This window comes from Noviherbaspirillum album (genome assembly GCF_035916955.1).
Lineage (GTDB): Bacteria > Pseudomonadota > Gammaproteobacteria > Burkholderiales > Burkholderiaceae_D > Noviherbaspirillum > Noviherbaspirillum album.
Genome location: NZ_JAWIIV010000002.1, coordinates 115,344 through 173,014, shown reverse-complemented (window position 1 = coordinate 173,014; position 57,671 = coordinate 115,344). Strand labels below are relative to the sequence as shown.

The 57,671-nt window shown below is 55.5% G+C and carries 53 protein-coding genes (1 of these 53 only partly in view); 2 read left to right on the top strand and 51 right to left on the bottom strand.

Features of this window, described 5'->3' with window-relative positions; translation table 11 throughout:
* Positions 1-166: 166 nt before the first annotated feature.
* From RY831_RS03605 to RY831_RS03370, 48 genes are all read right to left on the bottom strand, one after another.
* Positions 167-502: a hypothetical protein gene (locus RY831_RS03605; protein ID WP_326504968.1), complete on the bottom strand. Its 336-nt coding sequence runs from the start codon at positions 500-502 to the stop codon at positions 167-169.
* Positions 503-616: 114 nt separating this feature from the next.
* On the bottom strand, positions 617-4,006 hold the full coding sequence (locus RY831_RS03600) for a conjugal transfer protein TraG N-terminal domain-containing protein (protein WP_326504967.1): 3,390 nt from the start codon (positions 4,004-4,006) through the stop codon (positions 617-619).
* 4 nt (positions 4,007-4,010) lie between these two features.
* A complete protein-coding gene (locus RY831_RS03595) occupies positions 4,011-5,399 on the bottom strand; it encodes a conjugal transfer protein TraH (protein ID WP_326504966.1) in 1,389 nt (462 codons plus the stop codon).
* A gap of 61 nt (positions 5,400-5,460) precedes the next feature.
* On the bottom strand, positions 5,461-6,414 hold the full coding sequence (traF, locus tag RY831_RS03590; RefSeq protein ID WP_326504965.1) for a conjugal transfer protein TraF: 954 nt from the start codon (positions 6,412-6,414) through the stop codon (positions 5,461-5,463).
* On the bottom strand, positions 6,414-10,487 hold the full coding sequence (traN, locus tag RY831_RS03585) for a conjugal transfer protein TraN (protein WP_326504964.1): 4,074 nt from the start codon (positions 10,485-10,487) through the stop codon (positions 6,414-6,416). The genes traF and traN overlap by 1 nt, the downstream gene beginning before the upstream one ends.
* Positions 10,488-11,351 carry a tetratricopeptide repeat protein gene (locus RY831_RS03580; RefSeq protein ID WP_326504963.1) on the bottom strand — a complete coding sequence of 288 codons (864 nt, stop codon included), beginning with the start codon at positions 11,349-11,351 and terminating at the stop codon, positions 10,488-10,490. It abuts the gene before it with no gap.
* 101 nt (positions 11,352-11,452) lie between these two features.
* On the bottom strand, positions 11,453-12,601 hold the full coding sequence (locus RY831_RS03575; RefSeq protein WP_326504962.1) for a TraU family protein: 1,149 nt from the start codon (positions 12,599-12,601) through the stop codon (positions 11,453-11,455).
* Entirely contained in the window at positions 12,598-13,728 is a 1,131-nt protein-coding gene (locus RY831_RS03570; protein WP_326504961.1) for a TrbC family F-type conjugative pilus assembly protein, read from the bottom strand. The genes RY831_RS03575 and RY831_RS03570 overlap by 4 nt, the downstream gene beginning before the upstream one ends.
* Positions 13,703-14,233: a signal peptidase I gene (lepB, locus tag RY831_RS03565; protein ID WP_326504960.1), complete on the bottom strand. Its 531-nt coding sequence runs from the start codon at positions 14,231-14,233 to the stop codon at positions 13,703-13,705. The genes RY831_RS03570 and lepB overlap by 26 nt, the downstream gene beginning before the upstream one ends.
* Positions 14,211-14,675, bottom strand: a complete 465-nt coding sequence (locus tag RY831_RS03560) for a hypothetical protein (RefSeq protein WP_326504959.1) — start codon at positions 14,673-14,675, stop codon at positions 14,211-14,213. The genes lepB and RY831_RS03560 overlap by 23 nt, the downstream gene beginning before the upstream one ends.
* A gap of 11 nt (positions 14,676-14,686) precedes the next feature.
* Positions 14,687-15,190 (bottom strand): FlgO family outer membrane protein, encoded by a 504-nt coding sequence (locus RY831_RS03555; protein ID WP_326504958.1) that lies wholly within the window; start codon positions 15,188-15,190, stop codon positions 14,687-14,689.
* Positions 15,190-17,637, bottom strand: coding sequence for a type IV secretion system protein TraC (gene traC, locus RY831_RS03550; protein ID WP_326504957.1), 2,448 nt, complete (start codon positions 17,635-17,637; stop codon positions 15,190-15,192). Before traC ends, RY831_RS03555 begins: the two co-directional genes overlap by 1 nt.
* A gap of 12 nt (positions 17,638-17,649) precedes the next feature.
* The gene (traA, locus tag RY831_RS03545; RefSeq protein WP_326504956.1) at positions 17,650-17,952 is read right to left on the bottom strand and encodes a TraA family conjugative transfer protein; all 303 of its coding nucleotides are present in this window, start codon (positions 17,950-17,952) and stop codon (positions 17,650-17,652) included.
* Between the two features lie 257 nt (positions 17,953-18,209).
* Positions 18,210-18,836 (bottom strand): type IV conjugative transfer system lipoprotein TraV, encoded by a 627-nt coding sequence (traV, locus tag RY831_RS03540; RefSeq protein WP_326504955.1) that lies wholly within the window; start codon positions 18,834-18,836, stop codon positions 18,210-18,212.
* Between the two features lie 8 nt (positions 18,837-18,844).
* A complete protein-coding gene (locus RY831_RS03535) occupies positions 18,845-20,167 on the bottom strand; it encodes a TraB/VirB10 family protein (protein WP_326504954.1) in 1,323 nt (440 codons plus the stop codon).
* Positions 20,157-21,314 (bottom strand): TraK domain-containing protein, encoded by a 1,158-nt coding sequence (locus RY831_RS03530; RefSeq protein ID WP_326504953.1) that lies wholly within the window; start codon positions 21,312-21,314, stop codon positions 20,157-20,159. The genes RY831_RS03535 and RY831_RS03530 overlap by 11 nt, the downstream gene beginning before the upstream one ends.
* Positions 21,314-21,985 (bottom strand): TraE/TraK family type IV conjugative transfer system protein, encoded by a 672-nt coding sequence (locus tag RY831_RS03525; protein ID WP_326505180.1) that lies wholly within the window; start codon positions 21,983-21,985, stop codon positions 21,314-21,316. Before RY831_RS03525 ends, RY831_RS03530 begins: the two co-directional genes overlap by 1 nt.
* A 2-nt stretch (positions 21,986-21,987) precedes the next feature.
* Complete coding sequence (gene traL, locus RY831_RS03520) at positions 21,988-22,266, bottom strand: type IV conjugative transfer system protein TraL (RefSeq protein ID WP_326504952.1); 279 nt, start codon at positions 22,264-22,266, stop codon at positions 21,988-21,990.
* A gap of 10 nt (positions 22,267-22,276) precedes the next feature.
* A complete protein-coding gene (locus RY831_RS03515; protein WP_326504951.1) occupies positions 22,277-22,933 on the bottom strand; it encodes an OmpA family protein in 657 nt (218 codons plus the stop codon).
* Complete coding sequence (locus RY831_RS03510) at positions 22,930-23,739, bottom strand: thioredoxin domain-containing protein (protein ID WP_326504950.1); 810 nt, start codon at positions 23,737-23,739, stop codon at positions 22,930-22,932. Before RY831_RS03510 ends, RY831_RS03515 begins: the two co-directional genes overlap by 4 nt.
* Positions 23,729-24,277 carry a thioredoxin domain-containing protein gene (locus tag RY831_RS03505; RefSeq protein ID WP_326504949.1) on the bottom strand — a complete coding sequence of 183 codons (549 nt, stop codon included), beginning with the start codon at positions 24,275-24,277 and terminating at the stop codon, positions 23,729-23,731. Before RY831_RS03505 ends, RY831_RS03510 begins: the two co-directional genes overlap by 11 nt.
* Positions 24,278-24,351: 74 nt before the next feature.
* Positions 24,352-25,620 (bottom strand): GspE/PulE family protein, encoded by a 1,269-nt coding sequence (locus tag RY831_RS03500; RefSeq protein WP_326504948.1) that lies wholly within the window; start codon positions 25,618-25,620, stop codon positions 24,352-24,354.
* Positions 25,613-26,035 (bottom strand): lytic transglycosylase domain-containing protein, encoded by a 423-nt coding sequence (locus tag RY831_RS03495; protein WP_326504947.1) that lies wholly within the window; start codon positions 26,033-26,035, stop codon positions 25,613-25,615. The genes RY831_RS03500 and RY831_RS03495 overlap by 8 nt, the downstream gene beginning before the upstream one ends.
* A complete protein-coding gene (locus RY831_RS03490) occupies positions 26,035-26,523 on the bottom strand; it encodes a hypothetical protein (RefSeq protein ID WP_326504946.1) in 489 nt (162 codons plus the stop codon). The genes RY831_RS03495 and RY831_RS03490 overlap by 1 nt, the downstream gene beginning before the upstream one ends.
* A complete protein-coding gene (locus RY831_RS03485) occupies positions 26,510-26,818 on the bottom strand; it encodes a flagellar transcriptional regulator FlhD (protein WP_326504945.1) in 309 nt (102 codons plus the stop codon). Before RY831_RS03485 ends, RY831_RS03490 begins: the two co-directional genes overlap by 14 nt.
* Before the next feature lie 10 nt (positions 26,819-26,828).
* A complete protein-coding gene (locus RY831_RS03480; RefSeq protein WP_326504944.1) occupies positions 26,829-27,428 on the bottom strand; it encodes an IncC plasmid conjugative DNA transfer DtrJ family protein in 600 nt (199 codons plus the stop codon).
* Complete coding sequence (gene traD, locus RY831_RS03475; protein WP_326504943.1) at positions 27,429-29,294, bottom strand: conjugative transfer system coupling protein TraD; 1,866 nt, start codon at positions 29,292-29,294, stop codon at positions 27,429-27,431.
* A gap of 143 nt (positions 29,295-29,437) precedes the next feature.
* Positions 29,438-29,932: a hypothetical protein gene (locus tag RY831_RS03470; RefSeq protein ID WP_326504942.1), complete on the bottom strand. Its 495-nt coding sequence runs from the start codon at positions 29,930-29,932 to the stop codon at positions 29,438-29,440.
* Positions 29,929-31,800 carry a MobH family relaxase gene (gene mobH / locus RY831_RS03465; protein WP_326504941.1) on the bottom strand — a complete coding sequence of 624 codons (1,872 nt, stop codon included), beginning with the start codon at positions 31,798-31,800 and terminating at the stop codon, positions 29,929-29,931. Before mobH ends, RY831_RS03470 begins: the two co-directional genes overlap by 4 nt.
* A gap of 221 nt (positions 31,801-32,021) precedes the next feature.
* Entirely contained in the window at positions 32,022-32,636 is a 615-nt protein-coding gene (locus RY831_RS03460; RefSeq protein ID WP_326504940.1) for a FlhC family transcriptional regulator, read from the bottom strand.
* Positions 32,637-32,646: 10 nt separating this feature from the next.
* Positions 32,647-33,183, bottom strand: coding sequence for a hypothetical protein (locus RY831_RS03455; protein ID WP_326504939.1), 537 nt, complete (start codon positions 33,181-33,183; stop codon positions 32,647-32,649).
* A gap of 921 nt (positions 33,184-34,104) precedes the next feature.
* Positions 34,105-34,920 carry a hypothetical protein gene (locus RY831_RS03450; RefSeq protein WP_326504938.1) on the bottom strand — a complete coding sequence of 272 codons (816 nt, stop codon included), beginning with the start codon at positions 34,918-34,920 and terminating at the stop codon, positions 34,105-34,107.
* A 145-nt stretch (positions 34,921-35,065) separates the two neighbouring features.
* On the bottom strand, positions 35,066-36,898 hold the full coding sequence (locus RY831_RS03445; RefSeq protein WP_326504937.1) for a VWA domain-containing protein: 1,833 nt from the start codon (positions 36,896-36,898) through the stop codon (positions 35,066-35,068).
* A gap of 15 nt (positions 36,899-36,913) precedes the next feature.
* Complete coding sequence (locus RY831_RS03440; protein WP_326504936.1) at positions 36,914-38,038, bottom strand: DUF3150 domain-containing protein; 1,125 nt, start codon at positions 38,036-38,038, stop codon at positions 36,914-36,916.
* 259 nt (positions 38,039-38,297) lie between these two features.
* Positions 38,298-38,933 carry a phosphohydrolase gene (locus tag RY831_RS03435; RefSeq protein ID WP_326504935.1) on the bottom strand — a complete coding sequence of 212 codons (636 nt, stop codon included), beginning with the start codon at positions 38,931-38,933 and terminating at the stop codon, positions 38,298-38,300.
* A gap of 244 nt (positions 38,934-39,177) precedes the next feature.
* Positions 39,178-39,528: a KTSC domain-containing protein gene (locus tag RY831_RS03430; RefSeq protein WP_326504934.1), complete on the bottom strand. Its 351-nt coding sequence runs from the start codon at positions 39,526-39,528 to the stop codon at positions 39,178-39,180.
* Positions 39,529-39,693: 165 nt separating this feature from the next.
* Complete coding sequence (ssb, locus tag RY831_RS03425; RefSeq protein ID WP_326504933.1) at positions 39,694-40,164, bottom strand: single-stranded DNA-binding protein; 471 nt, start codon at positions 40,162-40,164, stop codon at positions 39,694-39,696.
* A 74-nt stretch (positions 40,165-40,238) separates the two neighbouring features.
* Positions 40,239-41,042 (bottom strand): hypothetical protein, encoded by an 804-nt coding sequence (locus RY831_RS03420; protein ID WP_326504932.1) that lies wholly within the window; start codon positions 41,040-41,042, stop codon positions 40,239-40,241.
* Between the two features lie 186 nt (positions 41,043-41,228).
* Positions 41,229-41,690 (bottom strand): hypothetical protein, encoded by a 462-nt coding sequence (locus RY831_RS03415; protein WP_326504931.1) that lies wholly within the window; start codon positions 41,688-41,690, stop codon positions 41,229-41,231.
* A gap of 10 nt (positions 41,691-41,700) precedes the next feature.
* Positions 41,701-42,819, bottom strand: coding sequence for an AAA family ATPase (locus RY831_RS03410; protein WP_326504930.1), 1,119 nt, complete (start codon positions 42,817-42,819; stop codon positions 41,701-41,703).
* A gap of 75 nt (positions 42,820-42,894) precedes the next feature.
* Complete coding sequence (locus tag RY831_RS03405) at positions 42,895-43,539, bottom strand: hypothetical protein (protein ID WP_326504929.1); 645 nt, start codon at positions 43,537-43,539, stop codon at positions 42,895-42,897.
* A 1-nt stretch (position 43,540) separates the two neighbouring features.
* Positions 43,541-44,017: a hypothetical protein gene (locus tag RY831_RS03400; protein ID WP_326504928.1), complete on the bottom strand. Its 477-nt coding sequence runs from the start codon at positions 44,015-44,017 to the stop codon at positions 43,541-43,543.
* A 903-nt stretch (positions 44,018-44,920) separates the two neighbouring features.
* Positions 44,921-46,255: a replication initiation protein gene (locus RY831_RS03395; protein ID WP_326504927.1), complete on the bottom strand. Its 1,335-nt coding sequence runs from the start codon at positions 46,253-46,255 to the stop codon at positions 44,921-44,923.
* A 232-nt stretch (positions 46,256-46,487) separates the two neighbouring features.
* The gene (locus RY831_RS03390) at positions 46,488-47,504 is read right to left on the bottom strand and encodes a hypothetical protein (RefSeq protein WP_326504926.1); all 1,017 of its coding nucleotides are present in this window, start codon (positions 47,502-47,504) and stop codon (positions 46,488-46,490) included.
* A gap of 488 nt (positions 47,505-47,992) precedes the next feature.
* Complete coding sequence (locus tag RY831_RS03385; RefSeq protein WP_326504925.1) at positions 47,993-48,967, bottom strand: ParB/RepB/Spo0J family partition protein; 975 nt, start codon at positions 48,965-48,967, stop codon at positions 47,993-47,995.
* A 10-nt stretch (positions 48,968-48,977) separates the two neighbouring features.
* On the bottom strand, positions 48,978-50,171 hold the full coding sequence (locus tag RY831_RS03380) for a ParA family protein (RefSeq protein ID WP_326504924.1): 1,194 nt from the start codon (positions 50,169-50,171) through the stop codon (positions 48,978-48,980).
* Between the two features lie 292 nt (positions 50,172-50,463).
* A complete protein-coding gene (locus RY831_RS03375; protein WP_326504923.1) occupies positions 50,464-50,655 on the bottom strand; it encodes a hypothetical protein in 192 nt (63 codons plus the stop codon).
* Complete coding sequence (locus RY831_RS03370) at positions 50,652-51,374, bottom strand: hypothetical protein (RefSeq protein ID WP_326504922.1); 723 nt, start codon at positions 51,372-51,374, stop codon at positions 50,652-50,654. The genes RY831_RS03375 and RY831_RS03370 overlap by 4 nt, the downstream gene beginning before the upstream one ends.
* A 744-nt stretch (positions 51,375-52,118) precedes the next feature.
* On the opposite strand from RY831_RS03370, the gene RY831_RS03365 reads away from it, so the two are divergent.
* Complete coding sequence (locus tag RY831_RS03365) at positions 52,119-53,432, top strand: tetratricopeptide repeat protein (protein WP_326504921.1); 1,314 nt, start codon at positions 52,119-52,121, stop codon at positions 53,430-53,432.
* A gap of 62 nt (positions 53,433-53,494) precedes the next feature.
* On the opposite strand, the gene RY831_RS03360 is transcribed toward RY831_RS03365, so the two are convergent.
* Positions 53,495-55,501: a DEAD/DEAH box helicase gene (locus RY831_RS03360; protein WP_326504920.1), complete on the bottom strand. Its 2,007-nt coding sequence runs from the start codon at positions 55,499-55,501 to the stop codon at positions 53,495-53,497.
* The gene (locus tag RY831_RS03355) at positions 55,501-56,634 is read right to left on the bottom strand and encodes a hypothetical protein (RefSeq protein ID WP_326504919.1); all 1,134 of its coding nucleotides are present in this window, start codon (positions 56,632-56,634) and stop codon (positions 55,501-55,503) included. The genes RY831_RS03360 and RY831_RS03355 overlap by 1 nt, the downstream gene beginning before the upstream one ends.
* Before the next feature lie 212 nt (positions 56,635-56,846).
* On the opposite strand from RY831_RS03355, the gene RY831_RS03350 reads away from it, so the two are divergent.
* Positions 56,847-57,212: a hypothetical protein gene (locus RY831_RS03350; protein WP_326504918.1), complete on the top strand. Its 366-nt coding sequence runs from the start codon at positions 56,847-56,849 to the stop codon at positions 57,210-57,212.
* A 220-nt stretch (positions 57,213-57,432) separates the two neighbouring features.
* Here RY831_RS03350 and RY831_RS03345 read toward each other — a convergent pair whose 3' ends face one another.
* On the bottom strand, positions 57,433-57,671 hold the final stretch of the coding sequence (locus tag RY831_RS03345; protein ID WP_326504917.1) for an LOTUS domain-containing protein. Its footprint extends 586 nt past the window's final position; the window shows 239 of its 825 coding nt (coding positions 587-825); the start codon falls outside the window, past its right edge; the stop codon is at positions 57,433-57,435.

Sequence of the window (57,671 nt, the reverse complement as noted above, 5' to 3'; positions counted from 1 at the left end):
CATCCGGCATCTAAACGATTTGGATCACTTTAACCGTTGAGACGCAATGAGCCGTTCGTGGCTTTTGATGGCAGTGACAATGAGGGCAAGATTGCAGTGACGACCTGCGATAAGGGAGGGTGATCCGATATCCAGTCTCCGACTTAGTTCGAAGACCGGAACCGATTTAGAGTGAATTAGGATTAGGATCGGTAGAGGTAATGTTGTGATGCACATTACCTGCGACCATGGAATACGCCGGATTAAGGCGCAACTCTTCTTCCAACGTGGGTCCTTTGTAATCGCTGTCCCTACCGGATTCGTCTTCGGCATCCGTTAATGCATCAGCATCTATAGCGTTCGTATCCTCACGCACCGACGTCATCGACCTTGCAACGAGCAACAGTGGGAGCAGGGTCAGCAATGTCCACGCGCCGAGGTACGGCCACAAAATCACGGTGACCGGTCCCGCTAAGCCGATAAGTGAATACCCTAACAACGTTTTCGTGGTTTGCGACGCCATTTTTACCTCCATCTCCGGATATGTTAGCAAAAGAGACCACGTAATTCCGTGTTATTTTTAGCCAGCAAATGCCTCCCGACCCGTCGTTGCCACACTCGCTCCCAGTACAACGAGCTATTTACCACTTGCTATTTCGTTATCAACTTCCTTGATGGCGTCATAGAGTGCCGTGCCCAAAGTCACCATATCGACGGTTGCTGCAACCGTATTCGCAACTGCGGCGCCAGGAGCGAGTCCTACTGCACCGATTGCGGTTGCTGCGGCGTGCCGCGCACCCACTACGGCAGCCACGGCAGGCATTTTATCCGCTACTTTACCAAGCACCTTCTGAGTGTATTGCCCTTGCGAGACTCCTCCCTGACCGCCTCCAGTACGGGAACCTCCCGATCCGGGACTATTCCCGCCTGATGGGTTCCCGCCTGTTGGCTGCCCTCCAGTAGTAGGGCCGCCGGAGCCAGCACCTTTTTGGCGCTCATATGCACTGGAAATATCGCCTAACGTGGCATGTGCAGCGGCGACACCAGCCGTCGCAGAAATGCCTAGGAGGACACCATCGTTTGCGACCTCCTTAGCGAAATCTGAAGCCATACCAGCAATTGTGGAGTTTTCGGCATAGTCACGCTCAAGCGCTGCTGCACGGGCCTTGAATTGTTCTCCCGGCGTTGCCGCAGTGACGCGGTTGTTATTTGCTGCCTGAACACCTGAAGCGGCGGCCGCCTCATCAACCTTTCCGGAATAACCTTTGAAGGTCTCCGCAGTAACACCCTGTGATGCAGCGCCTTGCCTACTTCTTAATTGTCCGTTAACACCCTGTGTTTCGCCAGCTGCATTGGCTGCTGCCTGTTCGGCCTGTGGTTTCATCGCAGCTATACGCCCAGCCGTGTTCTGTGAAAGCCCAGTAGGCGCGGCGGATGCTTGATCATCCACAGCTCCCGCCACCTGTGAACCGCTCTTAATAGACCCCACCGCATTAGTCATCTGCAATTCCGACAATGCTGCATTCGCAATCTCTGCTTTATGACTTTGCCCAAGCATTAACATCGTTCCATACGCAGTGCCCAGAGCCCGGTTCCGAGCGTTATCGCCTGGAGTGCCATCGCCCGTAAATTTTCCGTTTGTCGCCTTTTGCGCAGTATCGTAGGCAGTTTGCTCGGAAATGCCGTTTTCTCGCCTTAGATCTGCAAGGCGCTCACCTAGTTTGCCCGACCCATTCGCGGCCATATTCGCGAGGTCGCCCCCTGCAAGGTTTACTCCCGACTTGAGGCTCTTCGCAAAGCTATCGAGTTGTTGCGCTGTCTGCGCCCTCTTACGTGATTGGGCATTAGTCTGGGAAAGCGTCTCCCCAAGCTTCTTGTCAGAGCTCTTTGATACCTCGCTGAGGAAGGAATTTTCTGCAGATGACCGCTCCCCTGATGAGAACTTTGCAGCCCAGTCATCTGTTTGGGTAGCAGTTGAGGCAAGCTGTTGACTAATGGCGTTCTCGAAGCTTTTTACCGCCTGCTCTTGCAACGCAGCAGTAGGTGCGAGATTGCCCATAGTTTTGAAAGCAGCGAGCACTGCCCCTCTCACAGCGTGTTTTGCAGCTGCTCCTCGTCCTTCCGCTTTCTCCTCCCGGTTGGCGGCATCAAGGTAAGCACCGGTGGCTGCATTGGTTAGCTGGTTTGTGTTCAGGCCCAGCGATTTGACAGTACTGTCGTTATTCGCGGATTTGATCGCTTGATTTAACGAATCAGCGATAGTTCGACTTTGCCCGTGCAGCTGCGTAAAATCCGCCGACCCGAATTTCCCATGGCTCGATGACGATGAACCTGCAACCTTCGCACCGTATCCCTGGTAAAGAGCTTGTGATAATTGCTGCGACTGTGTTTGTAACGACTCCGCCGCATATTGCTCACCTGCAGCGAGAGTTCGCATGCTGTCGCTTGACATGCTGAGCGCCAACGGATCACTCGATCCCCCGTACCCAGTGCCGCCAACACCGCGGTTCAGAGTCATTCCCGAATTGGTGGTGCGCGGTGCCTCCGCGTGACGAGCCGCTACCGAGGCGGCAGAATCTACCTTATTGACGTCCGGAGCAACGTTCTTTTCGCTGAAACTATCACCGGCTTTGCTGGCGAGCTGCGCCAGACCCATCACAGAACCAGAAATAATGGCGAACGTTACGATCGGCGTCGACGCGAGCAGGTCCGACGCGGCTGCAATCTTGGTGCTCAAGAGATCATAGAACTCAACACCTGAACGTAACGGCAGCCCATCCGCAGTGATCAAGCCCCGTTCCGCAGCCTCTTTAGACTGGCGAAGAATGAAGTGATTGATGATCGCGGCCATTGGCAACCAGGATTGAGTCCAGACACCAAACAGAAGGTAGTTAGGCATCACCTTCGTAACACCGTGCATACCTGACACGGCGATCACCACAGCAATCAAAGGGCTGATCGCAAAGAACAGGAACATGAAGACGTTCATGCTTGGAATCATAGTCCGCGCGAAGACACTACCTCGACCCGCCGAGTCAAACTTGGCGCCCTCGACTGCGCTACGCATGGCTGCTGAACAACTGATGGCATCCGCTTTATCAAGAGCGCCGCACCGGTACGTATCCGCGATGATATCGGACGTCGCCAGCTGAGCCATGACGTTCTGCGCATCCGTTCCAGCGGTTGCGAAGTTGTTGATGTAGACCTGCAAGTCGTTCGCAGTCCAGCGGCCACCCATGGTGCCCGCCGGCCTATTCACTCCCATACGCTGGGTAAGATATTCGTCAAAATCTGGGCCGGATATTATCTCCCGAAGCTTTGTATCAAGCTTGTTTGCTGCGTCCGTGCAGGTAACGAACTCTGGCGTTGTCCACTGGTTCGCTGAACTAGGGCTCGATCCAAACGGATAGATCGCAGTGAGGTAGTTTTGGAACGGATTCTGCAGGAAGAGAAAGGGACTTGCCGCACTGCTCGCCGCGTTCGGCGGAATGCCGTCGGTGCACTCCGATATGTAGCGCGACATGCTCAATGTAAATGCTTCGTCGACCAACGCGGCGCCACGAGCTGCCAACATCAGTTTCAGGGGCGACACCATGCCGTTCTCGCTTAGCGTACTTGTTTCCGCATCCGCAGTTCTTAGCGCCTGGTCAATCTTGAGCGTAATGGATCGAGACACCCCCGAGATCACTCCTCCGGGAAGCGCCACACCTAGCGGCACGCCGTCCACTACTGCAACCTGTCCGGTATAGATATCCTCGATGTTCATCGTGACCTTAGGCACGAACATGATGATGTAGGCGAGCATCACCGCAAGGAGGTGGCCAGGTGCAAATGGCTGGCCAACAATCACCTTCATCGCGATCCAGCCGACACTTACCATCAGTCCAAATCCAGCCGCATGGCCGAGGCCCGCCGCACCGGCGCCGGTGAAAAGATCGGTATTGCCACTATCAAAGAGCATGGCGACCGCAGTGAGGCCAGCGCGAATGATCTCGAGGTCACCAAGGGAATAGACTGTGACTGCCATCAGATTACCTCTTCATGCCGGCGGCCGAGTAAGCGCGCGGCAGGTTGCGTTCGAAGTTCCGGAGGAGCGTTTCCAGATTGTTGAGGTTCTGGACCACAACCGTCGGGTTGAGATATGCCTTGTTCGAGATCTCTGCCCTCAGTGCGACAATTTTGGCCCGCATCTCAGTCGGCATTTCAACCGTATTCTTTGAGAATGCGTCCTCCGCTGCAGAGATCGCTTCAGAAATCAGCTTGTAGGCCATCTCGTGCGCTACTTGTTCGGCCGCCCGTGCAAGAATGGCTTGCGCAACAGCTGGGTGCCGCTGCGTTCGGTTGATGATTGCCATGAGCGGCATCGAGCCAGCGCTGGAAAGGAAATTCCGCTGTGTCGAACTCAGGCCCCCGGGACCCTGCCTCATTACCACGCCCATGATGGAATCGGACGTGGGAGCGTAGGCGCTCGCATCCTGACCAAAAAGCATCCGGTGCGTGTACTTCTTCGTGCCTTCAAAAGTGAACGCGCTGGACGTCGGATTCTGACAGGACATCTCGGTGTCGCGGCTGTCACATTTCCATGCATTGACCGTCTCGCCGTTCGTGGCTGCACCTTCGAATACCTGGTCAAATCCGATCTTTCCTTCCAGGGTGATTGGCCGCTTTTCGCAGACCTTGGCATCGGAGTCGCCGGCTGTACACGTTGTGGCATTAGGGTCCGACGCAGGGACGATGTATGTTCCCACCAGACTAATAATCAGGTCCGTTGCGTCACCGGACATACCCCAGTATGCATTTTTACCGTATCCGCCAATCCGCTCTGCAGCCCCAGTGTTGTACAGTGCCCGCCAAACCAGATTGCCGTTATATTTGTTCGCCTTGTCGCTACGGCCCTCTGTCTGGTTCGCGTTACTGCCCTGCATCCAGTCATCAACCTTCTGCCGGGACACGCGAAGCATTGCCTCGGCCTCATCAGCCTTCCCTGCCATCGCGGCGCCGACCGGCTCACCGATCATCTTGGCGAGCGCGCATGTATTCTTGCCGAGCGCATTCAATGCCTGCATCTTCGCTTCCAGATCTTCAATGACCGAAGCACACATGTTGCACATGCTGCGGATCGCAGCCTTGAAGGCGTAGCCGACCGCACCTTGCGCGATCGAACGCATCATTGCCTTGAGCTGCTCGGAATTGATGAAGCTGAAAGAGCCCATATAGAGATCGATCCCGGAGCAACCCGCGTTCACCCTTGGCGGCTCAAATGCGATGATGTTGAAATTCTGTGTGGGAAAGCGAACCGATGCCGAGCCGAATGCCACCCCGGTCATCGAGGGGGTATTGAAGGACTGCGGAATCGTCGTGGCGGTGAACATGCCATCCATGGCGCTCGAAAGCTGACTGGCACTGGCCGGAACTGTCATGCTGGCCAAGACTGCAAGCGCTACACTTCGTGCAAATAGTCGTTTCACTTTCACTGTCCTTTCAATACTTGGTCTTCAGGCGGGTCTGCAGGTATTCCACCCACGCCTTAGGATCGTCGCGCAATGCTTTCGCTTCTTCGCTATTCATGTCTTCAGGGTCCAGGACGCCCTTCGAGTAAACATCGATCTGTCGCGAAATCTCGGACGGAAGAAGCTTCTGTGTTGCAGCTACCGTCAGCAACCGCTCGTCAGCCGCCGAGTCCGATAGGACGCCTTGGGAAATCACGAGGAATGTCTTGGGCGGGACCGCAAGTACCAGCGTCGGAGTGATCGTCAGATTGAGTGTCTTGAATTGCCCTTGGTCGCGGACGACGGGCACCTTGAGTTCCGGCAGCGTCTTTCCATCCAAGGTGATCGCCTTGACTTCGAACCCATAGGTCTGTGCGAGGTGGTTCACCGTACTGACCTGCATGGAGCAGAACGAGCACTTTGAGTCAAAGAAGAACCACAATCCCGCCTTACCTGCGAGATGCTTCAGCCCTTCCTTCTTGGCATCGTTTTGCAGGCGCGTGATGCTCGCTCTTGCAGCCGTCGCGAAGGGATAGTTATTGTTTTCGTCAAGGTAAGGATCGGACGTTACGACTTGCTTGGCGACCGTGGCGAACTTATCCGCCTTGTCGAGCATGATGCGCTGCGCGTAATAGTAGTTGCGGACATTTTCCGGGGTGGGATCGTCAATGGCGATATCACGCAGCTTGTCCAGGTTCTCGCGAATCCACTTCACAGAAAAAGCCGAGAGTTTCTCTTCCTTCGGCTTCTCCGGCTCCTTCGCCGGCGGGGTCTCCTTCTTCTCAGGCTCAGGAGCGGGAGTAGGCAACGGCTTGACCTGTGCCTCCCGCGGGTCCTTGTACCAGAACCAGCCCTCCTCCTTGCCACCAAAGAAACCATTGTTGGTTTTCTGTGCCGAGGCAACAGTGCAGCATGCCAGAAGCGCCACTAACAGAATCTTCCTCATCACTGCGCCTCCTGACCACTCGGATAAATACAACCAGCTTGACCGGCCTGTGGCTGACTCCAGAGGACGCGCACACGGGCGAAACCCTCACCGGCGCCACCCGTCCAAACCCGCGTATTGGTTGTGATCGTACCGCCGCGCTTGAAGATGTGCGAAACGTCGATCGGGCCGCCAGGGTCATTGGACGGCGCACGGTCGCACTTGCCGCCGGCCGTCTTCTCTCCAAAGCACGATCCGTAGTTCAGCTCGCACACCGGAGGCGGGTTTGCGAATTGTGGCGATTGGTAGGCGACATCGCCGCCGATGGTGACCTGCAGATGGTCATCCCATTGCGCCTCCATCAGGTACGCTGCCTGTATGTATTCAGGCTTGTCCACCGCGATGTCGAAATACTGGTCATGACCGATACTGCAATGGTCGAAGATATAGTTGTCACCGACCTTGCCCATGTAGACGTCAATACAACCCTCGCCGCAGGACTGAACGACGCCATTCCCGCCAATCGCACGGACAACGTCTTCCTGCCGGACCGTCGGCTGATACCAAGCCATCTCTTTCGCATTCCCAAAACATACCGGTTGCCGCGCCAGGTCGTTGCGTCGCTGTGTGTAGGTTTCCACCATCGGCTGATAGCGGTTAATCGTCTGTTGCTGGATGTTGATCTCACCGGTCGGCATGGGCGAACCTGTGGCAAGTGCTGCACGGGAGGAGTTGAGCCCCCACATCGTATCGGCCTTGTTCGTACTGTTCGGGACCAGACCGGCATCCTGCAACAGCGCGAGCCATTCCGATGGATCGAACTTATTCCAGTCGAATGCCGCGATTTGTGCCGGGGTGAATCCCCCGCAGCGTGGATTTTTTGCATCACCATAGTCGCCAGCGATTTCGGGCGACTTCTGGCGGATCTGCTCGGCGACCATACGGGCCAGCGGAGTCTTGTAGCAGCAATAGCTCTCGCGCGTCTCGATGCAGCCGGTCCCAAATGCCTTGGCGGCGCAATAGCTTCCAACATAGTGGCAGTTGCCTTGCTTTTTCTGGGTGCCCAGCTCCAGTTCGGTTTTCTCGCACTTAAAAACGATATGGCCGATGATTTTCGCAATGGAGTAGACCATGAAGGCGGTCTGCATTGCCTCCAAGGCTTGCATCGCACTCTCGCCTGCTTCGGTGAGAGCGTAGCTAGCCGCCTCACCCTCACCGACCTGTGTTATCAGGGTGTCAGCGAACTCGGTCAATCCGTTTTCAGACAGGAAGTTGTAGTAACTGCTCATCTGCGCCTGGCTCAACCCGCCGTTCACCGTAACCGAATCAAGAGAGAATTCCTTTGCGACATTAGTAGTTGTAGCGTTCGTGACGTCGTAGCCGAAGGTCTTCGCTACCGTAGAAGCAGAGTCCATCATGAAATTCTTCGTGGCTGCGATTCCTCCGTCGATCGCATTCTGTATCGTGCCCGCGCCCGAATATACGGTTTGTGAAAATCCATTCAACCCCGGCACCTTGGACAGCGCCTGCATCATCATCTTGTCGCTGGCCAGTTTGTAGCTGTACATGACCAATTGCGCATACTTGATCGCATTGGGAGCTTCGGCAGCCGCCTTGTCGCTCTCCTTGCAGCAATCCGGAGTAATGCCGATTTGATTGCCAACTGGAATCTTGCAGGTCAGGTTTGTACCGTTGAACACGATCGGTGTGCAGATATCGGATGTATTGGTCGGCTTGGCCCCGGTCTCGGCGCAGACGAGATCGCGTGCCGCCATATCAACGACGTTCGCCGAGGCGACCGCCCGGCCGAAATCATGATTGACCTCGCCTTTGGGGTTATGGCACTCCGTTCCCATACACCGAACAGGACTTCCACAGCTTTGCGCATAGGACACGCCACCGGGCACCGTGACTTCCTTTTCTGTCCCGCAGTCGTAGACGACGGTCTTGTTATAGCAGGTCCCCGAGAACAGGCCGGCGGCGCCGTCCGTGCAGGTATTCGTCGAGACAAGGCGGCATTGCGGATTCCCGAACAGGTTTTTCTCGGGCGAAGCGCAGTCGTCTTTGTACATCGGACCTTCATTGAAATTCGTGGCCAGCCCTTCACCTGTCGCGCTTCCGCACTGCTTGTTGCCGTTTGCGTCCGTATAACAGTTGAGATTGCCTTTATAGCCACTTTCGCAATTCATCTTGTTGCCAGTGGCGGCCCAGCAGAGCTTGGGAAGGAACTCCTTTGCCCCGCCGCCTATGACGCCATTGCCCGTCTTACCGCCCGCCTGCGCACTGTCAGTGACTCCCCACGGTTTTAGGAGGTCCGCAATGCCAGCCGCCGCGCCGCTGCCCTCGCAGAATTCCACGCCGTTGAGGGTCGTGCATGGTCCGCGGTAGTCGGTGCATTGCATCTGCGCGGTGCAAAACCCATCGGCCGCAGTCGCCAGATAGGTGTCGCAGCCTGCAATTTGGTTATTCATGACCTGATACAACTGCGCATTGAGTCGCAACTGGGAAGCTCCGGAAACGCTTGCCGTTCCCACGATCTTCCAATTGTCCATCTTGCTCCCCAAGCTGCTGACGGTCGACGACACCGCACCATCGGACAGGGCAGTCACGGCGTAAGGGAAATACTCATTTGCGGCGACAGAAAAGGGAGTTAGATCGTATTTGATGTAATAGCCGTTACTGTCCGGCGTGGACTCCCATGCGCGCGCGCCCCCGAACGTCTGGACGTTGATATCGACCGCGCCGGAATACACTGCAGGCTTATCTTGCGTTGTATAGATAATATTTCCTTGCGCATCCTTGGCAGGCTGACCTGTCATCGGATCGATCAATGCAACCTGAACCTTCTGGAAAAAGCTTGCAGTCAACACGGTCGATGTTTGGAGATATACAAAGCCGACGTTGCGCGAGCCGTTACAGGTATGTGGCATCTCCACCAGTGGCATCGAGCACGTCTGAATCTTCTGCTCGCGAACTTTCACCGTATTGGTGGTGAAATTGACTGACTGTGAGCATCCGGTGAAAAGCTCCGTAAATACCGAATCAGTTCCGTTGAGTACCTGACTTCCGCGATTGACGATCGCTGCAACGTCGGCATTGGTTTCGTCGTACTCGACCGCCGATGCGGCTGCCAGGAGGGTCCCCATCGCCGCATTCTTGTGAGATTTCGATGCCTGAAACACATCAAGAACGCCTAACGCCGGTGGACCACAGAAATTGATCCCGCTGACGACGCAACTCGGCGGGTCGGCCGGGCAGCCCGACGGCGGCTGAGGTGTATAGGTCCGTTTAACCCGATAGAGATCTGCAGTGACTTTGATGACGGAGCCAGGTTGCGCATAGACTAGCGATTCCGTCGCATAGCCATTCGCCCTATTGCCGAAGTCGACGACAACAGGCGCTCCGGCAGCACCATGAATCTGGTGATTGAATGTGAAGTGGCTTCCGTCATTTGGCACCGTGTAGGGCGTCGCGTCATAGCGAAGAACCACGCCCGGCGTGCCGACCACGGCATTGCTGATGACCTGGTCGAATGTACGGGCGTGTCCGATGGTCGGATACTTCACCCGCACCACGCCAGTGTAGGTAGTGTCCACAGCCTCGCTCTTCTGAACCGTGCCGTTGGACAGCGCTGTAAGCGTCACCTTGATTGGAGTGATGGTGAGCACCTGCGCCGAGCGGGCGTACTGGAAGCTCGTGTTCGGACAGCCACGCTCCTGCATATCACGCCGGCTTTGGCGAGTGATGTCGTTCAGTTGGTCCGGCTTCGAGTAGGCGTTCTGGAGAACTTGCTGCGCTTCCGTTATATTCCCGCCAAGTCCGAAGTCCTGAAGGTTGATCTTGCCGCCCGTTTTACCGAAGTCGGAAGCAGACTGCGGGTCAACGTGCTGATCTACCACCGCTGTATTGCGGAACGATCCTACCTGCTGCTGCAGTATCCCCGCGCCAAGCTGCTGGCCTTCGTTAGCCTGTTTCACTACCGGATCAACGAAGGCGGCTGCCGTCTGGGCGGCGGCAACGGCCCCCTGCCATTCGAATACCAACGGCATCCAGACCTGCAGCACGGCCAGGAGATATGCAAGCAAGCGTTTCATCTAGCGGATCCTCTCGATCATCCCAAGGTAGTCAATGGGAGGAGCTTTCGGATGGGCAGATATCCACAGATCCGCCATCCGCCTTGCCGATGCCAGCTCCTGGTCGCTGAGCGCCGCCAGATATTCGGCAGATCGGCTGTTGTGGGCTGAGGATTGCGATGCGGTCACGAAGAACCATTTGCCGGCTTCGGTACGGTTGACCGGGCCAATCATCCCTTTGGCAAAGATTTCACCCATGAGGAACTGCGCGTCAGAATTCCACATATCTGCTGCGCGCTCGATATAGATCCGCGCATCCCTCTTGTTCGCGGTCCGGCCAAAGCCATGGAGGAGAAACTCGCCCATCTTGCCGATCGCAAAAGGATCTTTGCGGCGTGCTGCAGCTTCGTACCATCTGGCCGCCGCAATGTAGTTGCGCCCGTAGCTCGATTCTCCACGCTCGTAAATGCGGCCCAGCATGATCATTGCCTTCTCTATCCCGTCAGCACGATCAGCGCCGGCAGCGACGACGAAGTAACTCATTGCATCATCGACGCGCTTGCCCAGATATAGCAGCCTGCCTGCATTGAAAGCGGCCTCTTTGATTTTGTCGGCCGCGTTGCGGTAGAGATCAAACGCGGCGCGCGAGTCCTTGGCAACGCCATTCCCCGTCTCTGTCGCCACACCCAGATAGAAGAGTGCGAGCGCGTTATTCTCCTGAGCTTGCTCCTGGAGGTAACTCAGCGCCTCTGGCTTTTTACCGAGATCGTTGACAGCTGCTTCGACGCGTCCGGAGGGGCCTAACGCATTGTTGTAGGCGAAGCCAAAGGTGGGAAGTAAAAGCGCCGCGATCATCGTACGGCGCATGAAGGAATGACGGTTCATAGGCTAGGAGCGTAGCGGATCACCCACCACTTTGGATCATCGAAAAACACGTCGCCGTGGTCGTTTTCGACGATCCGCACCCCTGCTGCCTGCGCTATGCCTTAGGGCGACACTCCCACACAGCAGTCCACCCATTGCCAGAGCAGGAATACCGCATCCTCACCAGTTGCGGGCCGCATCCGGTACTCCATGGACTTCAACGTGGTTTCTCCGATCGCTGTCGTACACCGATCCGACAGGGCACTGAGGTCCGTTTCTTCTACCTGTGTACCGCCGTTGGTACTGTCTTTGGGGGGCGGCGGAGCCGTTGGTGCGCCTCCCGTCGATTGCGGAACCGGATAAAGCATCTGGAGCATGTACTGCGATTTTTTCAGGATCGGCATTTGCTGTGATCCGCACAGAGCATCATTCCCCACAGTTTGTTGGAGCATACCCAACCTCGCCAGCATTCCAAGGAACCGCGTGCTCGTAAGGAGCCACATTTCTGCCGTACTGGTCGCCGGCCGGACCACACCGCTGAACGGCACCATCGCCCCCCAACAACCAGCGGTGAGGAAGAAATCATCCTTCGCCTGACCGATGGCCGAAGTGGCAAGGCAATCAACTGGCTGGATGAGCGGCTGACCAAGGGAGACCAACAGGGACACCTCGGGGTTGAGGATCGCACCGAGCTTATCGTTGTTCCATTGCGGATAGAAAGCGGATGTCTGCGCGAAATCGAAATCCACCGTGCCGCCAGGATTGCACTTCGATGCATTGAGCATGTTCAGCATCGAAAGAAAATCCGCGTAGTAATAGTTGATATTGTAGAAACCAACCTTATGGCCAGCGTTGCCTTCGTCCTGCATGCCGCCAGTCAGGTTCACGTCTCCTCGGGTTGCATTGCTGGCCAGCTTGATCCCGCCCATCGAGGGCAGGCACCACGGTTTTCGAACCGCTTCGATGATACGAACCGGCCGCCAGTGTCCCGACGTGATGCCCACCATCGGCAGTTCACCCTTTGAGAGATTCCCACCGCAGGCACAGACAGGGCGCCGGCTGGCGTCCGGAGGTGCGATGTCCTTAAATACGTCAAATCCGGCGAGGCGGATAGGGTAAAACTGGCTCCAGCATATATTCTGGAACAAGCTTGCCCCCCATATGTTGGCGTTCGGGCAGAGCACCTTGTCGATTTCTGCCTGCGCCGCGGCCGGCGATGCAAAGAGCACGATACATAGGCTTAGCGCCATCCGTTGCAATAATTTCATCATGGCCGTGCTCTCCGCTCCGTAACCCGCATTCGGAGACCATCCTGCTGCACCAGAGATGGAGTATGTTCGATTTGCATGCGACGCTTGAACAGCGGATCAAGAACAAAAACAGGGACGTCGTATTTGGCACCCAGACGGGTATCCCAATGAACTGCTACCAGTTTCGCGTTTGGATGCTGTCTGCGCCATTGCGCGACTACCTCGTTCTCATACCGGCTTGTCGGATCGAACACAATGTATGGTTCATCCATTGCCACGTACATCAACGGGTTGATGAGGGTGCCCTCAGTTGCCAATACCTGACCATTCGGTCCCACGACATCTCTCATCAGCCGCGAGCTGACGTCGACCAGGCGTGTCCGATCAGCCGGAGCCGCCGGCAGATTGATGTGGATCTCGGTTTGGCCAGCGCGTTGCCGTGCGTTCTGTTCGATCTTTTTCCAGTCGGCCGAGTCGAATTTGGCACGCATCTGTTCGTGCATGTCAGGCTCTTTCAAACTATAGACTGGTCCGACCGGCGCCCGCGTTCTGCCGCCTTGGCCGTTTTCGATCATCGTACGCGCGCCGTCGACGGCGATCTCGCCCCACAGCCCGTACCAGCGACCGTTGTCGGCACGATGGAGGGTAAAGGGAGCGCGATCCACCCGATAACTCTGAAACAGCAATGGATCGACGAAGACATTGGCCTCGCCTTCCTTGGCCATCATGTCGCGCACCCGCTTCATCTCGCGATACATGTCCGGTGAAGACATGCCCCGCAATACGAACCCGACATCGGAACGCCCGGCCCCTTGCCGGAATAGCGCCCGCAACGATTTCTCAGGCATGCCCAATGTGATAAAGATAAGGGTGCGGAATTGCTTGTATTTCCCAGGTTTCTTGTCGGCGCCCATCGTCGCTAACGTGCTGTCACGCGTCTGCGCCGCAATCTCACCGGCGGCTTGCCGATCGTGTTGGGAGCTTCCCTGAAACGGTAAAGGCGCCTGCACTGCCCCTCGCTCAATCTGAGCCTGTTGGTCGGCAAGAAAGTTCAGGAATGCCTGATCAGATGCCGTTGCAACTGACGAGCAACTACCTATGGCAAGCGCGAAAAGGGTGAATTTAGAAAAGCGGACGAGCTGAGCCAAGAAGTTGCTCCTGTTTTACTGTTCCCCAATAGCGTCCGTCGAAAGACTCCCGCGTCGTACCAAGCATTAGATACTCACCCTTCGGCACAACATAGGTCGTATCAAGGTCTCCGGGCCTCTTCTGCAGTGACTTCAACAGCCAAAGGCGATCGTGCTCCTTGCCGTTGATGATCAACTGGTCGCCCCGGATTTCAACGTGGTCACCTGGTACTGCGCCTACCATCTTGACGAAGACGAGCCCGTCGAAACCGTGGCCGACTTTCCCGGCCCGAAACTGGATCAAATCGCCGGCCCTTATGGAAACTGGCAGTTGTTGCTTGACCAGAAACACTGACCACGGCAAGCAGCGGACCTTCTGGCCATCAATTCCAAGCCGGTACGGGAAGTCGACAAATTTGACCGCCGCGATCCATGCCAGAAAAAGGATGATGAGCGTATTGAGCACATACAGCGCACCGCGGCCGAACCGAAGGAGGAACGACCTATTTTGGAGTGTCGCTGTCATTAGGCAGATCCTTGTAGTCCAGGCGCACGTTCATCATCTTGGCTACCTGCTCGGTGAGGTCATTCTGGTCCGCCTCACTCAGGAGTACGCCTCCGTTGACCACCGTATAACCCTTTGTCTGGTAGTCACCGACGATGGTCTGAAGCATCTCGGCAAACTTCGCCCCTTCAGCGGTGCTTTCCGCGTCCGGAAGCCGGCGGGCATTCAGCTCGAGGGCTTTTGCCTCGATAAGCCGCGGCGCGTCGATGAATACTAGTTGTTGATCCCCGTGGCCGCCGCCTTTTGCGTCACGCAGAAGCCACATTGTGGTTGCGATCGACACCATGGAGGTCAACATGCATGCCACCACGAGCGCAATCAGGCCAATTGGCCGCGAGCCATTTCCCTTCGGCGCCGGATTTGGCGTCGCTGTAGAAGGCGCGTTCGTTCCCTGTTCAACCATTACCTCTGCACTCACAGCCCTGCCTCCCTGATTTTTCCTGTCAGGCAGACATCGGCGGTCGCGAGCACTTGGGAATCCGATACGCGGATCATCTTCGCGTTGAAGTAATACCGGCCCTGCATTTTTGTAACGGTCCCCGTTACGAACGCATAGGCGTTGCTGCGTGTCGCGATCTCCTTGGCCTCGCGGCTCACACTATGCTCACCGCTCTTGCTTGAGACTACGACGTTGCGGATCTTCGGCTCGGCGATCTTCACGCGATGCTGCGCCAGACGCGAGCCGAGTTGCTCGCCAACAAGGCGACCCAGCGGGCTGACTTCATTGACATCATCGAGATTCACAATACTGCCAAGAAGCACGGTCTTTTCACGGTCCTCTTTACCAATACTCTTATGCAGGGAATCCGCCAGGCTATATCCCACTTCACCCACTGATGTCGTACACGTCGCATCCGGGATGGTGACGCAGCCGGTCAGCGCGGCGCCGACGGCGGCCGCGAGCAATATCTTTTTCATTAGCCATTCCTTTCGATGAAGCGATTGATCGCATCTACGGTTGGCACTCCCCGCTCGATTGCGTCCATCACCTCGTTGCGCTCTGCCCCCTTGGTCGAGAACAGAACCTGCGTAAATCGGTCTACCACGAGTCGGACAATGCCCCAGCCCGCGCGCGTGTAAAGCATGACTTCGGAATATTTTCCGGGGACTGTATGCACCGACCGCAGCATTGTGAATCCGTAGTCACCAATTCCTACGCGCTTGCTGGCCTTCGCATCGTCGATGGATTCACCGCGCATCTGGAGCATGAACATGTGTGCCGTGTTCTCAGCGATCGCCCGGCCGCTTGCGTTCCCGTAGAGGTCATTAATGCTTTGGGTGACGACGACCGCTGCGCCGTTGTACTTACGGAAGCGGCGATAGCCAGCTTCGATAAAGCGCGATACGCCGCCGCCGTTGTCGTTCAAGAGGTCCCATGCCTCGTCGATGATGACAATCCTTGGCAGCTTGCCGCCACTGGACTCTTCAACGAACATCTCGTGCTGGATCTTTGAAATCAGCTGCAGCAACACCACCTGTTGGAGCGCTCGTTTGCTGTTCAGCTCTTCCAACTCAAGCACCACCAGGTTGCTACCGAAATTCAGGTTGTTGGTGCCGTCAAACCAGCTGCCGTAGCCGCCGTGTCGCGTGAAGGGGTAAAGCATGTCGCCCAGGCGAACCACATCTTCGTCTTTCTGATTCTTCAGATAGTCGGCGACGTCCGTTACGGTCATCATGTTAGCCTTGCGGCTCCATGTTGCCTTGATCGCCTCTTCCAGACGGCCGAGAAGGTGGTCATCCAGGGAGCCGGTAGGCGCGGCCATCTTCGCAAGAACCGCCTTCAGGACGTCGAGGTCTTCGTCAATGTCCACAACTTCCGTGAAGGGGTTGAGGCAGACCTGACTGTCTGAATTGAAAGAAATAAACTCTCCGCCAACCGCTTTGCACAGTTTGTAATACGAGCGGCCGACGTCGACGACCCATATCTTCGCCCCCTTGGACAGATAGTCCATGATCAGCGCCTGTGTAAGGAACGATTTCCCGCCGCCCGCCTCAGCGAAGATAATTCCGTTGTAGTTGGTATCGCTGTCGTAGAGGTCGAACAATACCGGTTGGCCCCGGCGAGAGAGCAGCATCATTGCCGCGCCATTTCCGGTGCCGCGCCATTCGCTGAGAATCGGCGCAAAGTTCACCGCATGCTTGACCGCCATCGTGTGGAACCGATGCGAGAGGCTGATCGATTCCTCGGACGGGAAAAGCGGCAAGGTGTTATAGAAGACCGGCCAGCAAACATACTGGTCTTCCGCCATCTCGAGGCCGAAACTGCCATAGTAGGTTCGGGTAGCGCTCATGAGCCGGCTAAGTGCTTCCTCATCGCGGGCAAATAGCGTCAAGCTGAAATTCATCTCGACGAGGACCGCGCCCTCTTCCATCGTGTGGAGCATGACGTCGAAGCCGTGCTTCTTGTATGCGAGTCTGGGCACCCAACGCAGCATTGGGCCGTAAGCTTGATAGTTGATAACCTGCGCCTTCCGGCGGATCGCCGCAGCCTTCTTCGCCTGGTCGGGATAGTGCAGGGTCAAGGTCATCATATACGGCTCGGTGATCTGGTTACCCAGTCCCCGTGGGTCTCCGATGAATTGGTTCATCATCGAGAGACGAGCGTGCTTTGGCAGCCTGCGCACCGACAGCACTCCGATATGCGTGTCGTTGGCTCTGATCGATTTCTTATCCAGTTCGACGCGATCGCCGGCGCCCATGATCTGGTCGCGCAAGAGCGCGTTCTCGTCATAGTCGCTCGTCACGGGTTCGTGCATGTGCATGATGCGCCGCAACGTCGCAAGGTACTTGCTGGCATTCGCGCGCTCAAGCCGCAGCCCAAACGTGGCCATTGACTCGGATATTTTCGAGACCAAGGCGCTGGTATCCTTCATCTCGCGTTCACGCGGGAGGTGCTCTTTGAGCGGCACCTTGATGGAAACCAGCACCGTCGTCGAGTTGCACTTGACACCGGATGCCGCCACCAGCGGCTCCTCTTTCCCAGAACGATACAACTCGCTTCGGTTGTCTACCATCGCTGACAACAAAGCTTTCTGTTCGGGCGAGAGGTAATCAAGCGAAGGAATATCGCGGGATTGTTGATAGGCATGCACGAAGTCGTCGATGTCTGGCGTGGACAGCAACGATATCTGGATGAAGGCGCCTGCCGGAATATCATTCGACAGTGCGCCCTTGAGTCGGTCAAGCGTGGTTTCGTCCAGACCTACCACCGGAAATCCGTAGAGCATTGCACCCAGATAGCCGCTGACTTTCCCCGCCCCTTCGAGGAGCATGAGGTCGTTATCCAGATCGTGGGCGAGAATCGGGAAGTCGGCTTCAATCCGCTCCCTTTTGAGCATCTCTGCAATGCGTGAACGAATTGACACGGATAGGTCCGATTAGTTGACGTAAGGGAGGGCCGCGACCACCAGGTTGTCAATGACTGTCGGACCGTAGTAGATGCCAAGACCAGAACCAATGCCGGTCACCACCGCCATGATCGATTGCTTCACAACGCCCCATGCCAGGCCAACGCCCATCGAACTCAAGGCAATGATCTTGCCCAAGGTTCCTTGAAACCAGCCCTGCAGCATCGTATAGACCGGACCAAACTCAGCATTGCCGCCAGTGCCGGCCGCCGCAGCGCCGCAGAATGCCATCAGCATGGCGAAGGTGAAGATCTGCTTATTGGTCAGGTTCATTGTTACTCTCATGGTGAATCTCCGAAGGAAAGGATTGGTCAAGCAATGGGTCGGACAAACATTTTTCGTTACGCGGTTCGTACCGGCGATGTCGGTAGCCTATCGTAGGCAACACTTGAACGGATCATCGAAAAACGCGTTCAAAACGTCGTTTTCGGCAATCCTTGCCATTTGCATCGGTCGCTATGGACGTAGTGCTCCCGCGGCAGTCCGCAAACGACTGCGTGGTGTCTTCAAGTGCATGGAAATTCGTTGCGCTATCTCGCGCCGGCGGACGGAACAAGCGAGGAAGCTGCAGCGCCAGCTGCATTCGGTGCGCCACCTTGCTGCTGCATTCCCTGAACGAGGCCGCGAGGCATCAGCATCTTGGCTTCGTTCCCGACCTCAGGCTCACCTTCTTCGGCAACCGGGCCGCGCATGTCCATTTGAAGCGGCACGAGGGGCTTGCCTGTAATTGCGGCAGCTTCGCCAAACGACCAGCGACGCGGAGTGACTTCTGTGAATACATAGCCAGGCATATGAAGGTCTTGCTTCGCGTCGATCCACGGCGCTATCCACACTCGCATTACCTTGGCCGGCTCGAGAATCGGTAGAGCTTCGCGCGGCGCATTCCGACCCGTGGAAATCTGTCCAGGTATTAGGCGATTGCCTCTCTCGGAGCGCTGACCGGCGGCCTCCTTCGAGCTTGCCTGCGCGCCTGCGGAGCCGCTCGGCTCCCCGCTGATACGGTCGGTGTTTTCGGTCATTTTGTAGACTTCAGTAGGCGATTTGCAGATCACCCCGTTCGGCATGCCGGGGCATGCATACTCCGATTTCCACCCTGTCGATCCGCATCCCGTCGCGCTCAGAACCACGGCTGCCGCCACCAATACTTTTGCCTTCATACGTGTCCTCACTTGCTGCTGAGACGCAGGCTTCCGCCTCGCGTCAGAACGATTGTCACTGGCCGCCCTGCATCGACCTCCACTACCGGCACCATTTCCTTCGCGATATCCAGATAGAACCGGGAGATCTGGTTCAGCGAGTTAGAGGCGCCGCCAAGCACGCCCGCTTCAAACGCAGTGCCGAGGTCCGGGTTTTGAGTCTGGATAGTTCCGGTCGGTGCCAAGTTCAGTCCAACCACACCCGTGGGTGTCAGGGCTTTGCCCAGTCCACTGAGAAAACCAGAGGCCAACGACTTAGCGATCATCGAGCCTTGCTTACTTACCAGGTGCCCACGCATACCGACCTTGCCGTCCTCGCCGATAACGTATCCATTGAGATTCGTCTCGATAACGCCCCCGTCTTCCCTAACGCAGCTGATGCCTTCGGTACGCAGGTTTGCTCGCTCCGTGGCCATTGAACCAAAGCCGCTGGCAATCACAAAACACTCTTTGATATCCATCCGTGCCCGATTTGGCAGGATCGCGTCATGCTTGATACGAATGAGAACCGGTGTCGGATTCTTCTGAGCTGCACCGGAGGTAGGAGCATCCAGACCATTGAGTAGGACGCCCTGCACCATCGAACCCATTGGCAGATAGACCGTCTCCGATTCGGCTGCGCGTTTCGGCGCTGTTGCCTCACTAACCACTTTCGCCGATTCCCCGCCGCCGGTCTGAGAACCTTTGCCCGTAGCATCACTGCCCTCACCCGCCCCGATCACGCGAAGCTTGCGCTCTGGTGCGGCAGGCTTCATCGGTGCAGACGGCGCCCATTCAGCTTCCGGTGCCTTGGCTGGCAACTCCGGCTCAGAACCGCTTCTTGGTATCACCGCATTCAACGGTGGCAGCTTTGCTGGCGGCGGTGCGACCGGCGCTGGCAGCGCTTTAGGCTGTGCCTGTGACTCTTCCAGCCGCTTGGTCACACTTTCCAGCTTAGCCTTGAGATCCGCCATCTCCCTGGTTGTCGAGTCATTCCCGCTCACCAGCTCGCGGATCTGCTTGAGCTGCTCCGTGACACCGGCCATATCGGTCTTACGGTCGGTTTCAACCTGCTGCACGCGCCTGGTCAATGCCGTTGAGGTGGCGGCAAGACCCTCCATGTCGGTGTTCTTCCGCTGCGGCATCATGACGGTCGTTTCAGACAACGTCTTCACCGGCTTCGGACGCGAGTTACTACGGTCCATCAGTGCAACGAAGCTACCAAAGATGAGGAATACGGAAAGTGCAGCGGTAGCCATGACCACCCGTTTGGCGGTCGGGGACGCATTCTCCCAGAACGACTTAACGCTCATCGTCGACCCCTTCCTTACCAGTCACGATGAATACCTTTGTCCCTTGCCATGGTTCAAGGCGTACAGCCGGATAGAACGCAACGGCTTTCACCCCGGTCTGGTAGAAGCTCTCCTCCGAGAGTTCAAGCGCTTCCTTCGAGGTATTGATGATGCGATAGCGGTACACGTCGAATTGCTGGCCCGAGAGCTGTTTCTCCGGCACGACGCGCAGAGGACCAATCATAGCCACGCCCGTGTCGAGATTCGTTTCGGTATAGCCCGAGATCGGCCGCTCGAGGACAACGCGGCGCATCATCTTACGGAGCATGTCTTCATATCCGCTCGGCTCTTGCTCGTCTTCTTGCGTTTTCGCCGACCGTCCTGCAGTCTTGTACCCGCCGTCGATGCTTACCAATACGGTGACGCCGGGAATCTCGCGCGGCATCAGCGTCAGCGAGATAGCCGGTGATTCAGGCCTGTCGTCACGGATGAAAATGCCGATCGGCTCGCGACCTTTGACATTGACGTACACGTCGGAGCCTACAACGGTGAAGTCCGTGTTGGAGAAGTCCACTACCTTAGGTCTTGCAAAAGGTGTCGCAATGCGATTGGGCATCATCGATGACACCGGCACCATCTCGTTGACTCCGTTCATCGCCTGAACAGCAATAGGCTTTGATGGTGCATTTGTGACACCAGTGGCGGGCGTACCGAGTCCAGGCAAGCCAGTACTCGACACTGGAGTAGCCGCCTTTGCCGGACGAAGACGGGCTGCGGGATCGACAGAAACTTGTTGCGGCAACTGGGGGTCAGTGGACTCAGGGAAGGAGGTAGAGACAGGCGCCAGCGTGGTCCGACTCTTACCTGAACCTTCAACGATCTTGACCGGACCGCCGGCGCCCGGTGTAGCGGCGCCAGTATCCGTCCTGACGTTGGACGGCGCGGCAGCGATCGGCGTCTTGACAGGCGGCAGCTTTTTGCCAGGTACAACAATAGGCTTGGCCTGTGCTTCCTTCGCCGCATCGCCTACGTCTATCGCCTTGTCCGCCTGATCCATCATCGCCTGCGCGGCCGAAGGCTTGGCTTGCTGTGTCGGCTCTGCAGCAACAGCGACCTGGAGGATGCCGGCCGCGATGAGTGCGAGGGGTAATGCATTGCGGCTAGCCATCACTGTTCTCCCTTCTTACTGTTCGCGTCCGCGGCCCGCTCCGTGGCAGACGGGCTCTGCGAAGCCAGCCATTTCGCCGTATGCGGCACGTTACCTGGATACGATGTGAACTCGGTGATTACCGGACGACCGTCACGCATTACTACTCCCATTTCATATGTCACCCACTTGAACTCAGCACGGGAGTTCTGACTGCCCGGTGAGTTTTCAAAGCTCGACGTCACGAGCTGCCCAACGATGAACACTTTTTGCTTCTTATTGGTGTCCACCTCATAAATCGCTTGATCCGGCGCGAAATAGTTGATCGCGTTCGCCTTTTGGAAGACCGGATCTTCGGAAAGCGATTTGATCTGCGCACGGATTTGCGGATAGATGGATGGGTCCAGAAAAGCGCCCATCGAATCCGCAACAAGGGTCACATTCTTCGGCGTCACATTGCCGATAAGGGTCACGACGTAAAGGCCGAAGCTTTTCAAGTAATCTGCGCTGGCGTTGTGCCACGCCACTTCGACCTTCTTATCGAGATGCGGCGGCACCAGGACGATACGCTCGCGTGAGGACAAGGCGACTCCGACACTGAACGCCAGCAACACTGTCAAGATGACGTTGGTGACGAGCAGGATCGTATTGTTGCGGACCGCCAGATCCCATGTCTTACCTAAAGCGGACATCTTCACGATATGAACTCCCGGCTCATGCCGTTCTTGAAGCGCCTGTTGAGCGGAAGAACCCCATACCAGTAGACGAGGTGCGTGAGGATACCTTCCATCTGGGAGATTTTGAAACGCTGAAACACATAGGTGAAGATCACCATGATCGGAATCCAAGCTGTCAACGTATCCGTCGCAATACCGATTCCCATGAAGAAGATCACCGGCGCGAACTCGTCGAGCTCCCAAAAGAAAATCTGCGGCTGTGAATCCAGGTAATGCGGGATTTCAACTTCGTCCATATCTCACTTCCTATTTCGATACTGTTGCCATGATTTCCGCGCGGCGGTTCTTCGCCCGTCCATCCGGAGTACCGTTCGATGCGACAGGTGCGGTCTCACCAAACCCGACTCGATCGACCTTTTCAACCTTCATTCCACGCTGATGCAGATAGCCGAACACTGCTTCGGCGCGGCGCTCTGAAAGCTTTTGATTCCCAGCCTGGCCGCCGACGCTATCGGTATGGCCAACGATGGCTAACTTGCGTGGAGCAAGTCGTTCGATCTCGACAGCGGTGCGGTCCAAGATGTCCATTGCGCTTTTGGTAAGTCGTGCAGAGCCGAACTCAAAATGCGTTTCGTTGAGATAAACCGTCTGCTCAGCTTTCGTCTCCGGCGCCGAGGTATTTGTTGGAGAGCCACCCGAATTGGCCTTCGGCTGCTCGCCTATGACCGGCTGCAGCGGCCGATCCCAAATGACTTTCCTGTCCATGGGAACTGTTCGAGACACGCTGCCAATCACTATCTGATAGTCAGGGCGAATGACGGCGATATCGCTTGGAATTTCGACCTTGCGTACCGACATCCTCACGTCATCTTCGCCATCACGAATCGCCGATTGATCATGCTTTTCATGCAGAGCGCACCCAGTCAACACGATCGCAATGAGAAGGCTGGCACACCGCATCATTTCACTCCCAGAGCACTAGTCAGACCTGCTGTATTCGCATAACCATCATGCTCCATCAGCACACCGTTTTTTGAAAAAAATATATAGGGCGTGGAGTTGATGTTGTGCTGCTTGACGAAGTTGCTATTGGCCTCCGCGGCGAGAGCACCACGGCCGAGCGCCTCCCTGTTCAGGATGACGGCATCGACCAGTGCGCGACCGTTCAGTGCAATCACACGGTCCATTTTTCCGAGTCCAAGCGCCAATGCGGCCTTTGTTGTCGAAGCCTCCCCGGTCATGGTGACCGGAATCCAGATGATCTCGCCGGCGATCTTCTCTTTGGAAACCGACTCATAGAGCTTCATGCAGTATTTGCAGCCAAAGTCAAAGATGACATAGGCCTTTTCACCCTTCGTGCGATCACCTTGGCTTATCCCCTGGAGCTTGTTCATGGTATCGGACGTGATTGCAGACTTCACAGGACTGGGAAGCGGTTGTCCGCTCCCAGCCTTCTCAACATCGGGTGTGAAGTACTTGACCGTTGCAGCTGCGATCAAATTGCTCCCGTTTTCCAGGTTGACCGCTGTCCCACTCAACATGTACTTACCTTGCGGGTCCGTAAAGAACACCAGCGGCTCACCATTGAATCGAGCGGCGACCCCAATGAGGTTTCCTGGGCCTTTGAACCAGCCCGTGACTGCCATGTGAGGCTCCAGCTTTTTCATGGCGGCAACCACCTCATTGGCCGGCTTGATCGCTTCTACCGTCTCAGCAATCGCCGGCAAGCTCATCACCATCGCTACAGCGGCTATCCAATTAAATCGCATCGCGTCCCTCCAGCACTCGGCTTACAAAACCGCTGGCCAGTCGGATCATGACGCCATAATCTCCACCAACCAGATCGGCATGGAGAACCGTACGGCCGCCGATAGCGATAGACGGTGTCGCCGCAAGCTTGTAGCGGCCTGTCAACTCTACCGCTCTGGTAAGGGGATCCTTGATCGTCGGTGACCGCCACGCCTGGTCGAAGGCCTTTTGCGGCACACCGGCAATCTTGAGGATCTCAGGCGCGGCTGCATTCGAGATACCTCGGCGGGCGCCATCAAGCGCAGCGCGCATATACTGGCCAAGCTTCTCGGGCGCTACCTTCTTCACGGCATAAAAAGCCCGTGCTGCCACAAAGGAATCGAAATCCACAATCACGGGCACCGACTCGAACTTCACCGGCGGCGGAATGGAAGCACCCCAGCTTGCGATCGTGTCGTGATGGTCTTGGCAGAAGAAACAGGAGAAAAGAAAGAATTCGAACACCTGTTGCCGTTCGGCCGGGTAGGGTCCGACTTTTACAAGGGGAAGTTCAGGCATAGCATTCGCTGCAGACGCTGGCACCATCGCGCTCATAGCGCCGGCGCCAAGCCCAAGGAGGAAATCTCGACGGTTCACGCATGCACCCCAGAGACACTTGTTGGATTTTTAACTGACGAAGTTGTCGCCGACTCACCATTGCCGTCCATACCGGAGGCGAGCTTTCGAACCTCTGCCAGCGAAATCTGGCCATCCAGCGCAAGCCTCATGCCGGCTTGAACCAGTGTTTCATACTGTCCCTGACGTTGCGCGGCGCGGGCAATCTCGCTTCTGCTGTTCTTGGTGATTGCGAGACGTACGGCGGCATCGCCAACGGCCATTTCCATCACGGGAATGCGGCCCTCGATCCCAGTGTGCGAGCAGTGGTCACAGCCAGGTGAGTGCCAGAAACCAGTGCCACTGTGGTCCGGATCGTAGAAGCGCAACCAATCCATCTCCCCGCGTGTGAGCTCGTATGCCGTGCAGCAATGCTGGCAGAGACGTTTGGACAGCCGTTGAGCAATAACGCAACGGAGGACGGCGCCAAGCGTGAAGGGATCAACGCCCAAGTCGACCAGACGAGTAAGGGTGGTAGGAGCGTCGTTTGCGTGAAGGGTGGAGAGGACGAGATGTCCGGTCATGGACGCCTCTACCGCAATCTTTGCGGTCTCCTGGTCGCGGATCTCACCAACAAGGATGATATCCGGATCTTGCCGCAGAATTGCGCGCAGTGCGTTAGCGAAGGTCAGGCGTTCATTCACGTTGACCTGAACTGCGCGTGTGAGCCGATACTCCACCGGGTCTTCAACGGTGACGATCTTCGCTTCCGGCTTGTTCAATTCGTTGAGCATCGCGTACAGCGTCGACGTCTTACCGCTTCCGGTCGGTCCAGTCATCAGTACCAAGCCGTCCGGCTCAGCCAGTACGCCCCCCAGCGCGGTCCGAACGGAGGGCGTCATCGTGATCTCGCCAAGGCGGCGCGCGGCATTCCGCTGATCGAGCAGTCGGCAGACGATCGACTGGCCGGTACGGCTTGGAAGAACCGATACACGGACATCGACCATCCGGCTATCCACTTCGATGAACATCCTTCCATCCATCGCCGCCATCCTGTCCGATAGGGACATCTGGCACACGGACCGAATCTTGGAGTCGCAGATCAGTGCGGTTTGTTTGTCGATCCGAGTGTACTCCTGCAGATCGCCGCCAATCCGCAGCCGAACGGCGGTGTCGGCATCCTCATCCTCAATGTGAATATCGGATGCGCCCATTCGAGCCGCGGCGTCAAACAGGTTGTTCAACAGTTCAACCGCCTCGCCCTCATTGCGGCCTGCCTTGATGAATCGTGTAGGAGCATTAGCCATTCTGTTTTCCCCTAGTTGCTTGTCCGAAGATCAACTTCGCATAACGCTCGCGCTTATGCGGCGACCGTGCGTTGTAGGCGCCTACCGCCTCCCACGTATATCCATAGGCAGCGATGTTCTTCGCCATGATCCAAGCTGCGATATGGACATTGGTGCATGGATTCCAGAGGTCGGCACGCTCGATGCCATATCTCTTCAACACAGGCAGCCACGACGTGTTGATCTGCATTAGGCCAATGTCTTCGGAACCGTCTTTGTTCTTATTCGTCCTATCGGAACGCATACCCGATTCGACTTTGGCAATCGTCCGGAGCAGCTTCTCAGGAACGTCATATCGCTTGCTGGCTTCTGCAAAGCAAAATGCCTGTGCTGGCACTGCCGCAGTCAGTAATATCGCAACCGCTAGAGTACGCATCACGCCGCCTTCTTTGTAACCGTCAGCCGGCAGAATGGGCAGCCACGCATACTGTAGCGACGGATCGAATAGAGGTGGTTGACGTCGCATCCACGGCAGTACCGCCACTCCACAATGTTGGCCGCCACATCGCGAACGGCATAGTATGCAGTGGTGATGTCAATGTCCGTTCCGGACAGCCAACGGTATTCACGGATCGCATCAAGCAGTGGGCGTGCCGCGATCGCTGATCGCAAATCGGGATGCTTGGACTTGCAGTAAGCGACGAAACCCGACAGATGGGCCGCCGTACTTGGGTCCTTGATGAAGACATGGACGGAGGTTGGAAGCTGCCCTCTCTTGGAAAGCTCTCCATGCACGTCCTGCCACATCGATTTGACGAAGTGAGGTGTCACGCCGGTCAGTGCACAGACTATCGACACCCTCAGCCGCTCCTTCACCAGGTCATAGGCATCGCGAAACCGCTCCAGTTCTTCAAGTTGCTTCATGCTGCCCCTCCACTGTGTTCGCCAATGCCGAGCTCATGAACGAGCCGCGCACGCCGGAAGGCATTGAGAGCATCTTCATGAACCCTGACTCATTGAGTCGTGGTTTGAACAAGAGGAAGCTAACCTCCTCCTGCAACTCGTCAATCTGCGACAGAGACAACTCGGCGATCTGGGAAAGGATCTGCTTGGAGAAACCAGTGACCTGAGATGCAAACTCAACGTCCTGGCTCGCCAGTCGCTGGGCGACGAGCAGGTACAGACGATTGAGCTGCTGGATATCACGTTTATCAACCATGGTTCCTCGCTTACAGACGCTTTTGAAGGTTGCTCATCCACAGCCAGGCTGCGCAGCCGATACTGACAAGCGCAACAGGAGTGACGACTGGCGGGATTGCCAGTGGAAGACCGACACACACGAGCGTGAGGCCAAATACCGCAACGGCCGTACGCACACCCACCTTGTGCCGTATTGGACTCTGTGAATAAAACGTGTATTTGCGTGCCTCGCGGACGTAATAACCGTCGATCAGGGCAGCCAGAATGAATGGTAAGAAGCTGAGCATCCAAGCGAATAGCATTGCCAATCGGTAATTGATCAGATTGCCCCACATCCAGATCACCGAAAGCCGAGCGCTCGCCCACAAGCTGATCGGCTTTTCCCGGCCGAAGTCTTGCGAGAGCACGTCCATTGCATCCATTACGCCCTGAGACGGCGCAAAATAGGCAGTGGTGTAGATAGCTTCTTCGGCATCACCGAGCAAGGTCTGCACCGCCTCGCGTTCAGCCGTATAAATCCGCTCCATATACGAGGCGGGCAGCAGCAAGACCAATACGGCGAACGCAATAGCAACCAGACCAAGAATGAACGTCGACCAGCCGGAGGACTTTTTCTGAGGTTCGGCCATTTACGCCACCTTCAGGATTGGAATCCGGCCCTTGATCATGCGGCCGCCGGAAAGGCGAGCAATGAAGTGCAAGGGCGGCAGCTCTCCGAGCATTGCCGACGGAAAGAGGTCTGCCTCCTCCTCCACGATCGCCTCCTGGTATGAGGATGTGAATTCATCATGAATGCGGGTCGTCACGTTCGTGCCGTAACGCATCGACAGTGTCTTGAGCTTGAAGGACGGGATGCCGTCGACGATATATTGCTGCGTCTCCGCGTCCAGAACACGGAAGGACACACGGTTATTCGCGTTAGCAAGAACCTGGCGTGCTTTGTATTCGCTCCCAAGACGAGCGGCAAAGTCGGCGAACGTCTGCGTATAGATCGTCACCCGAAAGCCGGATCCACCGCCCTTGTTCATCAGCTGGATGGTCGGGTTGTTGAGGATCTCACTAGCCTCGTCGAGATGAACGTTGATTGGCGACTTGTCGTGCGGATTGTAGTTGTTCCGATTGCCAGCGACGGCGGCCAGGTCGGACAGCAGAATGGAGCCAATTGCCGAGCCGATTGCCGAATCTGCAAGCGAATTCAGACCGACGTACACGACAGCCTTCGAATTGATCAAGCTCTGCATGTCTGTCATCCCGCGCGGATCGGCGACGTCGAGAGGATCGGGCGACAGCAACTCGCCCAATGTTCCGGTCGTCAGCTTAGTCAAAATTGGGCGCAGGTTGGCAATCATCTTTGCCGTGTGTTCCGCCGGATGCTTATGAATGACTGATAAGGCCTCTATCGCTTCGTTGGCATGTCCGTTAGGGACCATCTCTTCGAAGTAGTAGGCAAGAAGGAGGTTAAGCGACTGCCGCACCAGGATGTCCCCATCGTCGTTCTGCTTACCCTTGAGCATTCCCCTGTTCTTCGCCCACATCAATACTTTCGCGTCCCAGTCCGCGCCAAGCGTCTCGTCAAGGTCTTTCAGTACGGCCCGCAACAGCAGGTTGGCCACGCCGCTCTCGGTATAGAGACGGTATCTTTTCAGCGTGGGTTTTTCCCCTACGAAGATCATGCCCAGTGTCTGCGCGTTTAGAACATCCCAGGCAAAGGACGTGAACGGATCGTTTCCAGTGTCGGACGGCACCAACGGTGCGATTCGACTGGCCAGCTCGGTCGGACTGGTGTAGTTACGCAGCGGATCAATCCGCACCGAGGTCTCAGGAAAGGCGAAGTTGAAGTACACGAAGCGCTCGGGACAGCCAAGTTCTTCGCACATCTTCTTCATGTTGCCGGCGAGACCATTCATCCCTTCGTTCTTCGGATCGAACACCACAACTGCCTCGCGCCGGACGATAGCTTGGCCGATTTGCAAGTCCGCATAGCGAGTCTTACCGACCCGTGTCGTTCCTGAAACGACAGTATGGCCAACCATATTGGCCAACTCCGAAAAGAGGTCTGCTTCCTTCGACAGTCCTTGAACCCACCAAGCGCCGCCTGTCTTCATTGCAGTATTACCGAGTACCTTGACCGGACCCTCTGCCAGTACATGATGCAGCCGCGTTGCTTGGATGTCGGTCCATGCGAACCCTTTGCCAAGCCAGTACGATTCGCTTACCTCAGCCTTCTTCGCAACGGCGATTAGATCGGCTGGGCTGATGAACTCGATTCCATCGACGTTCAAGCGCCCCATCACGATCTCGCGCTTGTAAGCCTGTACACCACGAGCTACTCCAGCGCCGATGCAAATTGCCGAAGAAAAAATGCCAATCATGGGTTGCGGCGACAAGAGCGAAAGCCCGAGGCTCGCGACAGCAGCTGCACCCCATGTGAGGGCAGCACTCATCTCGACGTTTGGGCGCCAAGGGAATTCGAAGCTGTAGGGATCTGCGGCCATTCGTTTCTTGGGAGTGGACTTTCGGCCAAGAAACTATAGGGCGATTTCAAATTCAGAGGTTGTCGAGAAGTGCCCAAAATGGGCAGCTTTGCGGCGCTTCCACTGGCAGGACCGCAAATAATTTGGCGCCCAACGTGAGCACGCTAAGCTACAACCTCTAAAGGAGTGTTCAGCAGATCACGAATGGAAAAGACACGAGACAACAATGCCAGGGTCACCGCCCCTTTGGCAAATGCTGTCTCCCGACGACGCACTTGAAGGCAATCGCGCTCAGCGGAGTGCATCCAATCGAGGATTGGCTTTTCGAAATCCCATATCTCCCAATCACCGTCCTTGTCCTGTAAGGACACCTGTAGATGGCAAAGGCTGTCGGCCATCGACGCAACCGCTTGGATAAATGCCGTAACTTGCTGTCCTCCGTGCGCGGCGGCTGCAGCAATGATTGCTCTTTCTAAGGCGATATCAAGTATGGGGCGACTGTTCTCCTCGATGAAAGGGGTGAGGAATGCACAGAGTTTCAAAGAGGCTTGTTTGAGGTTCGGCCAGCGGATGAACAGTTGAGTTGCTTCCCTGCGCAACTCGATGCGTTTGACTGCCTGGTCAAGCAGGCTGCCTGGCTGCATTTTCAATGTTTTCATTGCGTTTCAATCTTTTCTTCAGGCGCCGCCCAGGCGAAGCCCAAACCCACCGCAATCTCAGGTCGGAGAATGATGAGGCTTTCGTGTTTTCCGTCGACTTCGACCTTGTGGATTTTCCGTAAGGGTTTTGCCTTATCCATGTAGAGCCAGTTTCGCGCCGACAGGTCGTTGAGAAGATCAGTCGTGGGCATCCCATGTGCGGACAACTCCTCTGCCGATATGCCAAGTCCAATGTCGAGACTCGCAACGACACCTGTCAATGTGCCCTTCTGCTGCGCTTTGATGATCTGCCTCATTGTCCATTGGGACTCACGGGAGAGCATCCCAAGATACCGGGACTCTTGTTCCGCTGTGGGCTTGCTTACCTTCGTGGCCTGCGGCTTGCCCTCCTGAGCGGCCGGCTCCGTGTTGTTCTCTTGAGCTACCGGTTCCGGGGCTTCTGCTTTTGCAGATGCGACCGTCGCCTGATCAGTATCTTTTGAGGCGGAAGGCGCCTGTTCAGGTTCGGATGGCGGATTGATGGAGGTCGCTTCTGCCGAGGCAACCACATTCTGCGCTACCTCGACTGTTGAAGCGGCGACTGGGATACCCTGCTCGATAGCAGAGCCCTCAACAGCCTTCTCGGGCAGAGGCGCCGGCTCTGTAACTTCGGTGGCCGCCACTTGCGTGCTGACGGCTTCATCCTTCGGCTCATCATCTTTCTTCCGACGAGGTTTGGACTTCTTGCCGAGGTCAGCAGCGGTCTCCGAGGCTTGGAGCGGCGGCGCCGAGGCAACTGCACGGGTCGCTGTAAGGGCACCGGTACGTAACGCCGCAATATCGAATCGTAGGGGAAAGATGAGCGTCTCGTTGGCCAGGCGGACAGCATTATCGATTAGTGCGCCGGTCTCCGGCAATGTGATCGTCCAGTAGCGGCTTCCATTCTGCCCACGCACCAAGACGTTTGCTTCGATGAGTATGTCAGCGATCGTGTCGGGATCCTGTGGCAGTCCGACGAAGGTATCCGATGTAAGCAGCCCTGCGATGTCCTTTGCGCCGGCACTCCAGGCAACAAAAACTCCGTCCGTGCCGATCCATACGCGTGCGCCCTTTGTGTTGACCGTCCACTGTCCCCCCTTGATGAGGCGGCGCATCGCGTCGATCAAGTGGGGTTCAAGATGAATGCCAAGCGAATAGTTACCGTAATTACGGCTGTTGCGCTTCATGTCTTCCTGTATCACCCGCGTCATCATGGGTGCCACGATGCGCGCGATCGGATTCTCACTCGGATTCATATCCCCGCCTGAGATGCTTGCTGTCATAGCAGGAACGATCACATTGTTGTCCTCGTTCAGGTATTGCAAGACTTCCGCGGGTATAACACGACTGATGAGGAAGGCCGCACAGCTTTGCCGGCTGGCGGTGTCCTTCCCTGTGGCCCATCGTATGAAGTAACGCCTAGCCGAAACCGAGTCAGCCCAGTCTGTAAGGGGCATGAGGATCTGTGGCCACTGATTATTGTGCTGGTCGATCACCACCATATTGGAGACGGGACGGTAGAGCTGGCTACAAATCGCAGCGAGGAAGGTTGCCAGTTCCCATCGCGGAATCATCGCCGAGCGCTTATCCACAATGCCGGCCATAGGGAAGACACTCGCATGGGACATCTGCAACGAATGCAGCCCGATCTCCAGGGACAGGCGAACAAGGCCGCCGGCGCCAACAAAGTATTCCGTATCGGTTGCGGGTAGAAGGTGCACATAGGCACAGAGATTTCGGATTGCGGGAAGATAGCGCGTATCGAAATCTGCAGGACTGAGTCCAGCTGCTCGCTGTATTCTCAGAATGAGGTCCTGTTGGCGGTCGAGCACCTTGGGTAGCGGCTCCATTGGGATACCACGGTCGGCCGGCGGATAGAGGGGGGTCTCGTCATCTCCGTCAAGTGAGGATGTGTGCACCACCGCCACCGGGCTTGGGGCCGCGACTGGAGGTGGCGTGGGAACGGAAGACCTGAGGGGGAGACGCAGCCATTTAAACATGCTGCGATTTTGACGGATTGTCGAGAATCAGGTGGGGTGAGAAGTGTCTATTTTGGGTAGCTTTGCGGCGCTTACGGTATTTTTTTCTTGCGCGTGAAGTGATTCTTTCTGCCGTGTTCCGCTATCGCACGGGAAAGTTTGACCTTCTGACAGATTGGGCAAGCATCCTCACCAGCTTCGAACCAGTTCAGCCTTACGTAGGGCACTTCACATTTGGCACAGCGCTCCATGACGATTTCCTTCGCCTGGTAGCTGCGCAGAAGAGCGTATGCCCTATTCATGTCGTGTTGGTCCGGACCCTCGCTGAGCTCGTGCTCCTTGTACGTGGCCTTGTACATCTGGTAGGCCGCAAGCAACAGGAAGCCTTCATGCATCGGCTCGTTGAAACGCTTCTCGAGGTTGGTGTAAATCGCCAACAGTCGAGCGCTATGCAAATTGACGTTGTAGTTGCGTCGATAGCCAACGCCGACGAGTGTCTTGGGTGTCGGCAGCTGACAGGGGCCGCGCCGCTCCTCCGGTGGCAGAATGGCGTGCGTCATTGCGCGCACCCGCTTCTCTACTATCCCGGTAAGAGACGAGATAACCTTATTGCGAGCGCCGCTTTTAATGAGCTCGTTCGACAAGATCAGCATCGCGGAATCCCACAGAAGAGGATTAGCAGCCAGTGATAATGGAATCGGAAGCATGCGAAACCTCTTAGACCGACAAGGCGAACGTCCATGCATTGTCGAAGGTCGACGGGAGCGCGTCCGATACGTCAAAAATGCGAGGGGCCCAAGCCCATTCCAGCATCTGAATTCGCAAATTGCCTGCCCGCACAGCCAGCGTATTGATCTGCTCATTCGACAGATCGGCGTAATAGGCCGCTTCTGAATACTTCATATGCATGCGCATGAACGGCAACCACTTTCCAGCCAGGACGTCCTTGGCGCTAAGACGCGCCAGAAACAGCCATTCCCGAGCTAATCTCGTTGCGTCGATAGTGACCGGCGCATTGGCGTATTCCGATTCTTTCGGGTTAGGCGTGCCGCTTGCTGCCAGAATCTTTTCCAAACCACTGATAGGCAATGCAGCACGGGCAAAACATTCGCCCACTTTTTCTGCAACGTCTATCACGCGAGCGCTTTGTCTCGGCAACAAAGGCAGGTTGGCCACGATCGAGCTCGGGAAGCGTCCCTCGATATGCTTGCCCATCCATTCCATATTGAACTGCACCAAATCGCTGTTCCGCATACTATACTGCCCTCGATAATGTTCCAAGCGTCGCCGAGGTTTGTTAACCTCGATGTACGCCCTTAGAATTGAAAACAACCAAAATTGCCTGTGAGCAATAATAAGTTGTCGCGCTTTCGTTGCCATCAATACATTCGTATAGTCTCTATTGCAGGATGTCGGCTCTGTACATTCACCAGCGTGACGCCTCATACATAGGAAAATGGAAGCGACGGACACATAAAGCGAGCACTTTCACGCGAGGCTGACATGTCAACGGATGATTTGAAAGCAGCGTCGAAAGAAGAAGAACTCATGAAAGAGTTCTCACGCAGATTCAGTGCTTTACTAGAATGTCGCGGTTATCCATCAGTACAGATCCAACGTTTTTCCAGACTTGTTGAAGACCTTGATGCCTCAGTCTCGCGGTCAGGAAATGGTGCTTAGGAATAGCAATCCCCGTCACCCTCGTGCGAACCACAACTTATCGGTGTGTCCGCTGATTACCTCCTCACGCTATGAGACGCCCAAACCGAACTTGACGTTAGGCCCTCAAAATCCCGGGTCGACCTACCCCTCTGTGTGATCGACCGCCGCGGATCGCAGGACGGTGATTGCCCTCAAGCAGCTTTCAAGACACTACGAACCATCAGCATCGATTACGGCGACAAGGAGATGGCCGTTCCACGTTCAGATCACCGCTTCCTGGTCGAGAACTGGAGCGATATGAATGATCCATCTTTGCGCGTAGGCGATCTACTTGTCGTGGAAACCAGTGAAAACTACCTCACCGAAGACGGGATTTACTTGCTCAGAGCTCAGTCGATGCTATGCCTACGCCGGGTCATCGCCCATATGGACGGCCGGGTAGAGCTCACCTCCGAGCATCGTGGACGCGTGGAGTCAACCACCATGGACCCGAAGGAAACCGTCTTCAACAAATCAAAGACTCTGGACGAGCCCGCTCCGAAGAGTGGAATCCAGATCATTGGTCGAATCGTCGCCAAGATCCTCAAACTCGACAGTCAGGTGCTTGGGTTTCGATAATCGCAGCTTTGTTTCCGCGTCGGCTGCATAAATGGTTACGATGCGCGCCGGCGCGAACTGGTTTGCTTCCGTCACCACAAAGATGATGTCTCGATTTGGCAAGTAAAAGAACCTGCCCGCGTTCCGATGGGCTAAGTTCGCTGAAACGCGGCGCCGGTTGATGTTGACCTCGTAAAGCTTCGGGTCCTGCAACAACAAACGGAGTTCACGCCAGGCGCGGATTGGTTTGCGTTCCAGTCGTTCAACGTACTGTTCGAGTGCATGCGCGGTCAACTCTACCTCGCCGAAACCACGCAGCTGCAGCTTCTCAAGTTTGACGGCGCGCGCGTCGAGCTGGGTAGCCGTCGCATCAAACGTTGCCCACTGCTGAGGCCTGCTCTCGACCTCAATATCGGCACCAAGAAACCGGGTACGCAGGAAGTGTGCATACTTTGCCAGGCTGCCTTTTGCAGATTCCCCGCGCAACAGCTTCTTGGCCGCCCCGGTAGAAAAATAGATGACCAAGCCGGCGCCAGATTTATCGTGGCCACATACATTGGCCTCCTCGAGCAGCCAGCGCGCGGCGACCAGCTCAGAGGCGATCTTCCCGTCTTCGACGTCAGCCGGCACATCAACCTGCACGATTCCTTTGGTGTCCGTGCCGGTCATCCACCGTACCAGGTAGCTCCCGTCGGCGCTCGTTCTTTCAGTAAAAAGGCGAAGTCTATTCATTTCGATCTTCCATCATGACCAGCTCACGCCAGCCCCAGTAATTCTGCATAGTCTACCGAGCCAGCCTATTCATTTTTTCTTTTTAGTGGCCCCTTTGTAAAAGAGCCACTAAAAAGCCTCCCCGCAGAAGCGGGGAGAAAAGTGGTTACTGTGACATTGCCTGCTTGATCAGCTTGATCATCGAGCCTGTGAGCTCTTTGATGTCGCCGATTACTGCTGCATGCTTGTCGCCAAACAACCCCTTGGTGTCGCTTCCGATACCAAGGCCCAGGACCTGCACACCGCTCTTGCGCGCCAGGTCAATGACCTCACGAGTTGTTTCGACTTCATCCGGATCACCGTCGGTGACGACCAGAAGAATCCGCAACGCCTCGTCACGCCTGAGCAGATCACAAGTTGCCCAGAGAATGGCTTCCGCCATTGGCGTAGATCCATCAGCGGTCAGTGATTGAACGCGGCCACCGAGAAACCTCGGCGACTCATTCCATCGCTTGACGACCGCCACGCCGTCATCGTCAGCGCTACCGTTGACTGAGCCGGAGACTGGGAACGCGGCGACTTGCGTATTGATACCCGGGATGTCGTACGCCAGCAGAGTCGCCAACGCACTTTCCGCCGCAAGCTGGATCCGGCTTGTCATGCTGCCAGACCGATCAACCAGAATGGAAATATCCGCATTCAGATCGATCCCCTCCTCCACCCGCATGAACACCGGGCCGCCGAAGCGGGCCTGATGCAAACGTGTGTAGTCGAGCTGCTTGCCAGCGTGCACCACCTGAGTATCACACTCGGCCGCGCTGCTAAGCCATGCCATGGTCCTCACACGAATGGCGTTGATAGCGCCTTTGATGCGGGATGTATCCGCCTGCTTGTTAGGCAAACGAAGTGGATGGACATTCGCAGCACTCACCACCCTTCCGGACCGGGCAGCCTTGTTGGCCGCCTGGTTCAGCGAGTTCTGCAACATATCGTCCAGAGTTTCCATGACGTCGTCATCCGACATCGACAGAAGCTCCTTCAGCATATTGCTACCACCTGCAGCGTCTCCCGCCTGGTCGCTTACAGCATCGTCTTGGGGTTGGCCTGCGTCAGCGCTTTCGCCTGATTCGCCTTGCCCCCCTTCCGCACTCTGCTGCTGCGCCCCGTCTTGGGAATCGCCACCATCGTCGTCGCCGGCGCCTGACTGGCCGCCGTCATCCGTTGAGCTATCGTCCTGTGCGCTACTGTCTGCACCTGACTGCCCATCATCGTCATCCGAAGAATCGGTCGACTGATTGTCTTGCTGTTGCTGCTGTTGTTGCTGTTGTTGCTGCTGCTGCTCTTCCCGTTCCTGTTCCTTTTCTTGCTCCTCTTTGATCATGCGAATGATCTCGTGGGCAAGCTCAGAAACGTCGGCCGTGTTTGCACACTGCTCGACTTCAAACATCAGAGCTTCAAGCCTGGTACGCATCGCTTTCGGGAAACGCGCCATTGCGGCTTCTGCCGTGTCGACCAGAGGTTTGATCCCCTCTTGGCCAAGCACGTCATGCCGCAGCTTGTACAGCAGAAATGCCTGAAATACCGCCGGCGCGGGAACCGAGTCATCCGCCGGAACTGGCCAGAATCCATCGTTTCTTCCTTCCAGACCACGTTGGGTCAGGATTTCCACCAGCCGGCCGAGATAACGCCTTGCTCCGGGTGAACGGATCATGCGCTGCTTCTCAATCCGGATGTCCTCCAGGCTGTTGATGATGGCTCTTTCGAGACCAACACCAAGCGGCACGGAGAAATCGGTATCGAGGATGTGTCCGGCTTCGTGGTAGATGTACCCGATCGCACTGACAAAATCATCCTCCTTCAGGTCTAGCGGCAGCGCCGGCAGGTAAATGACTTTACCGTCCGTGCACGCCCCCGCTGCAGTCTTAACTTCGATACCAGTACGGTCTGCGATCATCCCAGCTACGACTGGAAGTGCCCGCTGCAATGTTGCTGCTTTCATGGGTCACCTCCTCCGTTAGAACATCAAGAGTTCAGTAGCCATCGGTGCTGCGGCCGGTGTCGGCAGCATCACGTCGGGCATCTCTTCTGGAAGACCGAGGTCGAAGTCAGTTTCGACGGTCTGAACATCGCCCACAAGATCCGGCATTGCGATATCGATAGGAGATTGCTCCTCTACCAATTCCGGTTCCTGCTGCTGCACCGCCTGCACCGTTACCGGCGCCGGAGGGAACAGAACTTCATTAGCAGGAATGCCATTGCGGACGCGCCCAGACGCGTCAAGGTAATCGTCCACGTCGCTCATGACTTCCAGCAAGCGCCGGAGTGTCGAGAACGGCTTCGCGAAGGGGCTGTCTTCGATGTAGCCCGTTTGGGGCAACGAACTCAGCACATCTTCGATCAGCTGGATACCGCCACCGATGACAGGGTCGAGAAACTCGAGACCTTTCATCTTGGTGAGAGCATCCTTGATCGGACGTATCGTTTTCTGGCCAGCCTTTTGATGCCTGGTGAAAGCATCACTCTTCTCAAGCAGCTTGTCCGCTTCCGCGGCCACTTCTTCAAAGAGTTGTCGGGCTAAGCCTTCAACGAGAGAGCTCACGCTCTTTGCCCCTTCGCCTTCTTTTTGGATCGGAACGATCTTGAAGATATGCGAATCAAACCCAAAGCGCGTCAAAGCGACGGCTTTAGGAATACCCAGTTTGCGGAGAATGACTTCCGCCTCCTGGTTGGCTTTCACGTGTTCCTCGAAGTAAGCCTCGTAATTGGCGTCTAGGACGCCGAGTTCTTTTTCGAACTCCTCACGAGCTTCTACGAGAGCAGCCTCAATAGTGTCCAATGCGTCGCGTGGAACTGCGAACGTGTTGCCACTACCGAGTGCCTTGACGCCCTTCGCTGCGATCTTACGAAATACACTGCGGCGGAGGGTCGAAAAGGGATTTAATCGCTCGTTAGGGAAGACTTTGATACTGCCTTCGGTAACGGCGGCAGAGTCAGGCAAAGTACCGCCCAACTCTTGAATATACTCGCGGGTCGCGCGATGGTAACCGGAATAACATTTGATGGTTACAGTCACGAGTGCAAGTTTGTCGTCGAGAACTGCAGAGTGATCTACAACAACGGGCGCGAGGGTTGTGTTCATTTGGATCTCCTTACAGGAAACGCAAGACACACCCTCCCCCAGCGGGAAAAGGCATATCCCGCGTGGGTTAAATGAAGAACACCAAAATGGTGTCCTAGTGATCCAGCCCGAAGGCTGAATAAAATTTGCCAACAAGGTTGGCGTCTGTCCATCTTCCGACGGAAAGAACCGGTGCGATTTCGCAGTCGCTTTCTGCAAGCGACCATCGCTGGTCGACTGGAGAAAGCCTCCTCGCGGTGTGCGAGGAGTGAATGGGCGGTCAAGCCAGCTGCTGTATGTTCACAGACAGTCGCTTGAGCACGGTGAGGAAACGATCGGCCGCAATCCTGCTCGGCCACGGTTCCCACGGCTTGCCCCCGTAGATGGCAACCAGTGGATCGTCTTGCAACGGGGCCACGGATATGCCAAGGGTGTTTTTCACCTCATCGGGATGCCAGCCGGCGACGTGTACCGCTTCGCTTGCTGCGGCGAGTTGATCGGCCTGCTTGTGCAGGCGTTTCTTATCGACGGTCCATGCGGACAACTGATAGCGGGTGAAGATTGCATCAGTTAGCCGCTCGAACAGCTGCGCAAAACGCTCGCCGAGAATCGGCTTCAAAGGCGAGATCGGATCAAAGCCAATCAAACCTTCTTCTGCGTCATGTAACAGCTCGCGAAGGGCTGTGAGGCGGTCGAGCGGATCGCTCGATGCTTGCTCACGTAGTGCCAGGACAAGCAGCGAATGCTGGGCTACCGACATGGGAAGCTCCCATACCGAGTGGCCACCCCAGCGGTAAGCCCGGGATAAGCCGATCGACAGGTCTTCGTCTTCCCATGCGTTCGGATCTGGGTTGATCAGATCGAGCCGACGGGATGAAGGTTGGCGAACCCAAGCACGTTGGTGCTGAGAGCTCATGGTTTTCTCCTTTATGAAAAAGGAGAGGTGCGCCCCGAAGGGACGAACCCCTCGGGTTATGCAAGCGAAAGCTCGCATGGTTAAAAGGCCGTAACGCAGGCCAGTGGGCGTTTCCGGAAAACCGGAGAAAACTGCTTTGCTCAGGCGGCACACAAGGTGTCGCATCAGGAAAGAAGTCTACATCGACTACGAAAAAAGTGGAAGCCTCGGAAGGCAGGGTTTCCCCCGCCGACCGAGCCAACGCTCAGAACATCACCGACAGAATCGGATAGCGCACATGAAACTGTGCAATCTCCGCCGCGGTGTAGATCCTTGCAGACTTTGGTGCCGGGTTGGCCTTAGTCTCGGGATACGAATCCAGCAGATTCTCAAGGTCAGTGGCCGTCAGCAGTTTCCATGCGTAGGCGTTCTTGATATTCAGGTTGAGATACTTGCCTTTGCTATGTACAGCGGCAAAATCATCAGCCACATTCTGTGGAACTTCATCGTAGCGATACAAAGCGCCGCTCTTGAACGCGACGACCAAATACTTGCAGCCCAGGTAAGTATATCCATCGATGTTGGACGAGTGAGCAGGTGTCATGCGGCTATGCATGATGCGCCCTCCCTTCCAGAATCAGACAGACTCTGAACGGTTCTCCAGGCCAAAGCCCGAATGAATACGACTTCATGGCACTCTCCTGTGAAGAAGAGTGAGCCCCTGTCCGATAAGGACAAGGACTCACAGGGTTTGCATTACAGGGGAAGAACACACCGTCCGTTAGAACGGAATGTCGCTATCTCCATAAGCGCGCCCACCTCCCACAGAGCTTCGAGCGCCCGTGCTTTGCTCATTACGGGACGTCGCAGATGCAGGTTCGTTGCTGCCATGTTCATCGGTGTTATTCGATGATTGTGGCCGGCTACCGAGCAGCTGGAACTCTGCTGCCTCGATCTCCGTTGTGTAACGCTCGACGCCTTCTTTGTCCGTCCACTTGCGTGTTCGGAGACGACCTTCAACGTAGAGCTGAGTGCCCTTCTTCACGAGCTGCTTCACGAGCTCTGCCTGTTTGCGATAGAAAACAACTCTATGCCATTCGGTTAGCTCCTTTTTCTCGCCACTTGCCTTGTCGGTCCAGCTTTCGCTGGTCGCCATGCGAATGGTACAGACCGTGTCGCCACTGCTTGTTGATCGTGTTTCAGGTGCAGCACCCACATTCCCAATCAAAGTAACTTTATTTACGCTTGCCATGTCTTGCTCCAAAAGATGAGAGGGCCAGCTACCCCGCTGACCCCGCTTCAGAAAGTCTCCGCGGGGTAGCGGTGTTACTGGGTTGCCAATGCCGAATCGATCTTTGCGATCTGATACAGATTCATCGGCGCTTTTCCTTTCTCAACGGTCTTGCGACCAATCTTCAGAATCTCGACGTAGTCGCCGACCGATACTTTGGCCGACTCCATAGCGCGTCGTAAATCAACGCCCCATACTGCATCCTCAATGCCTTCAGGTGTCCGATAGCGGATACCGAAGGAATCGATGATCTTGTCGTCAAGCGGACGCTTCATCATGCCGGAAGCCAGGATTACGCCTCGATACACAGAGGGCGTTTTCCGCAGCTTGATTTCCGGCTGATGTTCACCATCGTCTTCCGCAACAGCAACGGAGACGACAGTGCTTGCGCCTGCCATCGCAGATAGGGTTGCTGCTGATTTCTCAACAGCGGTCACTTCCGAGGAGTTCGCTTGCGCGTTCTCGCCGGAATTCACCGCGACTGCAGCTTGGGCATTAGCTCCACACTTTCGTGCGGGCGCCAGCTCTGCGAGCTTTTTGTTTGCCTCGTCTACAGCTTTAGCGATGACAGCGTCGCTCACCTCGTGCGCATCAAAGAACCCGAGGTCATAATACGAATCCTCAAGTCGATTTTCAGCGCGTTTGTTGACTCCTGCCCAGACAATCATGATCGCCGATACCACCTTCTTGCGAGGGCGGAACCGTACAATCAATGTCGCCTTCCCATCTTGCATGTCCCTGACTGCCATGGCAGCTGGAGCATGTTCAGGCTGAGGCGGCTGAACGACTGTCGGCGTCGGCGCGGGTAGCGCTGGCGTGATCGTTGCGGCCTTCTTCATGGGTAGCCATGTCTTCATTCGCTTGTAGGTAGCGAGAAGCGTAAGACCAAGGATATATGCAACGAGTACAGCAGGGGTCATAACGACCGGGAGCACACTAACGTGTTCCATTTTGAAGCCTCCAAAAAAAATGGAGACACACCCGGATGGGCGCATCTCCTCAATGCACCCACACGGGTAGGAACTTCAGAACATCAGATGCGTGATAGCACCCTCTTGTTCTAAGAATTGTTTGCCAGGAGCGAGGCCGAGTAATTCGGCAAGCTCCAACGTAACGTCCCATTGCTCTGCATACAGCCCGAACTTCTGAGAGATACGCGGGAACTCCAACTGAGCATCGTCCACAAGGGACAGCATTGGCATCTTGCGTTGCATTGCCATAAGGCACAACACAACGGCAAGAGCCATAGGAGCATCGCGAACGACACCCCTTCCCTCTCCATTCTTTGCACGCATGATGAATGTCCCGTTAGGGAAACTCAGCATGAGCTCTTTCGAGCCATCCAAGGGGCTGTTGGTCTCCACCACCAGCTTGCCTTGGTCGCACAACGGCTGGACCGCTTGAATTGCGAGATCGACCCACTGTTCGCCGGCTTGCGCCAACGTCCAGTAAGCCAACCCCGCGAACTTACGCTGCGGGGTAGTCATCTCACGCTCCTTACGGTTTCAACTTCTCTGCCACGCCGAATACATCGGTGACTGCCTGGTGCAATGCGATCTTCGTGGACTCCGTGGAGAAGTCACTCAGACACTTGGTCATCGCGTAGTGCAGTGCCGATATACCCAGATTGGTGGCCGCGCCCGACATACCTGCCGAGTACGACGCCCATTTTGCAACGATACGTGTCGACATCGTCCGCTCCAGAGCACTGTCGTCGTCATTCCCACCGTCCCGCGATTGTTTGCGGATCTTCTGGGCGACGTCGATGATGCCTTGGATGAACTCATCTCGCGATATCGCTGCACCATGCTTCTCACCCGTCTTTGTCGACACACGAATCCCTTCCTGGTCGAACCAGTAGGAGAGCAGCTTGTCATCGAAACGTGCGAGGGCATGTGACACCACTTTCTTTTCCGCTTCCTCATCCGGATAACTGACGCGGATGGAGTACAAGCGTTCCAGCAAGGAGATGTCATGCGTGGAGGCCGTCTGGTACAGACCAGACGTATCTTCGACGAGGTTCGTGTTTGCAGTGATGATGATCTTGAAGCCCGACCGAGGCCGGATAGTCTCACCATGCTTACCAGGGATAGCGAATTCACCACCCTCGAACACGTCGTTGAACGCAACAGCCGTTGAAGGCTGAATACGGTCATACTCATTGATCACCACAATGCCGCCACAGCGGGCTGCCTGAGTGACCGGGCCATAGTTGAAAACAGTCTGACCGTTGGGCCCAGCCACATAGTGACCGAACGCTTCAATCAGCTCCATCTTCTTGTGACCCTTCAAATGGAATACCGGTACGCCAAGTCGAGCCAGAAACTGATTGGCCAGGCTTGTCTTACCGGACCCCGTTGGACCCCACAAACACAACACATCGCCGGACGTCTGGGTGTACCAGAAATTCAGCTCACGAAGCAGATCCTTGCGGAACACGTATCCAGAATCGACTGGCGGGACATTTCCTTTCAGGAACGACGCGACGGCTTTTTCTTTCGGGTCTTGCAGTGTGTCCAGGTCAGGATGCTCATACCCAGGAATGGTGATCTGGGGATTGATCTCGTTGGCGGAGAAACCAAATGTGCTGCCAAGGGGGAAACGAGTTCCTTTCATTACGGACTCCTCATAGGAAAAAAAAGAGGAGCACCCGCCCACTAGGGGAAGGTGCCCCTAGTGGGTGGCTGTCAGTTATTCAGCGCAGACGCGCAAGACAGCCTCAATGATTCCGGAATCGACATTGCGAACAATGCCGTCCCGAAGAACGTCTTCATCCATTCCGACAGCCAGACAGCAGTTGTGGAAGGAGAAAAATTCGTCGTTCTGATGCCATTCGACGACCGGCTTACCGTACGTGTACTGCTTACGGATGACCGGCTTGAATATCCATTTCAGGATATCCCACTTCTCGCGCTCGTTATTGCTGAGTGCAAGCTCGTCGAACGATTCCCAGAAAAGGCGAACGCGAAGAAACTGCAATCCCTCTTTTGACCAGCCATGATCGTTAGCATCAACGATGAAGGCCTCTCCCCACGGTTCGTAGGGAATGGTCACGTCGCACTTCTCGGTATCTCGCTCAGCTTCAATGAGCGATATGCCAGCTTTATCCGACTGATACGCCTTCGGAACTGCAAAGGACGCAATGATCGGCTTGGCCAACATGGCAATTGCCTGCTCGACCTGGAGGTCAAGAGACAGTTGAACAGACGAAGTGATATCTGATGCAACAGCCTTTGGCGTACGCTCTACCTGCTTCCGAGTCTTTTTGACCGGAGGCGTGTAAGGCGCTAGCGTGAAGCTGGATGCGTCAGTCAGGAGAGTGTGAGCGAATAGCATGTCACCTCCCCATACCGCGGATCTGCTGGACCCATCCTCTTTCTGCCGTTTTGGCAAAGATGGTTGGCAAATCCTCTTTCAACTCACGGAACTCGCGAATGCGAGACTGCCCCTGTTGAACAACGATGCCACCGCGGACAATAGTCTTCGGAAGCGAGTCATCCATCATAAGCAAACCCAATACCGGTGTGCCGTCAGCACGTCGATACTGGTGCACCACGAGGCGCAAAGTGTCCTTCGTAAAGGTCACCCTGCCTTCGGGAAGTCCAAGTGCGTTTTGTTTGAGCCAGGTTGCCCAGGCAAACAGCGCACGAGTACCCTCCGAACACTCCTCGATAGGTTTCGATGAGGGAAAGGGTTTTCGAGCTTTTCGTTGAACTACCGGTGCAGATACTGCTTGCACTGGAGTTGCTTGCTCGGTCCGGACATCTGGCTGCGCATTGGCAGGGACGTCCGAAGAATCGACTGCTTGAGTCATGATGTACTCCTGTTCAGGGACACCACGACCCCCAGCGGGAAATCATGGTTTCCCTAGCTGGGTTGCAGATGACCAACGTCTCACAGACGTCGATCGGGTATTTGCGGGATAACGGCCGCTCCGTCTCGACTCACGCCGAAAAATCTGCAACAAGACGAGCCAGCCAGCTCGTCAGGAGTACATCTCATGCATGCCGTAATTTCCATACGGCAAATTTCAAGTGCGATTATTTCTCTTGTAACGGCGCTTGTCAACCGTTCGGCGGAGAGATGCGGTGTTCGGGTTTTTCTGGCGAAAACTCCCGTTACTTGAGAGTAATTGAAATAACCCTTGTAAACCTTGTAAACATTAAGGGTTCGGATTTCTCTTATGAAACAAAGGGTTGCAAGGGGATAGGTGACTATCTACAGGAAGACAGGTGACTGTCGTCAGGAAAAAAGGTGACTGGATTCGGGATGTGAGGTGACTACTTTCAGGAAGTCAGGTAACTGGATTCAGGAATAGGTGACCATTTACAGGAAGAGCTCTGTATAGGTGACTGGATTCGGGAACGGTTTGTTTAGTAATTTGGCCCTTAACTCCCTGATTTATATGGTGGAATTGAATAGGTGACCATGTACAGGAAAATCTCCACCGATTCTGAGCTAAGTCCATGATTCTACGAATGGTCTTAGTCATAGGTGACCATTTACAGGAAGCAGACGGATAGGTGACTGTTTACAGGAAGAGATGAAAAGGCAAAATATTTTTTTATGTCCTCACTTCGCAACGGCACAAACGGCTACCAAGTGACCGGCCCCGACGCTGTTTTTGCACTATTCGGTGCCTAATATCAGAGGTCCGAACGTACCTAACCAGTTGACCCTCGACAGGTCAACTCAGTTGTAATGGTCTCGCCGCGCCCTACTTTGCCGGCGCTACCATACCGGATTGAATTGCGAAGTTGAGGAGGTCCATCTCGCTAACGTCGCCCCACGTCTTCCTCGCGTACCAGGCGAAGAAAATGGCGGATGCAGTCTTCGACTTGAATCCCTTCGACCGGAACAATTTGAGTGCGGAGCCAGCCGCTGACACCTCGGTCTGGGTCTGCACGAACTCTTCGCGCAACCGGGTTTGCTCTGTCTCGTCTAATTCATAATAGAGCCGCTCGGCATTGCCCAAACGCTGGGCATCATATGCCGCTTTGATGTCGTCTTTTAGCTTTTGCACGGTAGCCGCCGCGTCCTGAGTGCCCGTCCCTGGAACCGGCGTTGGTGGCGGCGCATAACCCTTTTTGAGAGCATCAAAAAAATAGGCCTCGGCGCTACTGACTTTCTGCAGGTTGGGCGCCTTCAGTCGCTTTTCCAAAAGGTCCGTCGCCGCGTCTATTTCTTGAGGGCTGTACTGCGACATAGCCTTGCGCGCCCGCGTAGGGTTGATTCCGAATGCGATGATGCGCTTGTACGCTTCGGTATTGAATGCCTTAGCGTCTTTCGGGATAGCCGGTAGTGAAGCTTTGAGCTTCACCTTGAACTGGATCTCTGTCACCGACCTGCCGTCCTTATAGATGATCGGCTCGATTTCGAGATCACTCATCGCATTGACCTCTGCGATCGTGGGCTTGAGCAAACGCGAATTGAAAAACTTGTATTCGTCGTACAAGTGATTTTCGTCTCTGCTCAGCAGATCCCGCCACTCCGTCCAGTGCAGACGCGCCGTCAGGCGGCTCGGATTTGTCGCGTATCTCCCGCACATCTCGTAGAGAGCGAGAGACGATGGCTTGCGAAACAACGATTGCAGCCGGAGATCAAAGCGGAAGTAATTTTCCTGTGGGTTGAGCAGCTCGGCCTTGATGGATTCCATGAAGGCATAGGTACACACACCATCGGCTATCTGTGCGTACATCACCAGGCCGCTTACGCCCCACTGTCGCTTGCCCTTTTCCGTGATCGCATCCCATTCGACCTGAATCTTCTGGAGCTGACGGAGGTGTCCCTTCAGGAGATCGTAATCGTTCGACTCGTATGCCAACTGCTCGACGATCGTACGGAATGGAATGCTGTACTTCTCATGCTGGAGGCCGGATTCCTGCGCATGACGCACAAGGACGTTGAACAGCTTTCGAGCAACGAGTGGGACCGGGTTTTGGTCAGGGCGGATGAAAATCGCCTGGTGCGCTTTCCGGATTTCCAGACGTGGTTCCTCAGGCTCTCCAAACAACGTCCCGTTAGGATTTTTCAGCGGCGAAGACTTGGACATACGGGCGACGGTAATTTTCGAGATGGTAATTTATCGCAATATCGTCCGGCGCACACGGCCGAGGTGGAACTGGGACTCCTGAATGATGCATGTAACCTTGGTCTGCACACGGGTAGCAACGCCCTCCTTCGAATGCCCGGTCAACATCTGCTGACCCGGCGACCGCTGAATCGGGGCCGAAAGGTTTTGAGTGAACGAGGCAGGTAGACTTTTCATTGATGATCACCGTCGGTCAGTAGCTGTAGGCCTGCGGAGCAGTGAACGTGAAGGCGCCGCGCAGCAACGTCATTGCAACTCGGAGATTCAACGGTCGCGTTCCGTCAGCCATTTCGATGCGTCCGCAATCTTCCGGCGAACTGGCCGCGCGGAACACGCCGACGACTTCTCCGTGCCGGCGAATCTCGTACCCGTCACAGTGACGATGCAGACGCATCTGCAACGACTTCGCTTCACGGACGTCCTCAGACTCTGCTTGCTTGTCCCGCGCCTGGTTCGCCAGGTAGGCGAAGTCGACTTCGGCGCTGGCCAGATCCCGCAGATAGCTGAACAGGGCGCGGCCATGGAGCCGAAGAGACGCGATTCGATCCCGGCGGTAGTCCACGATATCGGACAGGCGCTTGCCGGCTTTGGATGCGATTTTCATGAGGAGGAAGATGCCGCCCTTGGTCAACCCGAGCTCTGTCAGGAGAACCAGATCCTTGGGAAGACGCGTTGCTGGATCGACCTCGGGGTTGGCAGCCGCTTTTCCTTTGGCGGTCCCGGGAGGGATTGTGTTCTTCAAAGAAGACTGTACTTCCTTGGTATGTTCTTTATCTATATATACGCCGTCTATCACTTTGAGAGGCGGCTGGCTGTGAATAACTCTATCTAGGCCGAGCAAGACCAGCGCCTTCTGGGTGAGAGAAATTGGGGCGATCCAGAATTTGCCGGCGTTGGCACCGGTCGCAACCGACTTGTGTTTCTGGGGTAGCCGAACGATGTATTCGCGTGCCTCCAGCTCGGCTAGATCGCGGTGCAGGGTAGGGACGGATATCGATGCTTCGCGTGCCAGGACCTCGCGGGACGGGAAGATGGCCGCACGCGTTTTCAGGTTGTAGAAAGCGAGGATGGCATGAAGCGCACGGCGGCCTCCTTTTTTGAGGTCCATGCAGTTGTGCGGATGTTTTGTTGCTGCCTGGGCGTTGATCAATGCCTTGGGCAAGACGCGTCCTTCCACCGGCACGTGCCGATAGCAGTTGTCCTGCGCCATGACACCGTCAACCCCACGGGATAAATCGTTGGGGTGCAAAGTATCGCTCCGCTGTCCGCGAACGGACGCAAAGTTGGATGGCACACACGGTAGGGAAGGGCAGGGGTGAATTACACCCTGATGCGTTTGTGAAAATTCACAAAAACATCCCTAAGCGTGCAAGAAAATGGCTGTGGCGTCTTGCACTCAGAGAGACTTAGGGATAGACTCGGTTTTGATCGCTCGCGAGTCGCACTTCCCCAGTGTTGGTCTCCGATGCAGCAAGGCCCGCTCCCCAGCGGGCTTTTGCTTTTTTCGGCCACGAAAAGGTGATATTTACCTGTTCATCGTGGTTTCTCCTTCATCAAAAAACTTAAGTCATTGAATTTAAACATTATTCCGTTGGAATAAAACGGAGCAGGGTAGCTTTGCTTCAGGTTGATGATCATGAGTCGTACTGATCCAAAAAACTAAGTCCTTGATTTTCCGTATTATTCCAATGGAATAAACTACTCCTTGCCTAATCCAGCCGCATACCGCGCCAAGAGTTCGTCCAATTCCTTGTGGAAAGCATCCGCATGGCTGGGATCTTTGAAATCGACGCGAAGCATGGTGTCGGTCCTACGGTAACTGCACAGAGGCTTCTTGCCGACCTTGAACGTCTTGATGTCTACCTTGGGCTTCGCCTGCGCCGGTGCCGCATCGACCTTCGACGCATATGCTACGGCCGCCGCTTGGTCCATGCCTTCGTCAGTAACCTTCCGAACCGCGTCGATCACCTGTTGCGTCTTGCCTTGTTTCGCCAGTGCCGCCAGCGATCTTGCAGCTGGAGCTCCGATTGCATCAGGTCGACTCATGAGAATGGTATGGACGTCCGCCGGAAGATCTTCGAAAGCCAGCAGCTTGGATACCAATGATTGGGACACGCCCGCCATTTGAGCGATCTGCTCTTGAGTCAGATCGGGCCGGCGTTCACGGATGAGCCGGAAGCCGTGGTACTTCTCGTAGTCCGGAAGGTTGGGCTGCAGCAGGTTTGCATAAAACGCGCCCAGCACTGCCCGCTCTTCATCCAGCGACCGGACCACAGCTTCGATCTCTGCCCGTCCAAGTTCGCGAAATGCCGCGACGCGGTTATGGCCTGAGACGATTTCAAATCCGCCGGACTCGCGAGGCCGTACCGTCACCGGCGTAATAAGGTCATTGTTCCGAAGGTTTTCCTTCAGTTCTTCGAACTGATCATCGGTGAGTTTGCGGCGGCGTCCTTCGATCTCGTGAAGCTGGTCCAGTGGGATCGTCTGCGACATGCCGGCACCTGCACCACGCGCCGCAGCGAGTTCCTTTTCCAGATTTGCGACCTTGGCCTGAAGCCCCATAAGCTGGCCAGGAGCCGTTCGAGGCTGATAGTCGGAAGGACCCGGACGCGAGTCCAGGTCGTCGGTGTTTACACCCAAAGCTTTCTTCGCTAGCCTATCTTTTAATGACATTCTCTTCTCCTTACCGGCGCCAAATCTGACAGCCTTTTTGGTCGACGATATCCACCAAGCGGTCGTACGGGTCGCAAATACGGCGGTAAGACTCTGCACTGCCTTCCCAGTTTGGCCTGTCGTACACAGTCGAAAACTCCGCACTTGTGGACATCGCCAACGCTGTCTCGGGAATCTCCATTGGCAGGACGTGGTCGCCGTATGTCTTGATGATCCAGTCACGGCAGATCGTGGCCGCCGGCTTGTTCGGCATGCGTGTGATCAGGATGTCGATATAGTCGAAAGCTTTATCGCCACCTTCGCCCTCGAACCCCTTCAAGCCCTGAACCAGATCAGAGAACAGCTTCCAAAACTGGACCATAGAAGCGAAGGACAGGGTGTCGGGGACGACCGGAACGATGATCGAATCGCCGGCGAACAGGGCATTGATGGTGAGATAGGAAAGGGTAGGGGCCGTGTCGAGAATGATGTAATCGTATTCCTCGCGTAACGGCTCGAGCCCTTTGGATAGAACCTGCCAGAACTTGAACTGTGCGTCCTCACCCATGTTCACCTTTGCCGGGAGGATGAACTCCGCGTTGAACAGGTCGGTGGAGGAGGGGATGAGGTCCAAGTTGTGCCAGTAGGTCTTCATTGGCGCATACTTCAGATCGGGTTCTTTTCCCTCGATCAGGGGCAGGACGGTCTGGTCAGCTTCGATCTCTGCGTGAGGATTGATTCCAAAGAACGTAGTGGTTGATCCCTGTGGGTCCAGATCGACAATCAGAACTTTCCGGTTGTGACGTACCGTGAGGCCCTGAGCGAGCACCATGGACGTTGTCGTCTTGGTGACACCACCTTTGAAATTGCCAATGGTGATAACCGATCCCTTTTTGCCTTCAGGACGGGGCATCGATTTGCGGGTAGCTCTCACCCATTCCATGGCTTCTTCAAGGCTGAAGTTGCGCATGCGGCCTGGTGCTTCTTGGCTTCCCTGCGGGACCTTGCCACTCCGAAGCAGCGACTGCATTTTAGTCTTATCGATGTTGCATAGTAATTGCAGCTTATTGCTTGGATAGATCGGAGGTTGCTTTCTCGGGTGTGGCTGAAGCATCGAATCCCGAATCCGCTCTAACATATTGGCTGAGCGATTCGAGAGGCGAATGAGTTCATCACCATCCACTTTGATGTCGGATAGCGGCGGCAAGTCAAGATCAAGGGTCATTCCCACTCCCAAAATATTAGGCGAACACCGGCCCCTTGGCTAGAAATGCCAAAATTTCAAATTCCGATGTTTACATTTTGGAAGGTTACTACCAAATCTATGTTGACGCAACAAAATGGTAGTGCGCAGGGGATTGGGAAGCTCACGCTATATTTGCGCTAAACGATATTGCGGTGCGCTGCCGGGCGGATTATGAGCTTCATCAAGTCGCCCTCAAGTTTGAGGCGAGATCAGAACCTCAATATAAGAAGTGGCACCAAGAATGAAAAAGGGGCCATCGGCCCCTGTTACTCTACTTTGCCCCTTGCCATTCCGGCAATTCCGGGAAAATTCGATTCGTATTCTCTTTTGCTTTGCGCCGCAAACGTTGAAGGTCTTGGGCGCTAACCACAGGGATCGACCCAAATGTCAATTTGACCGCAACTTTGCCGGCGGCACTTTTCGTGTTCGCAGTTGAGAGTTTGGCTTTTGCTAAACGGGTCATATCAGCCCCTTTCCATGCAAGTATTCTAGCAGTTTTCCCCAGCTAGGACTTTCGGCCCTGAGGTCAAATTCCATCCAGCGTTGAGTACCATTGACCTTCCACCATTCAAGGTCGATGGCGATGATCTGTTGGACAGAGCGGCAATGTCGCAGTTCTGCCTTTCCTCTGACTTCGATTTCTTCCACGTCAGCGTCGAATCCAAGCTGGGGCCAGAATTTATAACCAAACATTCGTGGGTTGTAGCCTACTCCGCCGCCCGCGATAAGCGAGATTGTCGAAAACCCAAGGCGATGAGCAACGATGGCACTAAGCGCAAAAGCTACCGTTCCGAGAAGGTTAGGTGCGTCGTCATGAAGGTAAAAATGATCGACGTGGACAGCCCGCTGTGGATCGCCGGCAGCCCCTACGGCCTCAAGCGCCTCATCGGCAGCGAGAAAGAGGGCATTTTCATCACCCGTACGGTACACGCCGATTCGGTTCTTGTGGCCCGGCCATACCACCTCGGAATTCACATAAGTGAAGTAAACGCCAGGAGGCGAGTCGTCTTGCCCGGTGTCGTGCTGAGGTTGTTCGTGCACCCGACTACCGTTGAAGACCATCAGGAGCTGCGCCAGATCAGATGCCTCAATATGATCGACCCCCAAGACCTCATCCGTTGGAAACTCAAGTTCCTGGTCAGACGATATCTCCACCCCATCTAAGCGGAAATTGCCAGTCAACCGTGTTGCGACTTGTGTGCGTAGTAGCGTCTCATAAGGAGCTCGCAGTCTCTCTTCGAAAAATCGGGTAATTGGAAGTGTCATTGGACGAAAGGCAAACTCATTGTGACTCGCATACAAAGGGGTGTGTCGTTGTTTCCTAAGAAATAAGTTTACCTGAGACGATAGTCACTAGCTGAAAAATCAAGAAGGCGGGTAATCGAGGCTAGTCCATGGAACGTAAGCTCACAACACACGCTGGCACCTACCTTCTTTGCGATCTATTGGCCTTATTTTTCAGAAACTTATGAGTACTCTTCAAGAATCTTTCCCCAAAAAGGGCCATTCTTCGCCGCTTTTTGCGATGAATGATAATAGTGCTCCTCAGAACGGTGGTTCCGCAAAACGGAGGGGTCTGTTTGCCTCGCCATGAGTCAGCGGTAACGATCTGGCGGAATAAGTGGGAAACGGTCATTCACTGGGTGAAGGGAGCGATGGCTATCGAACTCGTTTTCGACGAGACTGAAACGAGCCGCGTTGTCTACGACGGATCGCCACTGCGAAAATTCTATGACCACGCTTGAAGGTAGCCAGGCTAGTCATGCGAGCTTTTCACCCGCTATGATGTTGCAACACGCCAAGAGATCCAGCCTCTCAGCGTCTATGTTCAAAATAACGATAGGAAAATACGCAGAATGGACAAAATCTATATGGGAGCAGCTTTCACCGATCGGCTCACGCAATTAAGCGTTTGGGGTGCTTGAGGTGAAAAAGATCTATGCCAGCGCTGCCGTATGTTTCCTATTAATTGGATGCGCTCCGAGTGCTGAAGAAGGTTTGCAGTTTTATAACTCCAAGCAGTATGACAAGGCACGGACCGTTTTTGAAAAGAGAACATCCGACCCTGTCGCACTACTGCACTTGTACAAGATTTTTTGGAACGGCAAAGGTGTAGAGCGAAACGAGAAGCAAGCGTTGGATTACTTGCGCGCTGCAGTGAAACTGGAAGATCCTGCGGCACAGGAAGAGTTCGCGAAAGTTCTTTTCCATGGTTACGGTAGCGTTCCAATGGATAAAGAGCAGGCACTGAGTCTCTATGAGCAGGCTGCTGCCAAGGGCCGCAAGACCGCGTACATTGGTATTGGCGACTACTATGCCAGTCCACCATCAAGGTCAAACGAAGATCGAGGAAAAGCGGCGGAGTTCTATCATAAGGCTGAAGGCACCTTGGAAGGGGACTGGAATCTAGCCTACAGATACGAACAGGGAGACGGCGTGCGGCAAGACCCGCAGCGGTCTTACCAGTTCGTACGCGCCGTTGCTATGGCACAGGGCAGAGACGCAGAAGAGAAAGCACATCTCGTTGCTGCGGCCAAAACGGTACTTGCAGAGTACTATCTGTATGGCTACGGAGTCGATCCGAATCCGCACGAAGCGGTAAAAATGGCGGCCCTCGCCAAGGACGAGCATACTGATGCAGCCGCCTTTTATGCATGGCTATTATTCTGGGGCCACGGGATAGAAGCAGACCCAGAAAAGGCCGTCAGGATTTGGCAGTCACAACTTGACGATGCGAGCAAAAAGCGTTACGGCGGAAGGATTGGTTTGAATCCGTATGCGATTCATGGACTCGCCGTTGCCTATCAGGACGGGATCGGTACACCAAAAGATCCAGCTAAGGCTGCGCAACTCAAGCGCGAATCAATGTTTGGGACATGGCTTGCGGATACATGGCTGCGTGTTAAATACAACGCATTGGGCTATTTAGATAAGGTGTGTACGGACACTATGGTACTCCCGCAGCTGGAGCCAGGCCGGTACAAACCATTGAAGGCGGACGCGCTTTTTGCGGTCGCCGGCTGCATGCCACAGTCTACGTTGGAGCAAAAAATCGCTGTAATGGAGGTCGCTGGCAAGTCCTACGAACTCGGGAATCTCAACGCGGCCGTGTTGCGTGGCAAGATCTACGCCGCGCTGTCTCCGGTAGAACGAGAGGCATACATGAATCGATTGGCATATGACGCGGCAGCAAAGCGAACCTTGAATGATCTGCTTGCACGTATGAAGGCAACTCCCTAAATTTACCTTGCAACCTATCCGCGTCGCACGCAGTGCGTTAGGTCGAGCTCGATTCGACACTCCTAAGTGGAAATGATCTTTAGGTGTGTCGACGTCCCAAACTGGTGGATATCGGAGGGGACGAGCTCGATACCTACAAATAGGGTGCTACGGGAGGAACCATGCTGGCGGTCTCCCTCTTTGCTTAGATCTCCGTAACCCCTGAGCTCGGCGTCGTGCTCCGCAAGCGAGAAGCCATCGTTGAACTGTTCAAGCAGCTGCAGCCTGGTCATAGTCTCCGGCTTCACTTTATCCGGCAGATATACAAAGAAATAACCAGTGCCGCCGCGACGGGCCACCCGCCCACGGAGCTGATGTAGGGTCGACACGCCGTACCGATCGGCATTGACCACGACGATGGACTTGAGCGCTGGAATGGTCACACCGATCTCGATGACGGTCGAGCTCACCAGGACAGAAAGCTCCCTCTCCTTGAGCTTGCGTATGACCTCGTTCTTTTCTCCCTCCTTCATGGCACCGTAGACCATACCAACCTTGCCAGGGAACCGGCGCGACCAGGTCTCGTAGGCGGCCACGACGCTGCGCTTTTCCTGCTCAGGATCGTCGACAAGTGGATAGACCACCGCAACTTGGGCACCGGTGGCCAGCACCTTGACGGTATGGGAAAACAACCGCTCCGCGTCCTTCGCGGACACGATTCGTGTTTGTATGTTCTTCGATACGGGACAGTCGCGTAGGATCGAGATGTCCATGCCCCCGTGCGTCACCAATGCCGTTGTGCGCGGGATCGCCGTCGCCGTGACTTCGAGCAGGTTCGTGCCTGTTTCCACCACAGCCTGCTTCTGGCTTACCGAAAACTTCTGCTGTTCGTCGACGACGAGCATAGCCAGGCATGCACTCTGGGCCTTGAGCCGCGACAGAAGGGCAGTTGTACCGATGACAATCGGATTACCGGAAAGGTCCAGCTTTCTCTTCGATCCTCCCGTCACCACTATCAGAGGCACATCGCGCCCAAAGAATTCCGCGATCTCGCCGGCAAGCTGCTCGGCCAGCACGCTATTCGGAGTCAGGATCGCGACCAGGTGGCCAGCATTGCGCGCCGCGACCGCCGGGACTGCATAGGTAATCGTTTTGCCGGTGCCGACATCTCCGGACAGGAGACGGAACATAGGAATCGGGCGGGAAAGATCCTTGATGATTTCCGCAATCCCTTGCGCTTGGTCGGCTGTGAGCTTGAGCGGCAATGAGGCAATCAACCGATCAGCATCTTCGCTAGTCACGCGCAGCGCTGAGCCCGCGATCGGGTTCTGTCGCTTCATACGCTGCGCATTGATCATCACCGAATACGCCGCCAGCTTTCGCACTTCGGCGGTTGCGATCTCGGCGGCCGCCATGGTTACAGGCGCATGCAGGTCACGAAGGAGATCGGACAGGCTCGAATACTTCAGCTGCGCGTTGGTGCAAACCTGAGCTTCGTCCATTGGAGACAGCGATCGTAGGATCACTACGACTGTGTCTTTCAGATGGTGCCGAAGAGCATGGCGTGTAGCGTCATACAGGGCATTCTCCGACACGACGCCGCGGCGGCTTGGGTAGCGGGGAAAAACAGAACTCGCCATAACCTCAGGAACTGGCTCTGGTGACGTGAACTGGAGGGTTCCATTGCGGATGTGCAGGATGGACCTGACATTGATCCGCTCACCGATTCTCAGGCCCCTCCAATAGGCGAGGTCACGCCCAAGATCATCGAAAACCACGATCTTCACTGAAAGCATGCCGTCCGTTGCGGACAGGACAATACGGCGTTTCGGCTCCGGCACGACGACCGGAATCCCGGAGACGATCAGGGAAAATAGACCTTCCTCGGCCGGAACGCCGATTTTCGGAAGCGCTTCTTCCAGCGAGAGCACCTTGGAGAAGTCGGCATACGCTTTCGGCACGCACAATAGCGGCTGCTCCCAGGACGTGACGCCGAGTCGCCGGAGTTTATGCAACATCGCCGCGACCGGATCATGCCCGGTTGCTTCGGTCTCTACAACTTCCGGCGCCACCCCATCCGATAGCGACATTACTGGTGCGCTACCTTGCGATCATCGAATGTGTTGACCGAGCGCGCCAGCTCCAGCACCTCGCTCGCTGGCACGTTGGGATAGGCAAGGAGCAGTTGTTCCAGAAAGAGCATAGCAACTTGGATTGCGTCATGCGACATGATCTTCACAGCCCGTACAGGCTTGTGATCCATCCTCGCCGACACCTTGCAGTAGAAATGCGGACCCTGCCATGCGAGCGAGAAGGACTTGTCATTGCGTTTGCCGTGAGCGGAAAACTCCACTTGTGGGCGCCACTTACGAAACACGGCCAAGACGCAGGTGACTTCCCGAACGTCGAGCATGATATGGATCGCATTCTTCCAGTCGTAGCTACGCTGTCCATTGGCGGCCGCGGCATCGATCATGATTGAGGGCTTGCCGTCCATTGACGTCGACGCGTTGAAGCAGAGTGCGAAGTCGGACCCATAGACATGGTGCGACCGGAATTTTTCCATCGTTGCCTCTGATGGGCTGTTCGTTGCTTGTTGAGCCGGATGGGATGCGGCTTGCACGTGTCGCCCTGTAGGGCTCTCTTGGACTTCGTTTGATGCGACAGGTGCAGGCCGCCGTCGCTCGTTCTGCGAGGTATCAGCGGGTTGGGTCACGACCGGAGCATGCGGATCGGGAGGCATTCCCGGTATATCGTAGATGGAGCCTCCGGTGTTCTGGGGCTGGGTCGCAGAGGGCTCCAGCCACGGCTTCATTTCGACTAGAACGCGAAGAAACTGGACGGCCTCCTCATGCCTTTCGTGCGCAACGTCTGACGCAACTGCAATTGCAGATCGAAAGCGGGCCGGACGGAAGCCAGCAATTCCGATCAGCTCGCTGGGCTCCGCATTCAAATTCAATGCTTTCAATGTCGCCGCAACCGACGGGTCGAGGCATGCAAGCACATTTTCGACATACGCACGCTTGGCACCATCGCTATCTTTCTTCGTCACGCAGGCGCGCAACGCTTCGAGGAACGTGTCACGGCAGTGAGCCGATATCGCTTCTAGGGCCGGACGGCCCGGCAATGGTAAGCCAATCGCTGCGACAGCAGCGACGACATCTTTGGCCGTCGCAATATTGCCCATCGAGACTGTTGAAGGTTGTTGGTTTTGGCGTGTCACGGGGATTCCCCTCAGTGAAAAGACTATGGAGAAATCATAACAACCATGGAGCGGAGATTCTGAAAAAGTTTGAGCAGGGAGTCAACTATCTCTAGCTCATTTGTAGCCCTCCGGTGCATCACTAAAGAGGTAGGCTACAATTTGCCGGACTGAAAGATATTGGCCGCTGCATCGAGAACATCGCCGGCCGTTTTCTACAATGAGAGAGTACCTTGGTAAGTAATATTAAAAAGCATTACACCAAAGATGATCCACGTACTGTGGATTGCTTTGACTGGGCTGTGGAAGAGGCTGTTCGACTACAGAAAATTGGCGTCAAGGACGTGAAATTTCTATTCATGAAGTCCGCCGTGCCAGGTGCCAGCTTCTTGGGGCCCTATTTATTGCCCATAGGCGTCTGGTACTCCCCCGATGCAGAGCATGGCTGGCAACACCATTACGCCGTAGTGGCGAATGGTGTAGTTCGTGACGAGTGCTACTCGTGGGGAGTCAGCTTATACGAGTATATGACGACGGTTTTCGAGTATTACGACGGCATCTCATTCATGATCATGACGGAGCCTAATGGGCATCTGTAACCAAATTGTGCTCAACATCGTTTGAATGGTAGCTGCCATGGCAACTGCATAGCTCTCTGAGCATCATCAGCATAACAACAATCGTCGATCAATGGAAAGCAAGCGGCAACGGAAATCTGGACGATATGAAGAAAGCGATGTGTACCCAAAGCTGTGATTGATCATGCAAAAAATCGCTGCTTCAACATAGAGCCTTTAGGGATGGATGCTACTTCGATGCTTAGCTGGAGCTCTTGTTCTTGTATATCGTCCGTGTCCCGCCACCCGGTAACGTTTCGTCACGGATCTCGAACATCTCGCTTGCCAGAAGAAGCCCTTTGAATTTCGCCAGGCCGTAACGTTCTTTGATGTTCTTTACTTCATCAGGCAGATCTCTCATCGCAACATTGCCCGCAAGAGCGAGATAAGTCCATCCGTCTTCTCGTGGCAGACTAGTCGCAACACGTTGCAGTAACTCTA

Bases quoted from the DNA above. Each gene is read 5' to 3' on its own strand.
- RY831_RS03605 (WP_326504968.1), bottom strand. From the start codon at position 502: ATGGCGTCGCAAACCACGAAAACGTTGTTAGGGTATTCACTTATCGGC.
- RY831_RS03600 (WP_326504967.1), bottom strand. From the start codon at position 4,006: ATGGCAGTCACAGTCTATTCCCTTGGTGACCTCGAGATCATTCGCGCT.
- RY831_RS03595 (WP_326504966.1), bottom strand. From the start codon at position 5,399: ATGACAGTTCCGGCCAGTGCCAGTCAGCTTTCGAGCGCCATGGATGGC.
- traF (WP_326504965.1), bottom strand. From the start codon at position 6,414: ATGAGGAAGATTCTGTTAGTGGCGCTTCTGGCATGCTGCACTGTTGCC.
- traN (WP_326504964.1), bottom strand. From the start codon at position 10,487: ATGAAACGCTTGCTTGCATATCTCCTGGCCGTGCTGCAGGTCTGGATG.
- RY831_RS03580 (WP_326504963.1), bottom strand. From the start codon at position 11,351: ATGAACCGTCATTCCTTCATGCGCCGTACGATGATCGCGGCGCTTTTA.
- RY831_RS03575 (WP_326504962.1), bottom strand. From the start codon at position 12,601: ATGATGAAATTATTGCAACGGATGGCGCTAAGCCTATGTATCGTGCTC.
- lepB (WP_326504960.1), bottom strand. From the start codon at position 14,233: ATGACAGCGACACTCCAAAATAGGTCGTTCCTCCTTCGGTTCGGCCGC.
- RY831_RS03560 (WP_326504959.1), bottom strand. From the start codon at position 14,675: ATGGTTGAACAGGGAACGAACGCGCCTTCTACAGCGACGCCAAATCCG.
- RY831_RS03555 (WP_326504958.1), bottom strand. From the start codon at position 15,190: ATGAAAAAGATATTGCTCGCGGCCGCCGTCGGCGCCGCGCTGACCGGC.
- traA (WP_326504956.1), bottom strand. From the start codon at position 17,952: ATGAACCTGACCAATAAGCAGATCTTCACCTTCGCCATGCTGATGGCA.
- traV (WP_326504955.1), bottom strand. From the start codon at position 18,836: ATGAAGGCAAAAGTATTGGTGGCGGCAGCCGTGGTTCTGAGCGCGACG.
- RY831_RS03535 (WP_326504954.1), bottom strand. From the start codon at position 20,167: ATGAGCGTTAAGTCGTTCTGGGAGAATGCGTCCCCGACCGCCAAACGG.
- RY831_RS03530 (WP_326504953.1), bottom strand. From the start codon at position 21,314: ATGGCTAGCCGCAATGCATTACCCCTCGCACTCATCGCGGCCGGCATC.
- RY831_RS03525 (WP_326505180.1), bottom strand. From the start codon at position 21,985: ATGTCCGCTTTAGGTAAGACATGGGATCTGGCGGTCCGCAACAATACG.
- traL (WP_326504952.1), bottom strand. From the start codon at position 22,266: ATGGACGAAGTTGAAATCCCGCATTACCTGGATTCACAGCCGCAGATT.
- RY831_RS03515 (WP_326504951.1), bottom strand. From the start codon at position 22,933: ATGATGCGGTGTGCCAGCCTTCTCATTGCGATCGTGTTGACTGGGTGC.
- RY831_RS03510 (WP_326504950.1), bottom strand. From the start codon at position 23,739: ATGCGATTTAATTGGATAGCCGCTGTAGCGATGGTGATGAGCTTGCCG.
- RY831_RS03505 (WP_326504949.1), bottom strand. From the start codon at position 24,277: ATGCCTGAACTTCCCCTTGTAAAAGTCGGACCCTACCCGGCCGAACGG.
- RY831_RS03500 (WP_326504948.1), bottom strand. From the start codon at position 25,620: ATGGCTAATGCTCCTACACGATTCATCAAGGCAGGCCGCAATGAGGGC.
- RY831_RS03495 (WP_326504947.1), bottom strand. From the start codon at position 26,035: ATGCGTACTCTAGCGGTTGCGATATTACTGACTGCGGCAGTGCCAGCA.
- RY831_RS03490 (WP_326504946.1), bottom strand. From the start codon at position 26,523: ATGAAGCAACTTGAAGAACTGGAGCGGTTTCGCGATGCCTATGACCTG.
- RY831_RS03485 (WP_326504945.1), bottom strand. From the start codon at position 26,818: ATGGTTGATAAACGTGATATCCAGCAGCTCAATCGTCTGTACCTGCTC.
- RY831_RS03480 (WP_326504944.1), bottom strand. From the start codon at position 27,428: ATGGCCGAACCTCAGAAAAAGTCCTCCGGCTGGTCGACGTTCATTCTT.
- traD (WP_326504943.1), bottom strand. From the start codon at position 29,294: ATGGCCGCAGATCCCTACAGCTTCGAATTCCCTTGGCGCCCAAACGTC.
- RY831_RS03470 (WP_326504942.1), bottom strand. From the start codon at position 29,932: ATGAAAACATTGAAAATGCAGCCAGGCAGCCTGCTTGACCAGGCAGTC.
- mobH (WP_326504941.1), bottom strand. From the start codon at position 31,800: ATGGAGCCGCTACCCAAGGTGCTCGACCGCCAACAGGACCTCATTCTG.
- RY831_RS03460 (WP_326504940.1), bottom strand. From the start codon at position 32,636: ATGCTTCCGATTCCATTATCACTGGCTGCTAATCCTCTTCTGTGGGAT.
- RY831_RS03455 (WP_326504939.1), bottom strand. From the start codon at position 33,183: ATGCGGAACAGCGATTTGGTGCAGTTCAATATGGAATGGATGGGCAAG.
- RY831_RS03450 (WP_326504938.1), bottom strand. From the start codon at position 34,920: ATGAATAGACTTCGCCTTTTTACTGAAAGAACGAGCGCCGACGGGAGC.
- RY831_RS03445 (WP_326504937.1), bottom strand. From the start codon at position 36,898: ATGAAAGCAGCAACATTGCAGCGGGCACTTCCAGTCGTAGCTGGGATG.
- RY831_RS03440 (WP_326504936.1), bottom strand. From the start codon at position 38,038: ATGAACACAACCCTCGCGCCCGTTGTTGTAGATCACTCTGCAGTTCTC.
- RY831_RS03435 (WP_326504935.1), bottom strand. From the start codon at position 38,933: ATGAGCTCTCAGCACCAACGTGCTTGGGTTCGCCAACCTTCATCCCGT.
- RY831_RS03430 (WP_326504934.1), bottom strand. From the start codon at position 39,528: ATGCATAGCCGCATGACACCTGCTCACTCGTCCAACATCGATGGATAT.
- ssb (WP_326504933.1), bottom strand. From the start codon at position 40,164: ATGGCAAGCGTAAATAAAGTTACTTTGATTGGGAATGTGGGTGCTGCA.
- RY831_RS03420 (WP_326504932.1), bottom strand. From the start codon at position 41,042: ATGAAGAAGGCCGCAACGATCACGCCAGCGCTACCCGCGCCGACGCCG.
- RY831_RS03415 (WP_326504931.1), bottom strand. From the start codon at position 41,690: ATGACTACCCCGCAGCGTAAGTTCGCGGGGTTGGCTTACTGGACGTTG.
- RY831_RS03410 (WP_326504930.1), bottom strand. From the start codon at position 42,819: ATGAAAGGAACTCGTTTCCCCCTTGGCAGCACATTTGGTTTCTCCGCC.
- RY831_RS03405 (WP_326504929.1), bottom strand. From the start codon at position 43,539: ATGCTATTCGCTCACACTCTCCTGACTGACGCATCCAGCTTCACGCTA.
- RY831_RS03400 (WP_326504928.1), bottom strand. From the start codon at position 44,017: ATGACTCAAGCAGTCGATTCTTCGGACGTCCCTGCCAATGCGCAGCCA.
- RY831_RS03395 (WP_326504927.1), bottom strand. From the start codon at position 46,255: ATGTCCAAGTCTTCGCCGCTGAAAAATCCTAACGGGACGTTGTTTGGA.
- RY831_RS03390 (WP_326504926.1), bottom strand. From the start codon at position 47,504: ATGGCGCAGGACAACTGCTATCGGCACGTGCCGGTGGAAGGACGCGTC.
- RY831_RS03385 (WP_326504925.1), bottom strand. From the start codon at position 48,967: ATGTCATTAAAAGATAGGCTAGCGAAGAAAGCTTTGGGTGTAAACACC.
- RY831_RS03380 (WP_326504924.1), bottom strand. From the start codon at position 50,171: ATGACCCTTGATCTTGACTTGCCGCCGCTATCCGACATCAAAGTGGAT.
- RY831_RS03375 (WP_326504923.1), bottom strand. From the start codon at position 50,655: ATGACCCGTTTAGCAAAAGCCAAACTCTCAACTGCGAACACGAAAAGT.
- RY831_RS03360 (WP_326504920.1), bottom strand. From the start codon at position 55,501: ATGTCGCTATCGGATGGGGTGGCGCCGGAAGTTGTAGAGACCGAAGCA.